The organism is Lacinutrix sp. MEBiC02595 (genome assembly GCF_053601555.1).
In genome coordinates this window covers 115,343-173,013 of the sequence record NZ_JBSHNU010000217.1, presented here as the reverse complement: position 1 = coordinate 173,013, position 57,671 = coordinate 115,343, and the positions used below count along the sequence as shown (strand labels likewise).

Genomic DNA, 57,671 nt, shown 5'->3' with positions numbered 1-57,671 from the left:
AACTGCTTTACCATTTTGCATTTTTGCATTCGTATTATATAAGCACTATTTCATATTTACAAGAAGCACGACCTCTATTATTGTTTTATTTGGAAGCCTAACGCTATTCCTATTTGCTATTAAAAATATAATAGTAACGGGTAATTTAATGTTCCCTTTACAAGGAATAGAAAGTTTAAAAACGTCTTGGAGTTTACCAGAAAGTGTAGAAACCTATTTTGTGAATTACACCAAACCTTATGCCTATCATTTAACTGCGGAAGCTTTTGAAAAGGCATCATACTTTACAAAACTAAAAAGCTGGTTACTAGCTCCTAGTTTGCATGGTGTTTTTAATAAATTAATGATACTACTTTTGGCTGTGATTCCATTTATTATAGCGAAATCAAAAGAGCGAAAAGCGTATTATATTATTTATAGTGTTGCAGTAATCACGATGGTTTTTCTAATACTAACTTCGCCACAATATCGCTTCTTCTTTCCGTTTATATTGTGTTTTAGTTTACTCATAGTTTCCCATGTCTTGATGGCTAAAAAAAGCATTCAAGTCGTTATCGTTATGTCTGTGGTACTTGCAGCTATACCATTGCTTTTTAAGATAAATAATGAGCAAATTAGCAATAATAAACAGCTTGCCGTTTCTAGTACTTTTTCTTCGGAATACCTTATAACACCATATAAAAATTCTAAATATTCAGAAGAATATAAAAGCATACAATTAGAAAACATAAGCATCAATACACCCTCAAATATGGACTTCTTTTGGGGAACAGGAGATATTCCGTTGCCTGCTTTAAACCAAGAACAATTAGATTTTTTTAAAACGTACTTTAAAGTGATTCCGCAGCAGCGTAGTGAAAATTTAAAGGATGGTTTTTATTCTAAGGAATTGGAATAAAAATTTATTCGCATTTATTACGCAACCAAATCAGAATATCTGCATCTATTAAAAAAACTACCATGATTAAGAAAACCATTCAATCTTTTGCCTTTTTTGCCCTTTTGCAAGTTCTTATTTTTTCCTGTTGTACAGAAGATTATAACCTGTATTATGAGTCTCTATATTTTACTGCAGAAGATGCAGTAGATGGCGATACAACCACAGTAACATCAGAAGATTTAATATTGAATTTTGAGACTTTGTTTGACTATGTAGTTGCTTCCAATTTTAAAGAATTAAAAAAGTTTTCGAATACAGCTTATGCAACTAGTTGTGATGAAAACTATACTTTAAAAGAGCATGTTTCTGAAATTATAATTACCGCAAACCAGGATATTTTGGGTATTGTTGCAGGAAATTCATTAAACAACAAACTCTCTTATAAAAATCCAGAAACGCTAGAAAATGAACCTATAGAAAATGTTATTACTATTTTAAATGACGGAAACGGATATAATTATAACAGAAAAGATTTTGTTTTAAACGAAGCTATAGCAGAAGGTACAACACTTGCATTTACTATTAAAATTACCATGGAAGAAAATGGAAGAATGCTAGAAGCATCAACCGAAACTATTACAATAGAATAAGTATCTTCGCTTGGTGAAAAAACTAAACCAAAAAGAGCTCAAAGAATTCTTAGATGCCAAAGTCGTAGAATACAATAATGTGAAGTTTATTGATAGTGATCCTATTCAAATCCCGCATGAATTTTTTAAAAAAGAAGATATCGAAATTGCTGGTTTTTTAACAGCTACTATTGCTTGGGGAAATAGAAAAAGCATCAATAAAAATGCAAAACGAATGATGCAAATGCTAGATCATACTCCTCATGATTTTATAGTGAATCATCAAGAAAGCGATTTAGAAAAACTAGAACCTTTTGTACATAGAACTTTTAATGGCTTAGACTTTATAACCTTTGTTAAAGCTTTGCAGCATATCTACAAAACGCATAACGGTTTAGAAGCTGTATTTGCTAATCATTTAGAAAACGGTTCGTTACAGAAGGCTATTCATCACTTTAAACAAACTTTTTTTGAAATAGAACATTTACAAAGAACACAAAAGCATGTTAGCGATCCACTTAAAGGTTCTGCTGCAAAGCGTATAAACATGTTTTTACGTTGGATGGTTAGAAACGATAATGCTGGAGTAGATTTTGGTGTTTGGCAAAGCATCTCTCCTAGCCTTTTATCTTGTCCGCTAGATGTACACTCTGGAAATGTTGCAAGAAAACTTGGGATACTTAATCGCAAACAAAATGATGCAAAAGCTTTATTAGAACTAGATACTGCTTTACGTAAATTAGATCCTAAAGATCCTGTAAAATATGATTTCGCTTTATTTGGACTTGGTGTTTTTGAAGGCTTTTAAATTACTTTCTATTTCTTTTAAACTTTTTGTATAAAACAACGTTTAACTTGTCTTGGCTTTCATATACTTTTCCGCTAAAACCGATACATTCCCCTTCTTTTAAATAGAATTTATCTTCATTTTTTAGTCTATAACCTCCATTTGGATACATCATAGTTCCGTTGTTCAACTTTATAATTTTCTCTAGCAAAACGATTTCTCCATTCTCATGTTTAAAAACTTTTCCGTTTACGGAAACACAAAAATTAGCATCTACAATTTCCTTTTTATCTTGAGAAAAAAGACTTCCGGTAGTAAAAAGCATCAGGATGAATAACAAAAAAATATTTTTCATAATATTAGAAAATGGATTAATAGCCTTATAAATATAGTATTTTTTCTATTCAACCTAAACATTTACTTAATGTATTCTTAAAAAAAAGGATTACAATTATAGAACTTAAAAAAAATAAGATACTTTTACTTATTAGGTTTAAATAATTCATAAAACTCCCTGTTAAACCAATTATTAAATGATAGAGCCCAAATTACCTGATAATGAAATTGAACGCCTTAAATGCGTTAAAGAATCTGGATTACTAGATACTTTACCAGAAAGCGATTTCGATAATATTACAGAGCTTGTAGCTGCAATATGTAATGTACCTATTTCTTTAATTACGTTATTAGATGCGGATAGAAATTTTTTAAAATCACATCATGGTATAAATATATCAGAATCCCCGAGGTCCATTTCTTTTTGCGGACATGCTATTTTACAAGAAGAAGATATTTTTATAGTTGAAGACTCTAGAAAAGACAAACGTTTTCAGGGTAACCCACTAATAGAAGGCTTTAAAGCCATTTTTTATGCTGGAGTACCTTTACGAAATCCAGAAGGTTTGGCTTTAGGTACTTTGTGTGTTTATGATCATGAACCAAGAAAATTAACTAAAGCCCAAATGGCAGCATTAGTTTCTTTAGGAAAACAAGTCATGCGTTTATTTGAATTACGAAAAAAGAACGACCAATTACAAAGTCTGCAAGAGGAACTTAATAATAGAAATAACCATTTAAAAAGTTTTGCAAGTCATGTTTCACACGATTTAAAATCACCATTAGCAAATATTAGTTCTTTAACCGAATTATTAAAAGAAGAAAACATAAATACACTATCTAAAGATTCTAAACAATACATTGATTACATTGAAGAATCTGCGGAAACATTAAGAGATTATATTGATGGTATTTTAATGCACTATAAAGCAGATGACCTTGTAAATAAGGAGTTTGAAGATGTTTCAATACCTAAGCTATTTGAAAAGATAAAATCTATTCTAATGCTTAAAGATACTAATTTCAAATACACAAAAGAAGGTTTTATACAGAATCAAAATGTAGCAGCAATCACGCAAATACTTCTTAATTTGGTGGATAATGCCTTTAAATATAATAACAAACCGGAACCTTTAATTTCGTTACATTTTTCTAGTACAGAAAGCGAATATATTTTTAGCGTTACCGATAATGGAAACGGTATTGAAGCAGAAAAACAGAAAGATATCTTTAACCTTTTTAGTACTGCAGAAACCACAGATATACGAGGAAAAAAGGGAACAGGAATTGGTTTATACACAGTAAAAACGCTTGTAGAAAAACTTGGAGGATCTATTCAACTAGAATCTAAGCCCGAAAAAGGAAGTACATTCACTTTTTCCATTGCAAAATAAAAAAACGCCAGATACAATTTGTATCTGGCGTTTTTAGTTATTCTTAATCTCTATATAAAGAGATTTATTTCTTTACAAAAAGATTTATTATCCTTTTAACCAAGCCTTACGTAAATTATTTTGTGCTTCTGTAGCATCCGCTTTTGGTTGTAACTTTTCACCAGAAGTATAAGATTGTGTAAGTGTAGTTTTAATAATCACTTCTTCTCCATTTCTATCTAAAACAACGTTTATTTCTTTACCTGGTTGCCATGCATACATACCTCCAATAATTTGTTGTGCAGAAGCCATAGTTAATGCTACGCCATCCACAGATTTCAAAACGTCACCAGCTTTTACACCATTATCATTCCAGAAGCTATTATTTGCAACTGCAGGAGAAAACGCAATAGTTTGCGTTTCTCTGTTTGGAGCAAAAATAAATTCGCCATCATTTTGAATGTAGTTTGTTTTTACTTTACTTTCTTCAAATGCTAATCCTACTTTGGCAAAAAACGCATTGTAGTCAATTGGTGTTGTACCTTCCACATGTGTCGTTAAAAATGCACCTACAGATGGATATGTCATTGCTGTAATTTCTTCAATAATAGTATCATCATTAAAAGGTTTGTTTTTTCCGTATTTAGCAGAAAGTTCTTTCATTAAAGAAAGCATACTTCTGTTTCCGTTACTTTCTTCACGCATTAAGATATCTATACACATACCAATTAAAGCACCTTTCATGTACACATTGTAATATTGTGGCGCATATGGCTCGTCTAATACGTTTTCACTCATTTTAGTAAAACTCATCGTATCGTTCATGTTAGCAGCAGTTTTAATTTTGCTTAACATAGTAGTATAAAATTCGTCTTCTGTCATTAAACCTTCATATACTTGAAAGTGTTGTGCAAAATATTCTGTTACACCTTCATACATCCATAAATGTTTAGAGAATGTTGGTTGGTCATAATCAAAATAATGTACATCATCACTATGTACACTTAAAGGGGTTACAATATGAAAAAACTCATGTGCTACAACGTCTGTCATACTTTTAGCTAAACCTTCAGCAGGAGAACTTTCTGGCATTACTACCATTGTAGATGTATGATGCTCTAAAGCTCCAAATCCTTTAGGTGAATCTTCTTTACCTTCACTTAAATACAAGAAAATATCATAACGAGGTGTTGCATTCACATCTCCTAAATATGCTTTTTGCGCTTGCATCATGTTAAACATTGTTTCTTTAAGCGAAGCCGCTGTGTGCACTTTGTTTGGAGAATATACACTTAATACTACTTTTATATCACCTACTTGAAATTCTTCAACATCTAGATCCCCATAAAACATTGGATTATCTGTAATATCAAAATAACGTGGTGCAAAATAGCTCGTAGTCGAAGTACTACCATCTTTACTTGTTGCTGTTCCTACTTCTTGAATTGCAGAAGAACGTTTAAAAGTTGCTGGTGCAGTTACATCTAATTTATATTGTGCGTTTTTTAACGAGTCAAAATAACCAACAAAACCATGTAAATTTAATACGTAGTTTGTAGATTCAATATTCGTTCCTGCTGGTGAAAAAGGATTTTCTCCTCCAATTCCTCCAGAGCTTTCTGTATCAAAAGTATCATTAACATAATATGTAATCTTGTCTAGGTTTGTTGCATTTGCAATGGTCCAAGAATTATCATCTAATTTAGTAGTCGCTATTTCATTCCCTTTGTAATCAAAAGCTTTAAAGTCGTCTACATACTTTCCAAAATCACTAACAGAATACGTACCTTGAACTACTCTAGGCAATCTATACGTTACCGTTTCTACAGTAAAACGTCCTGGATTAATAGTTACTGGAACTTTGTCATTAACAACTTTAGTTAAATCTAAAGCAGTTTCAATTGCTGTACTTGTTGCTAAATCATTGGATCCCGTTTTAGTAGAAGTTCCACAAGCGACTAACAATGTGCTTAAGCCAATAACGGCTAATACTTTTTTCATAAATTAATAGTTTAATATTCCCTCTTTTAGGAGAAATTGGTTTGAGTTTGCTTAATTGACGCTCAAAAATACAATGTGTTACAATTTAATTCCTTAACTTTTTGTTAAAATAAGAGAAGTTACAAGTCCTTGAAGTGCCTAAAGTATTTAAAGTTAAACCTAATATAAAAAATAGTACCTTCAAAACATTTCAAACTCTAGGTGCTAATAACTATAAATACTTCTAACTTAAAACCTATATTAGCTAGATGCAAAATCCTCTCATTAGTATTATCACTCCTTTTAAAAATACCGAAGTTTTTTTATCCGATTGCATCGATTCTATACTCCAACAAAGCTATACCAATTGGGAATTACTTATTGTAGATGATAGTTCTTCGGATGCGAGCTATAAACTGGTAGAAACCTATGCTAAATTAGATGCTAGAATAAAACTTTTTAAAAATAATGGCGAAGGCATTATAGACGCACTACAACTTGCTTTTAAAAATAGTAAAGGAACCTATATTACTAGAATGGATAGTGATGATATTATGCATGAAGACAAATTGCAAATTATGATACATAGTTTACTTGAAAGCGGAAAACAACACGTTGCCGTCGGATTGGTAAAGTATTTTAGTGACGAAGGCATTAGCAATGGTTATGCACGATATGAAACCTGGCTGAATGACCTAACTATAAAAGGAAGTAATTATTCTGAAATCTATAAAGAATGCGTAATTCCTTCTCCTTGTTGGATGTTACATCGAGAAGATTTTATTACAGCGGATGCTTTTAATCCGAGTCGTTACCCTGAAGATTATGATTTAACATTCCGGTTTTACAAACATAATTTCAAATGTATTCCATGTAATCAAGTACTGCATCAATGGCGAGATTATAGCACCAGAACTTCTAGAACACACGAGCATTATGCACAAAATTATTTTCTAGATATCAAATTGCATTACTTTTTAGAATTGGATTATGATACTAAAAGACCAATCACTATTTGGGGAGCAGGAACCAAAGGAAAAAATATTGCCAAAGCTTTAATTGAAAAGGAAATTCCTTTTTATTGGATTTGCGATAACCAGAAGAAAATTGGCAAACATATTTACAATCAAGAATTGCATAATTTTGAATACTTAAAACAAATTGAAAATCCGCAATGTATCGTTACCGTTGCTAATCACGAAGCACAGAAAGAAATAACAGCCTATTTTAATACGCATGAAATGAAACCTATGATCGATTATTTTTTCTTTTGTTAACTTTTAGCTGAAACAAATAATCTGTCATGAATCCACTAATATTTTTTTTATAACATTTTACAATAAATTCGCAAAAAAACATTCGTGTATTCGTCACGAAAAAAACTTTTAAATTCACAATCATTTTTTATCTTTGACCAATCTAAAATAATATGCAGTTTAAACACCCAGAAATTCTTTACGCATTATTTGCACTGCTTATTCCTATTATTGTCCATTTATTTCAGCTTCGTAAGTTTCAAATTGAAAAGTTTACCAACGTTGCTTTTTTAAAGAAAGTAAATCTACAAACGCGTAAAAGTGCGATTCTAAAAAAATGGCTAACCTTATTAACCAGGCTACTTCTACTAGCAGCAGCAATTATTGCTTTTGCACAACCTTATACTTCTAAAACTAATAGTTTAACTACTAAAGCAGAAACGGTTATTTATTTAGACAATAGTTTTAGCTTACAAGCAAAAGGCGCACAAGGAGAATTACTTAAAAGAGCAATTCAAGATGTACTTACAGAAGTTCCAGAAGACGAAAGTATATCGATTATCACCAATAATCAAACCTTTAAAAACACGACTATAAAGGCTATTAAAAATGATTTATTACAATTGGATTATGCTCCAAATCAATTAAATTATGATGCTGTACTTTTAAAAAGTAAAACGTTATTCAGTAAAGAAAACAGCATTAAGAACTTGGTTTTTATATCTGATTTTCAAGAAAAGGAAAACCGTTTCAACCCAAAAACAGACTCTTTAATTAAAGTGCATGCTGTAGCTTTAAAACCAGTAAATACGAATAATATTTCTGTAGATAGTGTCTACATTTCAAAAACTACTGCAACGAATATAGATATTAGTGTGCGATTAAAAAACACAGGAATTGCTCTAGATAACATTCCCATTTCTTTATTAAACAATGGAAAACTCATTGCAAAAACAGCCGTTGCTATACAAGGAGAAGCTACTGCAAATTTTACGATTCCTGCAAATGAAAGTATTCTTGGCGAAATCACGATAGAAGACACACAGCTTCAATTTGATAATAGCTTATTTTTTAATATCAATAAAGCTGCAAAAATTAATGTACTAAGTATTGATAATGCGAACGATTCGTATTTAAAACGAATTTTTACAGAAAGCGAATTCAACTATACCAGCACCAAAGAGAATCAATTGAATTATAGTGTTTTTGAAAAACAAAACCTTATTATTCTAAACGAATTAAAAGAGATACCAAATGCACTTTCTACTGCACTTGCAGCTTTTACAGATACTGGAGGATTTCTAATTGTTATTCCTAATGAAGAGAGCACGCTTTCCTCCTACAATAATTTATTATTGCAATCTGGATTAGCTTTTAACGCTAAAAATACTTCCGAAAAAAAGATAACAACGATTAATTATTCGCATCCTTTATACACGAATGTTTTTGATAAACGTGTGGCTAATTTTCAGTATCCGAAAGTAAATAGCTATTATACGTTTCAAACAGAAAATGCTTCCAAAGTATTACAATTTGAAGATGCTAAATCCTTTCTAGCAAATAACAAAAATGTATTTGTATTTGCTTCCGCTTTAAACAGTAAAAACTCCAATTTTAAAAATTCGCCTTTAATTGTACCTACCTTTTATAATATTGCGAAACGTAGTTTACAGATTCCTAAATTATATTACACTATTGGAAAACAAAATAACTATGATGTTACTGTAAAGCTGCAGCAAGATGATATTCTTTCGTTATCTAAGTCGGAAATAAATATGATTCCGCAGCAGCAATATTTTAATAATAAGGTTTCTATAACTACGAACGAAACACCAAACGAAGCTGGAATTTATTCCATAAAAAACAAAACGGAAAGTATAGAAAACGTAAGCTATAACTTAGATAGAACCGAAAGCAATTTGGTTTATCAAGATATTAGCAACCTAGAAAATATAACTACAAGTGCTTCGATAACGCAATTATTTAATACTTTAAAAAGTGACTCCAAAATTAACGAGCTATGGAAATGGTTTGTTATTTTTGCATTGGTATTTTTGGTTATTGAAATGCTACTCTTAAAATATTTGAAATGAACGTACTCCTAAAATCTGCTACAATTATAGACTCTAAAAGCGAGTTTCATAATACGGTTCAAGATATTTTAATAGAAAAAGGTGTGATTAGCAAAATTGCTAAAGACATTAAAAATACTGCCAATTATAAAGAAATACATCTAGAAAATTTACACATATCCCAAGGATGGTTTGATAGTAGTGTTTGTTTTGGTGAACCAGGATTTGAAGACAGAGAAACTATAAACAACGGTTTACAAACTGCTGCGCTTTCTGGATTTACAACGGTTGCCATGAATGCGAACACAGAACCTATTTTAGATTCTAGTTCAGACATTGCATTTGTAATTAGCAAAGCACAACATCATGCGGTAAAATTATTACCCATTGGTGCTTTAACTAAAGACAGTAAAGGAGATCATCTTGCAGAAATGTTTGATATGAAAAATACTGGCGCCTGCGCTTTTCAAGATTATAAAAAGCCCATTGCAAATGCCAATATGCTAAAAATCGCCTTACAATATGCTAGTAATTTTGATGCTTTGGTGTACTCCTATCCAGAAGATAAATCTATTAGCAGAAATGGTGTTGTAAACGAAAATATTACAAGTACGACTTTAGGTTTAAAAGGAAATCCGAATCTTGCCGAAGCCTTGCAAGTAGCTCGTGATTTGTTTTTATTGGAATATACGGACGGAAAATTACATATTCCTACTATTTCTACTACAGAAGCGGTAGACCTTATTCGAGAAGCGAAAAAGAAAAAATTAGACGTCAGCTGTAGCGTTGCAATTCACAATCTATTTTTTACAGACGAAGTTTTAACCGATTTTGACACCAATTATAAAGTACAACCACCTTTACGAATTCAAAAAGATGTAGACGCTTTAATGGAAGGCGTAAAAGATGGTACTATCGATTTGGTTACCAGTGATCATAATCCGTTAAACATTGAACTTAAAAATATTGAGTTCGATTATGCTGACTACGGAACTATTGGTTTAGAAAGCGCTTTTGGTGCATTAAACACATTATTCTCTGTAAAGAAAACGGTAAGTATTTTAACGAAAGGAAAAGAACGATTCGGACAAGAAAGCACAACAATTTCCGAAGGAAATAAAATAAACGCAAGTTTGTTTAATCCGAATGGTAAATTTACTTTCGAAAAATCGAACATACTTTCAAAATCTAAAAACAGCATATTTTTAAATACGCCCTTAAAAGGAAGTGTTTATGGTATTATTGCAAATAATAAAATGATTCTTAAATAATGACAGAACAAACCATTGAAGAAGGTAAAAAATTAGCAATTGTAGCGTATATAACCATATTTGGTCCTATAATAGCTTACTTTTTAAACAATGATAAGAAAAACGATTTCTCTTCCTTTCATATTAGACAAGGACTAGGTTTATGGATTATGTTTTTATTGCTAGGAAGAGTCATTAATTCTTTTGATAGCTGGCCAATCACCTCTAGTTTTTGGGTGTTTTTTGCTGTATTATTTATTTATGGCATATCTTCTGCTATTTCTGGTAAAATGCAACAAGTGCCATTAGTTGGTGGCTTCTTTCAAAAATTATTCGCAAATATTGGTAAACCTGATTCTAATTAATAATGACTACACAAAACCTTTCCCTTCATCATATCATTCGTGAATCTTCTTTAAAAGAAAACGCGCCTTTACTTATTCTACTTCATGGTTATGGAAGTGACGAAAATGACTTGTTTTCTTTTGCTGCCGAATTACCAGAAGAGTTATTTATAATTTCTGTAAGAGCTCCACAAGCCATGCAACCTTATGGAAACGCTTGGTATACCATCAATTTTGATGCTACAGGTGCTAAATGGAGTGATGACGAAGAAGCAAAACAATCGAGAGATCTTATTGCAAAATTTATAGATGAAGCAATTGCTAACTATCCTGTAAATAAAGATAATGTATCGCTTTTAGGATTTAGTCAAGGAACTATTTTAAGTTATGGTGTAGCGTTAACCTATCCAGAAAAAGTGAAAAACATCATCGCTTTAAGTGGTTATATAAATCCTGCAATTTTACCAGAAGATGTAGAAACTAAAGACTATTCTGGTCTTAACTTCTATTGTTCTCATGGTAGTGCAGATCAAGTTATTCCTGTAGATTGGGCGAGAAAAGCTCCAGTCTTTTTAAAATCTTTAAACATCAAACATGAATACAGTGAATTTCCTGTTGGTCATGGTGTTGCTCCTCAAAATTTCTATGCTTTAAAAGAATGGTTAGCGGATAAAATATAAATACCAATAATCTGATTAATAAATATAAAAAAAGACCACTAAAATTAGTGGTCTTTTTTTATATAAACATTTTTTTAATTAGTAGGATACAACAAAGAATCTACTACCTCAAAAGTAAGTTTACCATTTTCACCAATAGTATATTTTAAAAATAATTCACCCCAATATTCGCCATCATTAAAGTTACAAATTAACCATTTGTGGTTTAGTACGCGAATGGCATTAATAATCATTTTTCCACCCGAAGACATTGCGGCGTAAGGCACTAAAGGATTATCTCCTTCTTTTAAATTTAACTCATAAAGCGATTCTTCAATAAGTGCAATTAATTGATCACTTTCATAACCACGTTTTTCAATGTAATTTAAAGCTTCATCCGAATATCCCAAACTAAATTCTGCGTATTGAAAAGCTTTGTCTCCCAAAACAGTAACAGAATCTTTATACTTTTCAATTTTATTTACATAGCCTTCTAGTTGCACTTTATCTGCTTCAAATACTTTTTTAGAATTCACATATTGAAACACCACAAGTAATGCTGCAAAAATAAACAAGTACATAAAAATTTTACTCTTCATAATAGTAATTAGTTATAGGTTAAGGGTTAATCCATCGTAAGCCAGGAAAACGTTTTCAGGAAGTTTTTGTTGTACTTCATCATGAAAACCTAGCCAATGGCTTATATGCGTTAAATAGGCTTTTTTAGGTTTTACTTTTTCAATAAATGCAAGTGCTTCTTCTAAATTAAAATGCGAAATATGTTCTTTTTCACGTAATGCATTAACGACCAAGACATCTAAACCTTTAAGCTTTTCAACCTCTTCGTCTGCAACGGTTTTCATATCTGTTAAATATGCGAAATCTTCAAATCGGAATCCAAAAACTTGCAAATTATGATGCATGCCATTAATTGGAATTACCTTTAAATCGCTTATAAAAAAAGAAGTATTCGTAATTTCATTTTCTATTACACTTGGTGCTCCAGGATATTTATTTTCGGTTTCAAAAATATAATCAAATCGTTTACGAAGGGATTTAATCACTCTTTCATGTGCATAAATAGGTATATCGCCTTGCTTAAAAAAGAAAGGACGAATATCATCTAATCCTGCAGTATGATCTGCATGTTCGTGCGTAAATAAAATAGCATCTAATGTAGTCGCATTTTGATTTAGCATTTGCGCTCTAAAATCTGGCCCGCAATCCACAACATAAACGTTATCATTATGCGTTATCATTACAGAAACGCGCAATCTTTTATCTTTCGCGTTATCGCTTAAACAAACGGGATGTGTGCTTCCAATAACTGGAATACCTTGCGAAGTTCCTGTGCCAAGAAAAGTTACTTTCAATTATCTATAGATTTTAAAACAAAAATAAGTTTATTTTTTTGTTTGGTACACTAATTTAATATCTTTGTTATGCCCTTTATACGTTCAATGTATAAATGGTAATCTAAAAGCATGTAAACCAAATTTAAAATGGAAATAACCATTAAAGGTGATAAACAATTTGATGAAATCCCTTCGTTAAAAACAAAAGCACTTCGAATAAACCTAAATGAAAACATTTATGGAACTTTTGCCGAAATTGGCGCCGGACAAGAAACGGTACGTCAGTTTTTTAGAGCTGGAGGAGCTTCTGGAACCATTGCAAAAGCAATGTCTGCTTATGACAAAGCCTTTAGTGATGCCATTTATGGTATTGAAGAAGATAAACGTTATGTAACAGAGGCACGTTTACGTAAGATGCTAAATCATGAAGTTAGATTAATGGAAGAGCGATTAACTCGTGACGACCATCCTAATAAATTATTTTTCTCGTACGCAAATACCGTAGCAACTATCGATTTTGCTAAAAAATTCAAAGGTCATGGCTGGGTAGGTATTAAGTACCAAATAGATCCAGATCAAGATTATAACGAGATTATACTACATGTTCGTTTTAAAGAAAATGATGCTAGATTACAGCAAGAAACTTTAGGTATTTTAGGAACAAACCTTATTTATGGTGCTTTCTATAAATATAATGAACCTAAAAAATTATTAAAATATTTATACGATCACTTAGATAAAGACCAGTTAGAAATTGATACTATTAATTTCTCCGGACCTGCTTTTGAAGATGTAGATAATAGATTAATGAGTTTACAACTGGTTAAAAATGGCATGACAGATGCGGTCATGTTTGCTCCAGATGGCAACAATGTTTTACCAGCAAGAGTACTTTATAAAAAGAATATTTTAGCACTTCGTGGTAGTTTTAGACCGGTTACTAAGGTAAATATGGATATGTTCCATAAGTCTTATGACATGTTTATTAAAGAAAATAAAGTAGACGAAGAGAAAACACAAGTAGTGTTTGAAATTACTTTATCTAATCTACGTGCAGAAGGAGAAATTGACGAGCAAGACTTTATGGATAGAGCAAAATTACTTTGTTCGCTTGGTCAAACCGTTCTAATCTCAAACTTTCAAGAGTATTATAAACTAGTGGAATACTTCTCACAATACTCGAAAGCTAGAATGGGACTTGCAATGGGTGTGAATAATCTAGTCGATATTTTTGACGAAAAATATTATCGCCATTTAAGTGGAGGAATTTTAGAAGCGTTTGGTAAATTATTCTTTAAAGATTTACGTGTGTACTTATATCCTATGGAAAATGGAGATGGTACCTTAACTACTAGTGAAGATTTAAAAGTGCATCCTAGAATGAAAGAATTGTATAAATTCTTTAAATACAACGGAAAAGTTGTAGATATAGCAGATTATGACCCTAAAATACTTTCTGTATTTTCTCGTACGGTTTTAAAAATGATATCTAACGGAGAATCTGGTTGGGAAAGCATGCTTCCTGAAGGTGTATCTAAAATTATAAAACAAAAAAGTTTATTTAGTTGTGAAACGGAAGAACTTTATAGTGAAGATCAATAAACTACAGTTTAAATAAAAATTAAAAAGCGACCATTACTATAATGGTCGTTTTTTTTTATTCTAAAATCTGCGCTGCGTGATCCTTTGTCTTTACTTTATCAATCACACGAGCTACTACTCCATTTTCATCTACTAGAAACGTTTTTCTATGAATGCCATCATAGGTTTTTCCCATAAATTTCTTTTCTCCCCAAACACCAAAGGCATTAATTACCACTTTATCTTCATCTGCCAATAAAGGAAAAGGAAATTCATATTTATTTTTAAAATTGGTTTGTCTTTTTTCAGAATCGGCACTTACACCAAGCAATTCATACCCTTGATTTTGCAATACTTTGTAGTTATCACGCAAGTTACAAGCTTCTGTTGTGCAACCTGGCGTACTCGCTTTTGGGTAAAAGAAAACAATAAGTTTTTTCCCTTTATAATCACTTAAGGATACAGATTCACCATCTTGATTGTTAACTGTAAAATTTGGAACGGTATCTCCTACTTGTAATGTCGTCATAATTGTTATTTTTGCTATCAAAGATACAATAATGACGAAACAAGAAAAAGTAGATTTTGTTATAACAACGTTAAATGCACTTTATCCGGAAATACCAATTCCGCTAGATCATAAAGATCCGTATACTTTATTAGTTGCCGTTTTACTATCTGCGCAATGTACAGATGTACGCGTTAATAAAATCACGCCATTGTTATTTGCAGAAGCAGACAATCCTTATGATATGGTAAAATTATCTGTGGAAGAGATTAAAGAAATCATTAGACCTTGTGGTTTGTCACCAATGAAAAGCAAAGGTATTTATGGTTTATCTAAAATGTTAATTGAAAAACACAACGGAATAGTACCTCAAAGCTATGAAGCTTTAGAGGCATTTCCAGCGGTTGGACACAAAACAGCAAGTGTAGTAATGAGTCAAGCCTTTGGAGTTCCTGCTTTTCCTGTAGATACTCATATTCACAGATTAATGTATCGCTGGAATTTAACCAACGGAAAAAATGTAACCCAAACTGAAAAAGATGCAAAACGTATTTTTCCTGAAGAAATATGGAATGACTTACATTTACAAATTATTTGGTATGGTAGAGAATACTCTCCTGCTAGAGGTTGGGATTTAGAAAAAGATATTATTACTAAAACTATTGGCAGAAGTACGGTTTTAAAAGCATATTACAATTCAAAAAAATAATAAAACGACTAACACCTTATTAATTTGAGAAAAGCAACTTACGTAGATAAAAAAATAGTATCAGAAATATTAGTTTCTGCATTTTCACCATTACAAGAGAACAATTCGATAAATCTAGTAGTAAAACAAGATGAAAAAAGAATAGAACGCATGCATATATTGATGGAGTATCTATTTGAAAGAGCAATTTTATTTGGAGAAGTTTATATTTCTAATAACAATAAAGCATGTTTACTATTAAAATTTCCGCACAAGGAAAAGGTAACCTATAAAACCATAGCTTTAGATATTAAATTAGCCTTTAAGTGCATTGGTATTGCACATGTTTACGGCGTTTTAAAAAGACAAATAATTGCGAATAAGAACTATCCGAAAGAAAACCATATTAGACCTATGATTATGGGTGTTAGAGACGAATATAAAGAAAACGGAACTGCCGCTCGATTAATGATAGAAGTAAAAAATAAATATATAAATACAGAATTACCAGTAATAATTGATGCTGCATCTTTAAAGAATGTAAAAATGTATCAAAAATTCGGATTTAAAGTCATTAAAAAAGAAGAATCCCTAGGGTTTTCCATGTACTTTTTAAGACTCAATTAATTCCTTTAAAATCATTTAATGGTATAAAAAAAGTCCGGATAACTACATCCGGACTTTTTTTATTTAGTTAAGAAGTGTTTCAAACTTCATATTATTAAATTGTAATACACGTAATGCTTTAGAATAACTAAGAAGAAAATCTACTGTTTCTTTCTTAGGGTTCAAGTTTAATTGTTCCTTTTCAGGATGCTTAGAGTAAAGTTTTGCCATTTAAAATGTGTTTGTTATTCCCTAAAAACGTAACAAACTTTATATTATTGTTAATTTGTCAAAATAATATTATGCTTATCAATAATTTTTCGCATATTAATTAAAGCATAACGCATTCTCCCCAAAGCGGTATTTATGCTTACACCCGTTTTTTCAGAAATTTCTTTAAAACTCATATCATTATACATACGCATTACCAAAACCTCTTTTTGATCTTCTGGAAGCTCATTCATAACGCGTCTAACATCATGTTCTACTTGTTCCTTAATTAGTGTTTTTTCAGCATCTAAAGCGCTATCACTAAGTACAGAAAAAATACTAAACTCACCAGTATTACTAAATTTAGGCATTCTATTACTTTTTCTAAAATGATCAATAACTAAGTTGTGCGATATACGCATAACCCAAGGTAAAAACTTACCTTCTTCGTTATAAGAACCTTTTTTTAATGTTCGTATTACCTTAATAAAAGTATCTTGAAAAATGTCTTCCGCAATATCTTTATCATATACCTTAGAGTATATAAAACTGTAAATTCGCTGTTTGTGTCTAGTAATTAAAATTCCTAGTGCGCCTTCATCTCCTTTAATGTAGTTACTAACAAGAGTAGCGTCGGTTATAAGTTCTTTTTGCATAATGATTACTTTTTCGCATAGAAGGAAGCCTTCTAATACTTGGGGTTAAAATTTAAAAAGTAATGTTATGCTATAAGCTAGTATTTTGTTATATATGTTAGTATGAGTCAAATATAACAAGAATCATTCCTAAAAAACAAAAAATAAATACTTTTTTTAACATTTTATTACACAATAATCTATTTTTTAAGCTGAACTAGTTGTAGTATCTTTGCAGAATTATTCTTTTAAAAGCTTATGAACACTAATATTTCGGAAGTAAATCCTAAAAAAAACATCATTATAAAAGGTGCAAAATTGCATAACCTTAAAAATATAGATGTCGTAATACCAAGAAACAAATTAGTAGTAATTACCGGTTTATCTGGTTCTGGAAAATCTAGTTTAGCCTTTGATACCTTATATGCAGAAGGACAAAGACGATATGTAGAAAGCTTATCTAGTTATGCAAGACAGTTTTTAGGAAGATTAAATAAACCCAAAGTAGATTACATTAAAGGGATTGCTCCAGCAATTGCTATCGAGCAAAAAGTAAATTCTACAAATCCGCGTTCTACCGTTGGTACGAGTACAGAAATTTACGATTACCTAAAGCTTTTATTTGCTAGAATAGGAAAAACATACTCTCCTAAATCCGGCAGAGAAGTAAAAAAAGATACCGTTGCAGATGTCATTAAATATGTAAGATCTTTTGCGGAAGGAGAAAAACTATTGCTCCTCGCTCCTATTCATTTAGAAGAAGGAAGAGAATTACAAGACAAACTGAAAGTTCTAAATCAGCAAGGATATGCTCGAATTAAAGTTAAAGAGGATATAATTCGCTTAGACGAAACCCAGGATATTAAAGCGAATGTAAAAGATATCTTTTTGGTGGTAGATCGAATTATCACAAAAGATGATGAAGATTTTTATAACCGACTAGCAGATGCAACTCAAACTGCTTTTTTTGAAGGAAAAGGAGAATGTTACATAGAAACTTTAAGCGATAATAAACAACAGCACTTTAGTAATAAATTTGAATTAGACGGCATTTTGTTTTTAGAACCAAATGTGCATTTATTCAGTTTTAATAACCCGTATGGAGCTTGCCCTAAATGTGAAGGTTATGGTGATGTTATTGGAATAGATGACGATTTAGTAATTCCTAATACGGCACTTTCGGTGTATGAGAATGCTATTTTTCCTTGGCGAGGAGAAAGCATGAGTTGGTATAAAGATCAATTGGTGAATAATTCGCATCATTATAATTTTCCTATTCATAAACCTTATTTTGAGTTAAGCGCAGAACAAAAGCAATTAATTTGGACGGGGAACCAATATTTTGAAGGTCTAAATAATTTCTTTGCCGAATTAGAAAGCAAAGCATACAAAATACAAAACCGAGTAATGTTATCGCGTTACCGAGGAAAAACAAAATGTAAAGTTTGTAATGGGAAACGTTTACGTGTCGAAGCTAATTATATTAAAATTGGTGGAGCAACGATTACCGATTTGGTAGAAATGCCATTAAATAAATTGGCTATTTTCTTTCAACAATTAGAGTTAAATGATAATGATATTACCATTGCAAAACGACTTTTAAAAGAAATAAACAACCGACTTTCCTTTTTATCTAACGTAGGTTTAGACTATTTAACTTTAAACCGAAAATCAAATTCCCTTTCTGGAGGAGAAAGTCAGCGAATAAACCTTGCGACCTCTTTAGGTAGTAGCTTGGTAGGTTCTATGTATATATTAGATGAACCAAGTATTGGTCTGCACCCTAAAGATACAGAACGTTTGATTGTTGTTCTAAAAGCACTTCGTGATTTAGGAAATACAGTAATTGTGGTAGAGCATGATGAAGACATCATGAAAGAAGCAGACGAAATTATTGATATTGGTCCAGAAGCTGGAACTTTAGGTGGTCACGTTGTTGCAACCGGAACTTTTAAAGACATTTTAGCTTCTAATTCACTAACTGCCCAATATTTAAATGAAACGCTAAAAATTGAAGTTCCTAAAAAACGAAGAACCTCAAAATATGCTGTAGAAGTTGTTGGAGCGAGAGAAAATAATCTTAAAAATATACATGTTACTTTTCCTTTAGGAATGTTAACCGTGGTTACTGGAGTTTCCGGAAGTGGAAAAAGTACACTTGTCAAGAAAATTTTGTTTCCTGCTATACAAAAACACTTAACTGGTTTTGGGGATAAACCCGGACAGTTTACCGAGTTAAGAGGAAACTACTCCAATGTAAAACACATTGAGTTTATAGACCAGAATCCAATTGGTCGTTCTTCACGTTCTAATCCTGTGACCTATGTAAAAGCTTATGATGATATTCGTGCTTTGTATGCAAGTCAGAAATTAAGTAAGATTCGTAATTATGCAGCCAAACATTTTAGTTTTAATGTCGATGGAGGACGATGTGAAACCTGTAAAGGAGAAGGTCAAGTAACTATTGAAATGCAGTTTATGGCAGACGTACATTTAGAATGCGAAACCTGTAAAGGAAAGCGTTTTAAAAAGGAAGTCTTAGAAGTAACCTTTGCGAACAAAAACATAGACGATATTTTAAATCTTACTATTGATGATGCAATTGCTTTTTTTGCAGCACATGAACAAACTAAGATTCAAGGAAAACTACAACCTTTACAAGACGTAGGTTTAGGGTATGTTACTTTAGGACAAAGCTCTTCTACCCTTTCTGGTGGAGAAGCACAACGTATTAAGCTTGCAACCTTTTTAGGAAAAGGTTCCAGACAAGAAAAAGCGCTCTTTATTTTTGATGAACCAACCACAGGATTACACTTTCATGATATACAAAAGCTTTTAAAATCCTTTTATGCTTTAATTGAAAAAGGACATTCTATTATTGTAGTAGAACACAATATAGAACTGATTAAATGTGCAGATCATATTATAGATTTAGGTCCCGAAGGTGGAGAAACTGGTGGAAAACTAGTAGCTGCAGGAACACCTGAAGAAATTGTAAAAGTCAAAGCTTCCATTACTGGAAAATATTTAAAGGACAAACTATAATATAATTGTGATTGCCAGGAACTTTTCAAGAAGTGATAATTTTAGGGTTATAAAAGAGAAGTTTCCTTCTCTCACTTTTTGTTATTCCTTTGTACTATAAAATCTAATACAACAAAATGGCAAACACAAGTACAATACTTCCTGCAATGGACACCACTGGAAAAAACAGCAAGGTGACTAAACTTGTTTTCAAATAACTTTTAAACCATCCTTGTTTGTAAAAGCGTTTTATAGCTACAAAAAGATAAATAAAAGTAGAGAATACAATCAGCCAATCTATCCAATTTGGAATTTCTACAATATAATTAACTCCTACAATCAGACTAAAAACAGTAAACAAGAAAGCAAAATAATAAAAACTGAATACCAAATGGTGTGAATAACGTCCGCTCTTTCTGAAAAACAGTTTCAGTAGTAAAGCGAAAATTGGTAAAATAAAGAACATTGCAATAGACATAGTATCAAAAAAAGATTGAAATATACCACCAGCTTTTCGTTGTTTATAAAACTTTAATCCTTGCGAAAGAAGGCGTTGTGAGAACCTTCCGCTAGCACCTTCTACTCCCATCTCCTTATAAATTACTTTATTAGGAGCATCTACTGCTATTAAAGAATCTAACTTTTTGGTAAAATCAAAAGAAAAATCTACAGCCCTAAAACCTTCACTCGAAATAATAGAATCTATTTGCTTCTCTGAAAAACCAGTGTATATCTTATTCGCTTCTAAAACTTCTCTAACTTCTATTCTATCTATAGAGTCTTGCTTTATCCTATTGGTTAGTTTTACTCCATTAATAGAATCTGTTACTCGATTTCCTGTATTGGTGTTTATTACTTCATTTCCTTTAAATACCTTTCCTATTTGGGAATCAAGTTGATTAGACCAATTGTCAATTCGAAAAGAATTCAAAAAGAAAAAAACGATAGCCACAAACAAATACATTTGTGCTGGATGTAAATACAATAAACGTTTGCCTTCAATAAATTTCTCCGCTAAATAACCTGGTTTAAATAGTAGCGGAAAAAAGCTTTTGAAAAAACGAGCATCAAAAGAAAAATAGTTACTTATCGTATTGTAAAATAAAACACCAAGAGTTAATTCGTCTTTATCCTTTTGTCCGCAATGTGGACAAAATTCATAAGCTTCATCAAAAGGTTTTTCGCAATTCTTACAATCTTTTAACTGTACAGACATGGTATTTGGTTGGTTTGCATAAAAATAGAAAAAAGAAAGGACAAAAATATCACACTTAAAATACTGACTAACATGTGATTACATTTTTGGCATGACAATTGAAACTTACAAAACAAATAGCGTACGCCGAAAAGCTAAATGAGTAGGCATAATCTAATACCTAAATACTATGAAAAAATTAGTACTATTATTTACAGGAATGTTAATCACATTAACAACTGTAACAGCAGCAGAAAAAAATACTGCAACACAAAAACAAGGTGAAGATTTAAATATTTCACGCTACAGTTTTGCACAACCAATTCAATTTGTAGAACGTGGCGTGGAGTTCCTAATTTTTCCTGACGGAAGTTTTGATTTTAATACCAATCTAGACTATTCACAAGGTGACAATTATTACAGAACAACAAATACACGTGTGAACACAAATACTAGAACTAGCACTAGAACAAGATCTGTCAATACTACTTTTGGAGCTCCAGGAACTAGAGTAACCTATGCAACATCAAATATACCAAGAGGAGGCGTTATTATAACACATGATAGAGATGGAAAAGTGAGAAGAATTGGAAATGTATTTGTTAACTATAACAGAGAAGGACAAGTAAAACGCTTGGGCTCTGTGTACATTAATTATAACAGATATGGCATGTTAGATCAAGTTGGTGGTTTATATATTAGATATGATAGAAGCGGAAACGTAATAGCAATAAATGGGCATGTAAACTATAGCAACCAAGGTTGTGGTGTTTGTGGAATGCACTCATGTTCTATTCATCATTTTGATAGCCATAATGATTGGGATAATGATCACAACAATTATAACAACGATGATTTTTACTACTACAAAAAAGAGGGTAAAACCGTTAAGCAGAAAAAACTTAAAAAATTAAAAAAAGCAAAGCGTTAGAAATAACCTTTATAAAATAATAACGAAAACCTCACGAGACAGTCTCCCAAAGCGACTTCGTGAGGTTTTTATGTTTCCTATAACTATCAACACTTGTTAATAATTAATTCCTTCCATAAAGATATTTCATTTTTACAAGAATAGAATATCATTTACATTTGAAAGTAATCCAAAACTCTTAACCACAAATGCGTATCGAATACGATATTAAACTCGGTTTTAAAGATGTAATGATAAGACCAAAACGTTCTACTTTAAAGAGCAGGTCACAAGTATCTTTACAACAAGAATTTAAATTTTTAAATAGTAAAATCACATGGAAAGGCATTCCAATTATGGCTGCCAACATGGACACCGTTGGCACCTTTGAAATGGCTTTAGCATTAAGCGAAAAAGGACTATTTACAGCAATACATAAGCACTACTCTATTGCCGAATGGGAAAATTTTTCTAAGAATTCTCCGGAAGGTATTGAAAATTATATTGCAATTAGTACGGGAACAGGACAAAAGGATGCCGAAAAGCTCGCTTCTATTTTTAAAGTGAATCCGAATTATAAATTTATTTGTATTGATGTTGCTAATGGTTACTCAGAACATTTTGTAGATTTTGTAAAAAGAACAAGAACTCAATATCCTAACAAAGTAATAATTGCAGGAAATGTAGTTACTGGTGAAATGGTTGAAGAATTATTACTCTCTGGAGCGGACATTATAAAAGTAGGTATTGGTCCGGGAAGCGTTTGTACCACACGTGTAAAAACAGGTGTTGGCTATCCGCAACTATCTGCAATTATTGAATGTGCAGATGCAGCGCATGGTTTAGGAGGCCATATTATTAGTGATGGTGGTTGCACAACTCCAGGAGATATAGCAAAAGCTTTTGGTGCTGGTGCAGATTTTGTAATGCTGGGCGGTATGCTTGCTGGTCATGAAGAATCTGGAGGCGAAAGCATAACTGAAAACGGAAAACAATACAAGCAATTTTATGGTATGAGTTCTAATACTGCTATGGAAAAACATGTTGGTGGTGTTGCAGAATATAGAGCTAGCGAAGGTAAAACCGTTAAAGTCTTATTTAAAGGAAAAGTAGAAAACACTTTACTAGATATTCTTGGTGGTTTACGAAGTACTTGCACTTATGTTGGTGCATCTCGTTTAAAAGAACTTACCAAAAGAACTACTTTTATTCGTGTTGCCGAGCAAGAGAATCAAGTTTATACTAAAGAATAAACAGGGACACCAAAATAAATAAACGTACCTTTGCAACTTATAAAAAAATGGCATATATAATTTGTCATTTAACAATTACTATATGTCATTTAAATCTTTAGGCTTATCAGAAGCCTTATTGAAAGCAATCCAGAAAAAAGGATATACTACTCCAAGTCCAATTCAACAAAAAGCAATTCCTCCAATTTTATTAGGAGCAGATGTTTTAGCTTCGGCACAAACAGGAACAGGAAAAACTGCAGGTTTCACCTTGCCTTTATTACATTTACTTTCCGAAAATCCGAAAGAAAAATATAGACCAATACGTGCTTTAATATTAACGCCAACACGTGAATTAGCTGCACAAGTGTATGCTAACGTTAAAGAATATAGTGAGTTTTTAGACATCCGAAGCGCTGTTATTTTTGGTGGAGTAAACCAAAAACCACAAGCTGCAACCATACGTCAAGGTGTTGATGTTTTAGTCGCAACTCCAGGTCGTTTATTAGATTTAGAAAACCAAGGCTTACTATCTTTAAAACGTGTTGAAATATTTGTTTTAGATGAAGCAGATAGAATGCTAGACATGGGATTTTTAAGAGATATCGAGCGTGTAATGAAGTTAATGCCAGCTAAAAGACAGAATTTAATGTTTTCAGCTACGTTTTCTAAAGACATTAAAAAACTTGCTAATGGTATTCTAAAAGACCCTATTCAAGTAGAAGCTACTCCAGAAAACACAACAGTGGATGCTATTAACCAAAAGGTATATCGTGTAGCAAAAGCTAAAAAAACAGCTTTACTTTTAAAGCTTATTATTGATGGACAATGGAATCAAGTTTTAGTTTTTACACGAACAAAACATGGTGCCAATAATTTGACTAAGAAATTAGTAGGAGCAAATATTCCTGCAGCTGCCATTCATGGAAATAAAAGTCAAGGAGCTAGAACCAAAGCATTAGCGGGTTTTAAAAACGGAAAAGTAAATGTACTAGTAGCTACAGATATTGCTGCAAGAGGATTAGATATTCCGTTACTTCCGCATGTTGTAAATTTTGAGTTACCAAATATATCCGAAGATTACGTGCATAGAATTGGTAGAACTGGTCGTGCTGGAGCTAAAGGAGAAGCATTATCTTTAGTATGTACGGAAGAACTTGGTTATTTAAGAGATATTCAAAAATTAGTTGGAATGAAAATTCCTTCGGAAACATTAGAAGGTTTTGAACCAGATCCGAATGAACCAACAGAACCAGCAAAACAAGGTCAAGGGAGAGGAAGAAACTCTGGAGGAGGAAATTCTAATTCTAGAGGAAAAGGAAAAGCTTCTTCTAACAAAGCAACGAATAACTCGAATAGAAATAAAAGTGGAAATTCTAGACGTACCAGAAATTCATAAAAATGACAGAAGCTTTAAGAGATAAAATAATTAAAGTCTGTACTTTAAAAATTCAGCAAAAAGGCGAAAATGTAGGTTTATCATTTTACGCCTTTTTCGCGAACAAAAATGAAAATCCTGAATTACTAATGGAAGCTGCCACTTGGTGGATTATGACACAAAAGTTAGACCATTTTGAAAAAGCGGTTAAGATTAAGGCTTTAGTCGAATAGTTACTTATTGTTACGTCAAACACGCAAAACAAAGAAATATGAATAAAACAAGAATTATAGGATTAGTACTATTAGTTATCGGAATTATTATTCAGTTCACTTTAGAAAATGATGCTACTGATTTTGTTTCTGGCGTTTTAATTGGTATCGGAATTGGATTAGTAATTACGGGAAAAGTTAGCAAACCAGCCTTATAACAGAATTCATTATGAATACACAACCTAACAACCCTTTACATGGTGTCAAACTAGAGCAAATTATAAACGAATTGGTTGCTCATTATGGTTGGGAATATTTAGGCTATACCATAAAAATTAGATGTTTTACAGAGGATCCTTCTGTAAAATCTAGTTTAAAGTTTTTAAGACGTACGCCTTGGGCTAGAACCAAAGTGGAGAATTTGTATTTAAAAATGCTTTCTAAAAAGCGTAATTAATAGTACATAACAAACACCGCATTCTTCTATTTCATTTAAAAAACAAACTAAAAGTAGCGCAGGTATCACAAAGTTAGTACCCGCTCCTCTCTTTAGCTAAAGAGAGGTGGATTTTCTTTAGAAAATCCGGAGAGTTTGACCTAAAATGCGAAGCTATTTTATAAATAACAATTATTTATCTGCGTCCGCAAACACATCATTTTTTGCCAATCGCAATTTCTTAACTTCCATCTTTTTAAGCATCCATTCCGGATAGTTAGAAGCATCTTCCGCTTCAAAAATTCGAAGTTCTTGTGTAGTATCTTCTTGTAATAAATCGTCTTGTTGGCAACCCAAAATAGTCGCTGCTGTTTGCACACCTGAATAACCTGCTCCAGTTACTCCATGTGCTGCAATAGATGCACCACACATGTATAAATTTTCTATTTCACTTTTTGGTTTATAAGAGAAAGGCCCAATATGTCGTAGGCTTTTTTCTGTTCCGTAAACACTTCCTTCGGTAGAATTAATATAATACTCATTGGTCATTGGTGTTCCCAAATCTTGGTGTACAATTTTTGGAGTAATACCAGGAAGCACTTTTTCTAAAGTGACTAAAAACTTCTGAATAATTTGTTCTTTAAATGCTACGTATTCTGAGGAGCGTTCTACATCTTCATTTTTAAATGCTTCAAAAGCATCATAATGAATATAGGTTATAGCTTCAATAGTGTGGTAACGTCCATCAAAACTGATAGGATCTTTTAAGGAAGTACAGCTTATAAACATTCCTGAAAACTCTTCGCCATCCAGAATGTTTTTTTTCTGCATATCTGCATAAGAATCATCCATATTCTGGTTTGGTATTCTCCAAATATTTCCAGAATCTAAACCTGCTTTTTTTACATCCATATCTACGGTTAAAAACAGCATTAATGAAGTACAAGAATACGTCGTCTTATTTAATTTCTTTAAAAGTTTAGTACTTAAATGTTCTTTACCAATAAGATTAAGGTAAGTGATTCCTGGATCGGCATTTGATATCACGCGATCTGCATATATCTTTTCTCCGGAAGCTAATTCGACACCAACCGCTTTTTTGTTTTTTTCACCTTCTTCTAACAAAATACGTTTTACCGAAGTGCTTGTTTGAATTTTTCCATCAAAGGACTTTATTTTATTGGTCATTGCTTTTACTAAAGCGCCACCTCCACCCATTGGGTAAAATCCGCCCTCAGCATAATGACACATAATGGCTGCATGCATGATAAAGCTAGCTTTTCCTGGAGGTAATCCGTGGTTACCAAACTGAATGTTTAAAATATTTTGTAGTAGCGGATCTTTCACATGCCAATTAATGACACGTTTTAGTGTAAATGGAGAATATTTCCCCATGTGTTTGGTACGGAAAGGAATGGTTAACTGTTGCCATAAACCTTTTACTTTTGGAATTAGCTGTAGTTGTCTACCTACATTACGAATCAACTTTAAGTACTTGATGATTCCTTTTTTTTCGTGTGGAAAACGGGCAATTAGATCTTGCTCAAATTCTTCCCAATTTGCATTATAGTTGAAGCGTTCTTCGCCAATCCAACAATGATCAAATCCTTTCGGATTCATTCTATAAAAACCGATATCGTTTGCAATACCTAAACCGGAATATAATTGATTGGAGGATTCTCCCGGACTCATTAAACCTACATAGTGGACACCTGGCGTAAATCTGTAGCCATTTAAGTAGAAACTGTGACACCAACCACCAGGAACATCGTGTTGCTCTAGGACTAAAACTTTTTGTCCTGCACGTGCTAAACAAATAGCAGATGTTAAGCCTCCAACTCCGGAGCCTATAATAATAGTATCGTAATTATTTTTATTTACTTTTTCTGAGGAAGAATCATTTTTCATGCGTTACAAGATAATTCTAATTTTTGAAAATTCTTATAACATAATTCCTTTTATTAATAATTCTGCAGTAGCAGGATTTGTAGCTAAGGGAACGTCATGTACATCACATAAACGCATTAACATAAGTACGTCTGGTTCATGTGGATGTTTTTCTAAAGGATCTCTAAAAAACAAAACCATATCACATTTACCTTCTGCAACTCTAGCAGCAATTTGTGCATCTCCACCAAGAGGACCTGAAAGTAATCTAGTAACTTCAAAACCAGCTTTTTTTACTTTTTTCCCAGTAGTACCTGTAGAAATTAAAGAAATTTGTTTTTGAAGTAAGACAGATTTATGTTCGTTTAGAAACTGAACCATTTCTGCTTTTTTTCCATCATGAGCTATAATAGCAATCTCCATTAATTTATATGATTTACATGATATTTAAGTAAACCTTCAATGGGTCTTCTTTCAAAATTACCAACCGTAAAACCTAATTCTTTTGCAACTTCTTTTATTTCATCTTGAGAAAAATAAGCAATAGAACCTGCAAAATGCACGGGAACCTTTGGTAATACCTCTTTAAACTGAAATATCATATTTTTAGCAAATACGCGAATTCCTGATTTAATTAAGTCTGTAATATATTTAGACTCTTTATTTAAAAACATAAACTCTGCAAAAGCTGCCAAATATGCATTTGGATTTGGTTGCTTATACAGATTGTATTTTATGTAATCGGATTCCACATTATATTTACCTGCAAAAGCCACTCTTAAATCTTCTGGCATGTGACCAAAATAATAATCGCGAATTAACTGTTTGCCATAATAGTTTCCAGAAGCATCATCCATAAGCGTATAGCCTAAAGAATTTACACGTTGGTGTAATTTGTCCCCATCAAAATAACTACAATTAGAACCGGTTCCTAAAATACAAACAACAGCAGCTTCGTCTTTACTATTTAAAGTTGCTCTTACTGCAGCCATAGTATCTTCTTGCACTTCTACCGTTGCTTTTTTGAAAATAGATTCTAGAACACCTTTTAAAAGCATTTTTGGTTTTTCTGTACCACAACCTGCTCCATAAAAGAAAATATGTGTTACATCTTTCTTGTGTTGCATAAGAATGTCGTTACTCTTTATGGTTTTCTTTAGTTTTTTTTCGGTAAGAATTGCTGGGTTTAAGCCCTTCGTTCTTACTTTTTCAAAACATTGGTTTCCTTTTTCGTCTACTGCAATCCAATCGCATTTTGTAGAACCACTATCCACTATTAATATCATAAGCTAAAAGTAAAAAAAAAGCTGTTCATAATCTATGAACAGCTTTTTATTTTTTGAATTAAAGTGAATTAACGTGTAATGCTAAGTCTACTAATTTGTTAGAATATCCAAATTCATTATCATACCATGAAATTAATTTGAAGAAGCCTGGGTTTAATTCGATAGAAGCTTCCGAATCAAAAATACTAGTTCTGTCATCACTTACAAAATCTTGAGAAACTACCATTTCATCCGTATATCCTAAAACACCTTTCATTTCTCCTTCCGAAGCTTTTTTCATAGCTGCTTTAATTTCTGCTAAAGAAGTATTCTTTTTTGTTTTCACTGTTAAATCTACAACAGATACATCTACCGTTGGTACTCTAAAAGCCATTCCTGTGATTTTTCCGTCTAATTCTGGAATTACTTTCCCTACTGCTTTTGCTGCTCCTGTAGAAGTTGGTATAATATTGTTCATTGCAGAACGACCTAATCTATAGTTTTTTCTAGATGGTGCATCTACAGTAAATTGTGTAGAAGTAGCTGCATGAATAGTTGTCATTAAAGCTTCTTCAATACCAAAGTTATCTTCCATTACTTTTGCAATTGGTGCTAAACAGTTAGTAGTACAAGATGCGTTAGATACAATTTTATCTGAAGCTGTTACATCTTTATGATTTACTCCCATTACAAACATTGGAGCATCTTTACTTGGTGCAGAAATAACTACTTTTTTAGCTCCTGCTTGAATATGGTAATCTGCTGTTTCTAAAGTGGTAAAAATACCTGTACATTCCGCAACTACATCTACTCCTGCAGCATCCCATTTTAAATTTTTAGGATCTCTTTCTGCTGTAATACGAATTGTTTTTCCGTCTACAACAAGGTTTCCGTCTTTTACTTCAATAGTACCATCAAATTTACCGTGTACAGAATCATATTCTAATAAGTATGCTAAATGATCTACGTCTAGCAAATCGTTTATTGCTACTACTTCTACATTTTCTCTTTTAACAGTTGCACGAAAAACGATTCTTCCTATTCTTCCAAATCCGTTAATTCCTAATTTTAATGTTGACATAATTTATTTAATGGTATTATGTGGTCTTTTAGTAGACACACGTTTAATTGATATTTAATTTTATACTGACATGATATCTGATACTCTCAGGAGTTCCATGTTAATTTTTGATTTTCCTTTTACTGCTTGGTCAAATGGCGTTAAATCTATAACATCATTTTGAAGGCCAACCATGTAATTACTTTCACCTTCTAGTAAGCTTTCTACTGCTTTCACTCCCATTCTACTTGCTAAAACGCGATCAAAGCAAGAAGGTGCTCCACCACGTTGCATATGTCCTAAAACAGAAACGCGAACTTCATATTCAGTCATGTTTTCTTCGACGTAGTCTTTCAGTTCGAAAACACTTTTCCCTATTTTATCGCCTTCGGCAACCACCACAATACTGGAAGATTTTCCAGATGCTTTACTTCGTCTTAAAGATTCTAGAAGTCTATCTAAACCTAAGTCTTCTTCCGGAATTAAAATTTCTTCCGCTCCAGCGCCAATACCTACATTTAAGGCAATATGCCCAACATCACGCCCCATTACTTCTACAAAGAATAAGCGGTTGTGTGAACTTGCTGTATCCCTAATTTTATCGATTACTTCTACTACCGTATTTAATGCAGTATCGTATCCTAAAGTATGTGTGGTACCAAAAATATCATTATCGATAGTTCCTGGAATACCCATTACTGGGAAATTAAATTCTTGGTTAAAGATCATTGCTCCCGTAAAACTACCATCTCCACCAATGACAACAAAAGCATCAATACCAGCTTTTACTAATTGCTCGTGTGCTTTTGCTCTTCCTTCTTTAGTTCTAAATTCTTTAGATCGTGCAGATTTTAAAATAGTTCCTCCTTTATTAATAATGCCTTTTACACTACGTGCATTCATATCAATAAAATCGCCTTCAATCATACCTTCATATCCTCTATAAATACCGAAGCATTCTATATTATGATAAGCACATGCTCTTACTACAGACCGTATTGCAGCATTCATTCCTGGAGAATCTCCTCCAGAGGTCATAACACCAATTCTTTTTATGGTTTTTGCCATTATTTTTCATCTATTATTTAGTAAAGCTAATAAAGAAATTTAACAAAAAAGGAAGCTTTCGTGATAATTTAACACAATGTTGAAACTATAACGTTTTAGTTGATAAATTAAATGTGAAGTATTTTGTTTTTAGAAGTAAAATCTAATAAAAAAGTTAATTTAGGGAGTCTTTTTTCTTTTTGAAACCAACATAATTTGGTAAAGCATTTGCTTCTTTTTGTTTGGCCTCTTCTTCCTCTTTTTCTTCGTTTATTTTCTTCTTTCCTTTAAAGATAATTTGAAGAAGTTCGGAGAAAGTATCAAAATCTACATTATACGCAATACCAAGTCCTTGTGTGTATCCAATTTCTTCACCAAAGTTTCTAATACTATTTTCTCTATTAAAAACGTTCGCCGTAAATGTGCCTTCTTCATTTAGAAGAAAATCTATTTGCACATCTCCAGCCACTGCTGTTTGGCTAATACCACCAATTGGTACACCAACTTTACCGTTTATACGAATACGGTCGCTAATATTGGTTTGAAGGGTTACTCCTAGCCTATCATCCGATTGATAATCTGGTGTGTTTTCACCAAGTTCTACATTTAAACCGACTTGCAGTTTATTATCTCCATCAGAAAGTAAACCATTTATAATACCGTTAATTCGTTCTTCAATGGTTCCATTTACATTAAGTTCGCTTAAACTACTAGAGAAGGATCCTGTTGCTAACAAATAAATAGCTTGATTACTTCTATCATCTTTAGATTCTAATCTATAGTCTAACTCCGATTTTACTGTAGAACTTAAATTAGGAAACTCGAAATTATAGTCTGGTTCGGGTTTTTCTAGTTCGCCCGTTAATGCTATTTTTAAAATAACAGGAATACGTCTGTTTATTGGGGAATCTAATAAAGGAGATGGATTTGCTTGTGTTTTATAAATAGCTTCTATATCGATTCTTGCTTTTAGTGGCGATCCATCCCAGGCAAGTGTACCACCAGGAACTACGGTAAAATCTTTCTGAATAATTCCGCCATATCGAAATTTATAGGTTCCGTCGAATACAGAAAAATCCCCATACATATTAAATTTACCATTGGTATTAATTTCTACTAGCAAACCACCTTCACCACGACCTCTAATGGTACTTCCACTTTCTTTGTCCATTACAATTTCAATTTCTGCATCTTGCGTTACATCTAAATCGAAATCTAATTCCAATCCTGAAATATCATCGGTTGTAATATCTTTCCCTTCTAATTTCGCTTGTTTTTCTTCCGGGGAAAGGAAATGTATATAGGAGTTATCTCCAAAGGATTCATTATCTGTTAACGGAATTACAAAGACAGTTCCTTTTTTGGTTGCTCCAATTACGTTTATTCTTAATTGGTTTGCTGGACCAGAAATATTTGCAGTGCCACCAATAAATCCTGTTCCGTAATATAATCGGTCTTCATCTTCTGTAGTATTTAAAACCAGCAGCCTGTCTGTTTCCAAATTTAAATTCATACTCCAATCTCCAAAGTTTACATGACTTAATCTTCCGTCTAAAACCGCTTTTGTATTATAAACGGTATCTGTTATATCTATATTATTAAATCTAAAGGTCTGGTTATTTAAAGTGACCGAAGATTTATCGGCAAAACTATAATCTACATTTAATTCAGGAATCCCTAAACCTCCTTTATCTAAAGCTAATTGACCATCTATACTTGGTTTGGTTAAGTCTCCAGACACTTGTACTCTTCCTGTTGCTAAACCTCTAACATCTCTTAAAACTTCCTCTAGAAAAGGGTTTAATGGTTGTAAATTAAATTGATTAAAAATTAATGCTACATCTATATTGGAGGATCCTGAGGATACATCTATATCACCCATAGCGCTAAAAGATTTTTTTACATCGTCTTTAATGCTTGCATTTATAGTGTAATTGGTTAGCGACTGGTTTCCTTTTATATTGGCATCAAAAGAGCCTAAAATTAAATCGTTTACTTCTAAATCATCAATAGTTATAGTAGATTCCGGTAGGTAGTTTCCATTTTTTTGTACTAAATCTAGCTTACCATTTACTAATCCTTTTAAACTTAAATCATTAATATCTGGCGTTATTTTGTCTAAAAATACATTCTTAAAATTCAGTTTTAAATCTTTATTATTTTGGCCATTTATTATTCCGGAAAGTCGAATTTCTTCGTCATTATGGTTCAGCACAAATTGATCGAGCTGGAAGTTTTCAAAATTAGGATCAAAAGTTACTTTATTGAAATTATCTCTATTTTCATTAATGTACCATTTGTTTCCTTTAAAAGTTACATCCGATTTTTTAAAACCTACGATAGATTGATTTGCTTCGTTTTTAGTATGATAGAAACTTAGGTCGTATAAATCGTTATTTGTTTTTCCTCCTTTAAATTCGGAACGCATAAAAAGCGTATCATTAATAGTTACATTAATGAGGTTAAACTTTGAAATATTATATATATCTGTATGCAAACTATCTACTTCTACATAGGTATTAAATAACGGATTTTTATTATCTACTTGCAGTTCAATAGCATTTGCAAAGTAATCCAGCCATTCTATTTTAGGCGATTTAAAAGTAAGTTTAAATTCTTTTTCGTCGCTTTCTACTCTTCCTTTTACAAAGGTATTTTTACCGAGTTTTAATTCTGGCAAGAAAACCTCTATAATCTTATTATAAATCTTAAAGTTAAAGTCTATGTATTGATTTGTAGAAACCTCGTAAGGACTATATTTAGTATACAAACTACCAATAGCATTAATAAAGAGTTCGTCTATATCATCTACAAGAAAGACGCCACTCATTTGTCCTTCAATAATATCGGGAGAGTTTACATTTATATATCTCACCGTATCTTGAAAGGAAGATTCTACAGAAAAATCATCAAAGAAATACTCATCGTTTTCATTTTGATAATAGGTTTTATTAAATTGTATACTTCCAACGGCATTGTCTAAGGTTGTACCTTCCATTTTCATATCTACAATTCCCTTAAACACCGACATACTGTCTTTTTTAATAAAGTTTAGCGCTTTAAGATTTGCATAATCGACATTGGCTACAAAATCAAACTTGTTAATTTCTTGCGAAAAATCGGCTAAACCATTAAATTTAAGCTTTAAGTTTTTGTCTTGTGAATCTACTTTACCATTAAATACCTTATCTTTTAAATTACCAGAAATAAGAATGTTTTGATATATGTATTCGTTATAATTTATAGAATAAATATCTCCTTCTACTTGTGTATTTAGGTTTTCTTTTGTGAAACCTTTTCCATCTACATCTAAATTTAAGGAAGCTTTTTTTAAGTTAGGATCATTCAAAAAAGCACCAATATCAAAATCATCGAAAATAATGTTTCCCTTATAGGTAGCATTATCGATGTCATTTATTTTTTTCATTTCTAAATTAGAAACCAAATAACCTAAATCGGTATCTATTTTAAGATCTGCTTTTATTGTAGACGTTGTAATATAGGTTGTCCCTTTAATATTAAAATTTCCTAGTTTATCAAAAACCGAAGGAATAGCTTCACCAAGCACATTTGGTAATAATGCTTTTAAGGACTTATAATTAGAAGAAAGGTTTTCAAATTTTCCGTCCATAGAAAAATTATCATCTGCAGCATTAAATAAATTTTTAAAATTTATATCACCATAAATTTTTGTTCTGGAATTTGTAGTTAGATTTAAATTATCAACATTCAAATCATTTAATGTTCCAGAAATTTTCGCATTAAAATCTGCTCGTTGACCAATACCAAATTCATTATAAAACGCGTTTAATTCATCTAAAGCTACACTAGCCTTTGTAAAATTAGCATCTACATTTACTTTGTTGGTAAAGTCAGAAAAATCTTCTCTTTTATACGAAAACTTCAAATCCCCTTGTAAAGAAGAGTTTGTTGTTTTCAGTTTTAAATTAGCAAGCGTGATATCTTCCAGCGTATATGTAAAATCTGAAGAGAGGTTTTTCATCACTAAACCACGACTATCCTTAAATACAAGTGTATTTATTCTAGTACTTACATTTGGTCCATTAATTAAAAAATTAGTAGCATTAATATCAATGGCACTAAATTCTAAAATTTTTGGGGTTTCTTTATTTTCATCAATAAGCCGAAACGTACCGTCATAAATAGAAATATCACTAGAAGACATTAAAAAGGTATTTTCCTTTTTTCTTGGATTATCTTCATCAAAACGGGCAACAAAAACATCAAGGTTTGTGTTTTCTTCCCCTTTATAGGTTTTAATATTAAAAATCAAACCTTCTAAATCTATATCTCCAAAAGCAAGTTTACTATTGATAAGATTATTAAAATTTAAAATAGAAGTATTCAATTCTACGGCGCTAATAAGTGTATCTTTTTTATAATCTCGTATCAGAATTTCTTTAAGTTCCACATCCCCATTAAATTGGAGACCTACTCTATTAATGTTAATATTTGTGCCGTATTCCGTATTTAACCAATTGGTAGCAATTTTACCAAGTCTAGTTTGCACTGCAGGAATAGAAAGTACCAACACCAATATGATGAAAAGCAGTAGCAAGACTGCTACAATTTTGGATGCTATTTTTAAAAATTTTTTGATACGTTTTAAAGTTATAACTTTGAAGTCAAAATTAACAATTATTGTGCCTAATATTTACTAATGTCTACACAAAATATTTACATACTTGCAATTGAGTCCTCTTGCGATGATACAGCAGCTTCTATCTTGCTAAACGGCAAGGTTTTAAGTAATATTGTTGCAAGTCAGAAAATACACGAAGAATATGGTGGTGTAGTTCCTGAATTAGCTTCTAGAGCGCACCAACAAAATATTGTTCCTGTTGTGCATCAAGCCATTGAAAAAGCTGGAATAAAAAAAGAAATGCTTCATGCTATTGCATTTACAAGAGGTCCCGGACTAATGGGTTCGTTACTTGTTGGTACTTCTTTTGCCAAATCATTAGCTTTCGGATTAGATATTCCGTTAATAGAAGTGAACCATATGCAAGCGCATATTTTAGCCCATTTTATTGACGAAGCAGGATTTAGTAAACCTCCTTTTCCGTTTTTGGGGATGACTATTTCTGGCGGACATACACAAATTGTAAAGGTTTCCAATTACTTTGAAATGGAAGTTATTGGAGAAACTATAGATGATGCTGTTGGTGAAGCTTTCGATAAAAGCGGAAAAATTCTAGGTCTTGGCTATCCTGCAGGACCAGAAATGGACAGACGCGCTAAATTAGGAAACCCTAAAGCTTTTCCATTTACAAAGCCTAAAGTAGCAGGCTTAAACTTTAGCTTTTCTGGATTAAAAACTGCAATTCTTTACTTTATACAGAAACAAGTAAAAATAAATCCTAATTTTATTGAAGAGAACTTAAATGATATTTGTGCTTCTATTCAATACACTATTATAGGAATTTTAATAGATAAATTAAAGCTTGCGACCAAAGAAACTGGCATTAATCATATTGCTATTGGTGGAGGTGTTTCTGCTAATACAGGAATACGAGAAGCGTTGAAAAATGGCGAGCAAAAATTTGGATGGACTACCTATGTTCCTAAATTTGAATTCACCACAGATAATGCCGCAATGATTGGTATTGTTGGGTATTTAAAATATTTGGAAAGTGATTTTTCCGCTCAAGATGTTACTGCTTCTTCCCGATTGAAGATATAATACAAAAGACAATCTATGGCTTTTAATGAGCAATTAGCAAACAGAATTAGAGAACAACTTCGTTATTATTCGGAAGTATTTACAGAAAAGAAAATGTTTGGCGGAGTTTCCTTTTTATATGAAGGAAAAATGACTATTGGTGTTATGAAAGAGGATTTGATGGTTCGAATTATTTCCGATAAAATAGAAATGGAATTAGCGAAAGACTTTGTAAGACCAATGGATTTTACCAAAAAACCAATAAAAGAATTTATTTATGTCTCTATAGAAGGTATTAAAACGGAAACACAACTCTTGCAGTACATCGAATTAGGATTAGAACACGCAAAGAGCAAATTATAATGTGTATTTAGGTACGATGTTGAAATTTCTGTTAATAACCTTATAAAAAACCCTTCATATAATCTATAAATTTTGTTTTTTTGCTAGATAAGCTTAAATCCCCATATACAAATGAATAAATTAGTACTAGTCGCATTATTATTTTCCATTACTATTTCTGCTCAAGATGCACAAGTCAAAGATTTTGACTCTATTGTAAACATCGAAGAAGCAAAAGAATACCTTAAAGAAAACAAATCTAAAAAGAATAAAATCGTTACGTTTAATGAAGCTAAGCACCAAACAGGATTAGCTTTAGAACTTTATAAAAGCGGAAGAGCTATTGTAAAAAATGACACAGAAAAAACAAAATATAAAGTCATAGAAAAAGTGACAACCACTAATTATAGAGTGAGTTATATTTTCTTTGATGGTTTAAAAATGACAATTTCACAAATTAATGCTACAAGAGACAAAATACTTAAAAAATATAAAGAAGGAACACCTTTTAGCCAATTAGCGAAGCAGTATTCTATGGATGATAATGCAAATCATGGAGGAGATTTAGGCTGGTTTGCAGAAGGAGTGACACATCCAACTTTTGAAGCTGAAATTGCGGATAGTATTTATAAAATCGGAGATGTTTTCACAATCGATATTGTACAAAATCAATGGTATTATGTGGTTTTAAAAACCTTTGACCCCAAAGAAATTCAAGAAGTAAAAGTCTTAAAAATTGTAGAACCTTTAAAATAAGTACGACTACCTGCTATTGGTCGTTTTTTTTTACACTACATTTTGAGTTATAGATTTTTTATACTGTTTGTCTAATATTTTTCTTAGCTCACAAAATATTTAATAAATTGGTTATACTATTAATGCTATAATATCAAACTAATTATGAAAAAAATCTATTTAATTTTATCCGTAGCTTTTGTAAGCGTTCTATCTATGAGTAGTTCTACTGAAAACCAAGCACTAAATGAAAAAGTAACTATTTGTCATATTCCTCCTGGGAATCCTTCAAATATTCACGATATAACAGTTAGTGTAAATGCACTTCGTGCGCATCTTGCACATGGCGACTTAATTGGTGGTTGTGCAAACTAATTTCTAAAAACAAAAAAAGAGCTTTAAAATTAAGGCTCTTTTTTTTTGCATATGGTTACAAGTTTTTATCTTCGCTATATGCAATTATTCTATAATCCAGACATCACAGAAAACACCACAGAATTCTCTTTTAATAAAGAGGAAAGTAAGCATATTGTAAAAGTGCTTCGTAAATCGGTAGACCAAACCCTTCAAATTACGAACGGAAAAGGCTGGCTGTTTACGGCACAAATTACCATTGCAGATATTAAAAATTGTGTTGTACGTATTATGGATAAAAAATTACAAGCTAAAAAAAACTATAACCTTCACCTTGCTGTTGCTCCAACAAAAATGAATGATCGTTATGAGTGGTTTTTAGAAAAAGCAACCGAAATTGGCATAGATAGCATCACTCCTATTATTTGCGATCATAGCGAACGTAAAATTATTAAGCCAGAACGTTTTGAAAAAATAATACAATCGGCCACCAAGCAATCGCTTAGTTGTTACGTACCAAAATTAAATCCTGCAATAGGGTTTAAAGACTTTATAAAACAAGACTTTTCGGGTGATTTATTTATTGCACATTGTGAAGAAACAGATAGAAAATCGCTTAAAAATGAACTAAACCCCAAACAAGATATTACCATTCTAATTGGTCCGGAAGGTGATTTTTCTGTTAAAGAAATAGAAATTGCAATACAGCATAAATTTATTCCTGTAACTTTGGGAGAAACCAGATTACGTACAGAAACGGCTGCAATTGTTGCATGTCATTCTGTAGCTTTTGTAAATGAAGCTTAATAATTATTTTTATGAAATTACTTTTCTCTTTTCTCTTTTCGCTCTTTACTTTTGCTTCTTTTTCGCAAGAAGTAGCTATTCTAAAATATAAAGGTGGTGGCGATTGGTATAGTAATCCTACAGCATTACCAAACCTAATAGTATTCTGCAATAATAATATTGGAACAAAAATTACTGCAAAACCAGAAACCGTTGAAACCGGAAGTACCGATATTTTTCAGTTTCCGTTTTTACATATGACAGGTCATGGAAATGTTTTTTTTAGCGAAGCCGAAGCCGAAAACCTAAAGAACTACTTAACTTCTGGAGGTTTTTTACATATAGATGATAATTATGGTATGCAACCCTACCTTGTTAAAGAATTAAAAAAAATATTTCCAAATCAGGAATTGGTAGAACTTCCGGCAAACCATGAAATATTTAATATTGCTTATAAATTCCCAAAAGGATTACCAAAAATTCATGAGCATGAAGGTAAAAGACCGCAAGCTTTTGGTTTATTTCATGAAAACAGATTAGTACTATTATTTACGTATGAAAGCGATTTAGGCGATGGCTGGGAAGATCCTGCGGTACATAACGATCCTGCAGATGTGAGAGAAAAAGCACTGCAAATGGGAGCGAATATTATAAAGTATGCTTTTAGTAATTAATATACAACACGTAACATATCCAAATCGAGTTTGAAACTGTAAGTTATTATAAGTAAAGTAGTCTACCTTATGTATAGATTTTATTGAATATTACTTAAATGAAAGCCTCCAAATTAATACTACCTATAATTGTAATATCTCAGTTTTGCTGTACTTCTCTTTGGTTTGCAGGAAATAGCATCATTACCGATTTGGTATTAAATTTCAATCTAAAAGCAAATGCTTTAGGCCACTTAACTTCTGCCGTCCAATTTGGTTTTATTATTGGCACACTTATTTTCGCTATTTTAACTATTGCAGATCGGTTTTCACCATCTAAAGTGTTTTTTGTAAGTGCCGTACTGGGTTCTCTTTTTAACTTAGGAGTAATCTATTCAGCTAACAATTTAGCCAGTTTATTGATCCTTCGTTTTTGTACTGGTTTTTTTCTTGCAGGAATCTATCCTGTAGGAATGAAAATCGCTGCAGATTACTATCAAAAAGGACTTGGAAAATCTCTTGGTTTTTTAGTTGGCGCATTAGTTTTAGGAACTGCTTTTCCGCATTTATTAAAAGAAATAACGCATTCTTTTCCATGGAGATATGTAATACTTGCAACTTCATCCCTTGCGTTATTAGGTGGCTTATTAATGCTGTTTTTGGTTCCTAGCGGACCTTACCGAAAGGCTAGTCAGAAAACAGATTTATCCGTATTTTTAGGTGTATTTAAAAATAAGGAATTCCGCTTTGTTGCCTTCGGTTATTTTGGACACATGTGGGAATTATATGCATTTTGGACATTTGTACCAATCTTATTAAAAAAGTATAGTGAAGCGCATCCTCAAGTACTATTCAACATTCCTATCTTATCTTTTGTAATCATAGGAATAGGTGGTTTTGCTTGTGTACTTGCTGGTTATATTGCACAAGTTAAAGGAACCAAAAAAACTGCTTTTATAGCACTACTTCTATCTTGTATATGCTGTTTAATTTCACCATTACTATTTACTAGTGCTTTTGAATATGTATTTATTGGATTTCTAATTTTTTGGGGAATGGTCGTCATTGCAGACTCTCCGCTTCTATCCACCCTAATAGCACAAAATGCAGCACCAGAAATTAAAGGGACTGCACTTACTATTGTGAATTGTATTGGGTTTGCAATAACGATAGTCAGTATTCAGATTCTTTCTAGAATGCTAGAAATAACGGACTCTAATAACATATTTACTATTTTGGCAATAGGACCTATTTTTGGTTTGATTATGTTGCAGAAGAAAAAGACCTTTAAATTATAATATATTCGCGTAAATTATATTTCATACCAAACAAATGCAACTAACACACTACAACACCAACTTTACCAAACGTACGTTCCCAATAATCATTATTTGTGAAAACGTAACCAATGCACCCAATATTGGAAGCCTGTTTAGAACAGCAGATGCTTTTGGAATCGAAAAAATGGTGTTTTGTGGGGAACAGATTCCGTTAGGAAGAAAAATGACAAAAACGTCTCGTGCTACTGAAAAAGTAGTAAATTATGAAGTGCAAGAAAATGCTTCCGAAGTAGTTACCCAGTACAAAAAAAAAGGGTATCATATTGTAGCATTAGAAATAACTAGCGAAAGCACATCCATACATTCCTCCACTTTTCCTAAAGAAAAACCTATTGCACTTATTATTGGAGACGAAAATTTTGGCGTTTCACAAGACATTTTAAAACAGTGTGATGCCATAATTCATATTGATATGTTTGGGCAAAATAGTAGCATGAATGTAGTACAAGCAACGACTATAGCTTTATACGAAATGACAAAACAACTATCCTACGAAAGCAGAAATCTCTAAAATAGTGGGTGAAGCGCGTTACGCTTTACAATTCTCTTTTTTTGACAGCAATTTTACAAGTCGAAAAATCTTTAGATTTTTAAAAAATTCGTTTAGTTCGTAAAATCGTGTCTTGAAATTTTTACTATATAATTAATAAAACAATAATGAGATTCTTGTCTTGACAGGAATTATTTATATTTACAGTATGACATCAAACCAAATATCTAATGGTATTTTAAAAGCACTAGGAATTATTATAGGTATTCTTTTAATCCTATTTTTTCTATTTAAAATACAATCTGTAATTGTTTATATCGCAATTGCTGCAGTAATTTCATTAATTGGAAGACCTATTATTTTATTTTTAAGAAGAAGACTTAAGTTTAAAAATACGCTTGCAGTAATTGTAACCATGTTTGTTTTACTTGGATTACTCTTCGGATTGGTACGTTTATTTATTCCTTTAATTGTAGAACAAGGACATAATTTAGCACTTTTAGATATTGATCAATTACAAGGTAATATAGAAGATTTATATGGTGAAGCAATTGCTTATTTTCAAATAAATAATATAGATGTAGAGCAATCTATAAAAAGTTCTAACCTACTATCTAAGATCGATTATTCATTAATTCCGAATTTTCTAAACTCTTTAATTAGTGGATTAGGAAGTTTTAGTATAGGTTTATTTTCAGTTTTATTTATCTCTTTTTTCTTTTTAAAAGACAGCAAACTCTTTGAAAATGGGATTCTAACTTTTATTCCATCTGGCAACGAATCGCGTTGGGCAAGCTCCACGGTCAAAATTAAAGACTTACTATCTAGGTACTTTATTGGTTTAATCTTTCAGATACTAATTCTCTTTATTATTTACACTATTGGTTTAATGATTATTGGTGTAGAAAATGCGATTGTCATTGCTTTTATGTGTGCCCTATTAAACTTAATACCTTATGTTGGGCCGCTAATTGGTGCATTTTTAATGCTAACATTAACGATGACAAGTAGTCTTGGCGAAAGTTTTAGAGATGTCGTTTTACCAAAAACATTTTGGGTATTTATTGTATTTGCCATTGGTCAGCTAGTTGATAATTTTATTAGTCAGCCCGTAATATTTTCTAAAAGTGTAAAATCGCATCCACTAGAAATATTTTTGGTAATACTTATTGCTGGAATCTTATTTGGTATTGTTGGTCTTATTGTTGCTGTTCCGGCCTACACAGCGATTAAAGTAATTTTAAAAGAGTTTTTATCTGAAAATAAGATTGTAAAAAAACTTACTAAAAATTTATAATTGTTTTGAACGAAAACCTATTACAGACAGAAATTCAAGAATTTATAAATAACAATTTAGATGCCAATATAGCTTCCTTATTGTTAAAAGGAATCGATTTTTCGTTCGTGGAAACTAAAGAAGTTATAGAACAATTAGAAGCGAAAAAACGTTGTAAAACGAAGCTTTCTACTTGGTTCTCTACGGAAAACATATACTATCCTAACAAATTAAATATCGAGCAAACTTCTTCGGAAACTACAGCAAAACATAAAACTAGTCTTTTAAAAGGAAATACCATTATAGATCTTACTGGCGGTTTTGGCGTAGACTGTTACTATTTTTCTAAAAATTTCAATCATGTTATACATTGTGAAATTAACGAGCAACTTTCACAAATAGTTACCCATAACTACAAACAGCTAGAAGTAAAAAACATACAAACTATTGCGCAAGATGGTTTAACCTATTTAATAAAACAGGAAACTGCTTTAGATTGGATTTATATCGACCCTTCTAGAAGACATGACAGCAAAGGCAAGGTTTTCTTTTTAAAAGATTGTTTACCAAACGTGCCAGAACATTTAGACATCCTATTTAACAAAGCGAATAACGTTTTAATTAAGACTTCACCGCTATTGGATATTACCATTGGCTTAAACGAATTAAAGTACGTGAATACCATTCATATCGTTGCAGTTAATAATGAAGTAAAAGAATTACTTTGGGTTTTAGAAAAAAACTATACAGCCACTATAACTATAGAAACTTGTAATATTAAAAAAGATACAATAGAAACTTTTAACTTTCCGCTAGCAGAAGAAACTTCTACAATTAGCCAATATAGTTTGCCATTAGCATATTTATACGAACCTAATGCAGCAATTATGAAATCTGGTGCATTTCATACAATTTCTAGTAAACTAGACGTTTTTAAACTGCAGCAACATTCGCATTTATATACAAAAGATACTTTAATAAATTTCCCTGGAAGAGTTTTTAAAATTGAAAAAGTAATCCCTTATAATAAAAAGGGTTTAAAAAAGGAAGGGTTTGTTAAGGCTAATATTGCTACACGTAACTTTCCGGAAAGTGTAGAACAAATCCGAAAAAAGCATAAAATTAAAGATGGCGGAGATGTATATCTCTTTTTTACAACCGATTTAGAAAATAACAAAATAGTTATACAAACAAAAAAGGTTGCATAAATATGCAACCTTTTTTAATATATATAATACGTAAAACTATTCTCCCATTGCTTTAATTAAAGCAGCAGACATACGTTTGTACGTTCCGTTAACCAATCTTTCTCTAATCGCTTCAAAAGCATCTAGTGTTTCTGTAACATCTTGTAAGGTATGTGTTGCAGTAGGAATCATACGTAATAAAATTAATCCTTTTGGTATTACTGGATACACAACAATAGAACAAAATATTCCGTAATTTTCTCTTAAATCTCTAACAAGCGCCATTGCTTCTGGAATACTTCCATTTAAATAAACAGGAGTTACACAACTTTGTGTAGTACCAATATCGAAACCACGTTCTTTTAATCCAGATTGTAAGGCATTAACAATTTTCCAAAGGTTTTGCTTCAATTCTGGCATGGTACGCAACATGTCTAAACGTTTTAAAGCACCTACAACTAATTGCATTTGTAACGATTTAGCAAACATTTGAGAACGTAAATTATATTTTAAATAATCTATTATCTCTTTATCTGCAGCAATAAATGCTCCAGTACTTGCCATAGATTTTGCGAAAGTTGCAAAATACACATCGATATCATCTTGTACTCCTTGTTCTTCACCTGCTCCAGCTCCTGTTTTACCAAGGGTACCAAAACCATGTGCATCATCTACGAACAAACGGAAGTTATATTTTTCTTTTAAAGCTACAATTTCTTTTAATCGACCTTGTTCCCCACGCATTCCGAAAACACCTTCCGAAATAACAAGAATTCCACCACCTGTATGTTCTGCCATTTTAGTGGCTCTTTCTAGGTTTTTTTCTAAACTTACTACATCATTATGTTTGTAAGTAAAACGTTTTCCCATGTGTAAACGTACACCATCTATAATACAAGCATGTGCATCTACATCATAAACAATAATATCATCTTTAGAAACTAAAGCGTCAATGGTAGAAACCATTCCTTGGTAACCAAAGTTAAGTAAGTATGCTGCTTCTTTATTTACAAATGTTGCAAGTTCATTTTGTAATTGTTCGTGTAATTCTGTGTGACCAGACATCATACGTGCTCCCATTGGATACGCCGAACCATAGTCTGCTGCTGCTTGCGCATCTACTTTACGAACTTCTGGGTGATTTGCTAAACCTAGATAATCATTTATACTCCAAGTAATAACATCTTTGCCTTGGAATTTCATTCGGTTAGAAATTACGCCTTCCAATTTTGGAAAAACAAAATAACCTTCTGCTTGTGCTGCCCATTTCCCTAACGGACCTTTATCCTTGTAAATTTTTTCAAATAAATCTTTCATCTGCTATCAATCTTAGTTTAGTGCTACAAAACTAAATATTTCTGTGCACTAAACACAATATTTTTATATTCTATTATTAACAACAAAAAGATAGAAGGCATCTTTAAGGAAACTTTCTATCTTTAATTATGTTATGTTTTATTATTTTATATACTGAATACTTTCTGCTGCTTCTTTGTTTTTGCTATCGAAAAAGCCTTGATCTGTCATCCATTTATCGCTATAAATCTTACTCATATAACGAGAACCATGATCTGGAAACAAGACTACCACTTTAGAATTTTTATCAAATTCTCCAGCTTCCTCTAATTGTTTTACCGCTTGCATTGCTGCTCCAGAAGTATAACCTACAAATAAACCTTCGGTTTTTGCTATTTCTCTTGCGGTATGTGCACTTTCTTCATCTGTAACTTTTACAAAAGAATCAATGACATCAAAATCTGTAGCCGTAGGAATTAAATTTTTTCCTAATCCTTCTATTCGGTATGGATAAATTTCTTTTTCATCAAACTCTCTAGTCTCATGATATTTCTTAATTACAGAACCAAAAGCATCTACTCCTATTATTTTAATATTAGGGTTTTGTTCTTTTAAGTATTTTGCAGTACCCGAAATTGTTCCTCCAGTTCCGCTACAAGCTACTAAATGCGTTATTTCTCCTGCTGTTTGTTCCCAAATTTCTGGACCAGTAGAATTATAATGTGCATCTATATTTAACTGATTAAAATATTGGTTGATATATACAGAACCTTTTGTTTCTTCGTGTAAACGCTTTGCAACTTCATAGTACGATCTAGGATCGTCTGCACTTACATGTGCTGGGCAAACATATACCTTTGCTCCCATGGTTTTAAGCATATCAATCTTATCTGGTGAAGATTTTGAGCTAACCGCTAAAATACAATCGTATCCTTTAATAATACTAACCATAGCAATACTAAATCCTGTATTACCAGAAGTAGTTTCTATAATAGTATCTCCAGGTTTTAGAATACCCTGCCTTTCCGCTTGTTCTATAATATATAATGCAACTCTGTCTTTTGATGAGTGTCCTGGGTTAAAAGCTTCTACTTTAGCGTAAAATTCACCTTTAAAAGGAGCTGTAATAGTATTTAGTTTAATTAATGGTGTATTACCTACTAAATCTAAAACGTTATCAAATACTTGATTTTTTTGTGCCATAAATACGTTTTAATTTGCTACAAGAAGTAACATAAACTGGGCAAAAATACGTAAAAATTTTTATTATTCATTAATTCCTTCTAAATCTAATAAAAATGCGTATTCCAAAGCGACTTCTTTTAGGCTTTCAAACCTTCCTGAAGCGCCACCATGACCAGATTCCATGTCTGTATGCAGTAACAGTTTATTATTATCTGTTTTTAATTCTCTAAGCTTTGCAACCCACTTTGCAGGCTCCCAATATTGTACTTGAGAGTCATGCAAACCTGTTGTAATTAACATATTTGGATACTCTTGTACTTTTATATTATCGTAAGGTGAATAGGAAAGCATGTAATGATAATAATCTTTATCGTTAGGATTTCCCCATTCATCATATTCTCCTGTGGTTAACGGAATAGTATCATCTAGCATCGTGGTTACTACATCTACAAAAGGAACTGCCGCTAAAATACCATTATATAACTCCGGATTTAAATTCGCAATCACGCCCATTAGTAAACCACCTGCAGATCCGCCATTTGCGTATAAATGTTTATTTGAAGTGTATTTTTCTTCAATTAAAAACTTAGAACAGTCAATAAAATCATGAAAAGTATTTTTCTTTTGTTTTAATTTTCCGTTTTCGTACCAATCTCTTCCTAAATACTCTCCTCCTCGAATATGTGCTATTGCGAAAATAAAGCCTCTATCTAATAAACTTAATCTAATGGTTGAAAAATAAGGATCAATAGTAGCTCCATAAGAACCATAGGCATATTGTAATAAAGGATTTGTTCCATCTAATTTCAATCCCTTTTTATATACTAAAGAAATCGGAATTTTAACGCCATCTCGCGCGGTTGCCCAAATACGTTTAGAAGTGTAATTGTCTTTATTATAAGTATCCCCTAAAACTTCTTGTTCTTTTAATACTTCTTTCGTTTTTGTTTTAAAATTATAATCTATTACAGAGCTTGGAGTGGTAAGTGCATTATAACTATATCGTAAAACATCACTATCGAAGTCTGGATTATTACCAGTGTTTGCAGTATAGGTTTCATTATCAAATGGTAAATAATAATCTTCTTTACCATTCCAACTTATAATTCGAATCTTATTTAAGCCGTTTTCTCTTTCACTTACCACTAAATAGTCTTTAAAAATCTCGATATCTTCTAATAAAACATCTTTTCTATGTGGTAAAACATCTTGCCAATACTCTTTTTCTGTTTGGTTTTCGTTTGTCTTTTGAAGCTTAAAGTTGATCGCTTTATCTTTATTTGAAATAATGAAAAAACTGTCTTTATAGTGCGCTATGGCATAATCTAGTTCTCTTTCTCTTTTTTGAAAAACTCTAAATGTACCATCCGGATTATCTGCATTTAAAATTTGATATTCGGAAGTTAAAGTACTAGAAGAACCTATAACTAAGTATTTTTTAGATTTTGTTTTATATACAAAAGTGTTGAAGGTTTCGTCTGTTTCATGAAACACTTCTGTATCTTCTTCCACCTTTGTATGTAGCTTATGTTTATAAACCATAGAAGAACGTAACGTAACTTCATCTTTTCTTGTGTAAAACAACGTTAAATTATCATTGGCCCAAGTAATTCCTCCGGTGGTATTTATTATTTCTTCGGAATAAATTTCGCCAGTAATTAAATTTTTAATTTTGATATTATACTGTCTTCTACTCACTGTATCGGTTGAAAAAGCAGCCATTGTATTATCTGGACTAATAGAAATACCACCTAATTTAAAGTAGTTAAAATCTTTCGCCATTACATTACAGTCAAACAATAACTCTTCTGGTGCTTCTAATGTTTCCTTTTTACGCGTATAAATAGGATAATCTTTACCTTTTTCGAATTTAGTAATATACCAATACCCATGTAGTTTATATGGCACAGAAGTATCATCCTCTTTAATTCTAGCTTTCATCTCTTTAAAAAGGTCTGCTTGAAAAGGTTCTGTATGTGCTAAAACTTCTTTAGTATGTTTATTTTCAGCATTTAAATAGTCTATAACTTCCTGGTCTTCTTTATTTTTAAGCCAAAAATAATTATCTATTCGTTCGTGTTTATGCGCTACAAGTTTTTCTTGAATTTGCTTCGCTTTTGGAGGATTATGTGCTTTTTTCAAATGAAATAATTAATTCTAAAATTATATTCTTCAAAAATAGAAAAATTAAATAGTTTTGTATGAAATTATAAATTATAAAATTATGTTTGGAGACCTTGCAGGTATGATGGGTAAACTTAAAGAAACTCAAAAAAAAGTAGAAGAAACTAAAAAACGTTTAGATACTGTTTTAGTGGATGAACAAAGTAATGACGCTAAACTGAAGGTAACTTTAACTGCCAATAGAGTTATTAAGTCTATAACTATAGACGATGCGTTATTAGAAGACAAAGAAGAATTAGAAGATTATTTAATTCTTACCTTAAATAAAGCTATAGAACGAGCTACGCAAGTAAATGACGCGGAATTAGCTGCTGTAGCAAAAGATGGTATGCCAAACATTCCTGGAATGGATATGTTTAAATAACGAAAGTTTAAAGCAAAAAAAAAAGGAAGCTAATTAGCTTCCTTTTTTTATATCGATAGTAATAAATACTAATGATTATTGTTGACTAAGTACTCTAAATTGAGTTCTTCTGTTAGATAAGTGCTCTCTTTCTGTACAAGAAACACCATCTGCACATCTGTTTACTAATCTAGTTTCACCATATCCATTAGATACAATTCTTGAAGAATTGATTCCTTTAGAGATTAAGTAGTTCGTTACCGCTTGTGCTCTTCTTTCAGATAAAGATCTGTTAGATGCAGCAGAACCTCTAGAATCTGTGTGAGAAGCAATTTCTACAGAAACACCACCAGCAATAGCAGGTAATAATTTTGCATCAATTTCTCTTTTAGCAGATTCTGTTAAAGTAGCAGAACCTAAGTTCCAGTTTATGTTAAGGTCATTGTACTCTAATAAAGTACATTCTACTTCTTTCCAAGTCGTTAAACCACCTTTTGTTTGTAAAACTTCTTTAGATACTGTTTTAGTAATAGCAGGAACAGTACTTTCCACTATTTTAGAATCTTCAGATAAAACTGTTTTCTTTAAAGTTGCAGTTTGTTGAGGAATAGCAATAGCTCTTGTAGTTGGAGGCGTTACCATTACCGTACGCTTCATCGTTTTAGTTACCGCAGGAATAGAAACAACTTTTGTAGTCTCCGGAATAATAACAGTTCTAGTTACCGTTTTAGTTTCTTGAGGAATCTCAATTACTCTAGTTGTAGGAGGTGTTACCATTACAACTCTTTTCATTGTTTTTGTTTGTTGAGGAATTTCAATAACTCTTGTTGTTGGAGGTGTTACCATTACTGTTTTCTTAACACTTGTAGTTACAGCAGGAATATCAATTACTCTAGTACTAGCTGGTTTAACAACAGTTTTAACTGTATACGTAGCCATACCACAATCATCGTTTGATGAAGATGTATCACAATCTGGAGTTCTTACAAAAGAAGCATCTGCAGATAATTCAGTAGTGTTTACTGTAATATTTTGAGCAGGAACTGCTTTATAACACCAATATCTACAATCATTAGGATCAGCAGATTGACATTCGGCAGCAGGAGTATCACTCATTTGCCATTTAGCAGTAGCTGGTTTCGTTTCAATAACTTGGTAGTTAGAAGAGAAACTTGCTGGAACAACTCTTAAAGAAGTACCATATTCTCTTTTTTTGTATGTTCTAGTTTCTGTTCCGTATTCTGCAGGAATAACCTCTAAACGTTGACCAGCTTCGCTAGTTACAACGGTAAAGCTTTGGTTTTCGTAAACCGCAGGAACAACTTCTAAACGTTGGCTAGCTGGTTGTGTTACTACAGTGAAGTTTTGCGTTTCGTAAACAGCAGCTACAAGCTCTAAACGTTGCGAAGCTTCTTTAGTTACCACTGTTTCTGTTTGCGTTTCTGTTCTAGAAGCAATTTTCTCTAAACGTTGTGCTGCTTCTTGTACAGTTACTTCAAAAGTTTGTGTTTCATATACCGCAGGAACAACTTCTAAACGTTGGCTTGCATTAGCAACTACTACGTCTTCAGTAACCGTAGTATACGTTGAAGGTACTGTGCTTAACTTTTTGTACGCTGGAGACACTTGAATAGTTACATCTTGATTTACCCAAACGTCTGGAGTTACACATCGAACGTAACATTTTCCTGGCTCAGGATTAGTTGGTAAATCTTGTGCAACTGCAGAAATGCAAACGACAAAAGATAAGATTGTTAGTAAGGCTTTTTTCATTTTTAAGTAATTTAATGGTTAAATATTAATATAGTTCTAATTTTCAGATACTTTGAGAGAAGTAACAACTCTAATTTCGAACAAAATTAAAACTTATCAAACTTTTAATCCATTAAACATTAAGAACTCTTTAACATTTCGACAAAATACATTTTTACTCGACGAAACACGTAAGAATTTTTTAAGTGACTGATTCTTAGACGAAAAAAATCAAAAATCGCTTAGCAAGTCTAAAACATAGGTGTGCATCTTATTGGTATAATCTAAATGTGTAACTAATCGAAGCTTATTTTCACCCATTCCTACAAGTTTTACTCCTTTACTTTCCAGTTGAGAAATAAAAGTATCGGAATTAACATCTTCTTGTAGTTCGAAGATTACAATATTAGTTTCTACAGGCTCCACTTTATTAACAAAAGTGGCCTTGTTTAAAACGTCCGCTAACTCTTTTGCTTTATTATGGTCTTCTTCTAACCTTTCTACATGATGATCTAAGGCATATATTCCTGCAGCAGCTAAATAACCAACTTGTCGCATTCCTCCCCCAAAAATCTTTCGTATTCGCATTGCTCCTTGCATGACGTCTTCGTCTCCTACTAATACAGAACCAATAGGACAGCCCAATCCTTTACTTAAGCATACCGAAATAGTATCGAATACTTTTCCGTATTGCTCTGTAGTTTCCTTTTTAGCCACCAAAGCATTCCAAAGACGTGCACCATCTAGATGAAAGCCTAAGCTATGGTCATCACAAACTTTTCTAATTTTTTGTAACTCATTAAAATCCCAACAAGCTCCTCCTCCTTTATTGGTTGTATTTTCTATTTCTACTAAACGTGTTAATGCACTATGATAAAATTCGGGAGGGTTTATACTATCTATTACCTCTTGTGCTGTAAACATACCTCGATGGCCATCTATTAATTTACAAGAAACACCACTATTAAAACTGGCTCCGCCTCCTTCATAATTATATATATGCGCGTACTTATCACAAATTACTTGTTCTCCAGGATTTGTATGTAACTTAATAGCTGTTTGATTTGCCATAGTTCCTGTCGGAAAAAATAATGCTTTTGGTTTACCAAACATTTCTGCTATACGCTCTTCTAACGCGTTAACGGTTGGATCTTCTTTATAAACATCATCACCAACAGATGCTTTCATCATTGCATTTAGCATTTCTTTTGTTGGTTTGGTTACGGTATCACTTCTTAAATCTATTATCATTTGGTCTAATTTTATAACTACTGTAAAATTAAATCAAAATATATTTTTACACACAGTATTAAAGTATATTTTTGTTAAAAATATACTTCCTATGATTACTACAGATCAAATTAAAGATCTTAATACACGTCTTAGTATGCTAAGGCAATATCTTTGACTTAGATGCTAAGTTAATTGAAATACAAAACGAAGAAGAACAAACTTTTGATCCTAATTTCTGGAATGACTCTAAAGCTGCAGAAGTGATTATGAAATCACTTCGAGAGAAAAAGAAATGGGTTACGGATTATAATACGGGTAAAACACTAGTAGAAGATTTAGAAGTCATCTATGAATTTTTCAAAGAGGACGAAGCAACTTTGCAAGATGTAGAAACTCGTTTTATAAAAGCAACCACTGCTATTGAAGATTTAGAATTCAAGAATATGCTTTCTGAAGAAGGCGATAGTTTAAGTGCTGTTTTACAAATTACTGCTGGAGCTGGCGGAACAGAAAGTTGCGATTGGGCAAGTATGCTTATGCGTATGTATTTAATGTATGCCGAAAAAAGTGGTTTTAAAGTAAAAGAACTTAATTACCAAGAAGGTGATGTAACTGGAATAAAAACCGTTACTATAGAAATTGAAGGTGATTTTGCTTTTGGCTGGCTTAAAGGCGAAAATGGCGTACACCGATTAGTACGTATTTCTCCTTTTGATAGCAATGCCAAACGACATACTAGCTTTGCTTCTGTTTACGTGTATCCTTTAGTAGATGATACTATCGAAATTGAAATTAATCCTGCAGATATAGAAATTGTTACGGCCCGATCTAGTGGTGCTGGAGGTCAAAATGTAAATAAAGTAGAAACGAAAGTGCAACTAACGCATAAACCTACTGGAATTCAAATTTCTTGTTCTGAAACGCGTTCACAACACGATAATAGAAATCGTGCCATGCAAATGCTAAAATCACAATTATATGAAATTGAATTACAAAAGCAATTAGCACAACGTGAAGATATAGAAGCCGGAAAAATGAAAATTGAATGGGGAAGCCAAATACGTAATTATGTCATGCATCCTTATAAATTAGTAAAAGATGTTCGTTCTGGTCACGAAACTGGTAATGTAGACGCGGTCATGGATGGGGATATTGGTAGCTTTTTAAAAGCATATCTCATGATGATGGGGCAACAAACTACCGAAACAAATAATTTATAACTTAAAGCGCTATATGATAACTATATACCACAATAATAGATGCAGTAAGTCTCGATCTGGACTAGAAATATTAAAGAATTCTGGTAAAGAATATAAAATAATTAATTACCTTGAAAATATTCCGAATACCGCTGACTTAACCAGAATAATTAACTTACTTAAAATCAACCCTCTAGATTTAGTAAGGAAAAATGAAGCTATTTGGAAAGAAAATTACAAAGGCAAAATATTAACAAATGCCGAAGTAATAGATGCCATGACTAAATACCCAAAACTAATAGAAAGACCTATTGTTATAAAAGGAAATAAAGCAGTCATTGGTCGTCCACCAGAATTAATCCTAGACCTAATAACATAACATGTAATAATAGCCCTAAAGCAGACCCAAATTACCTACCTACATTATGATTTTGATTTACCATAACCCAGAATCAATAGACTCTATGGAGTGCCTCAATATTTTAAAAAAAATAAAACAAAGACACAAAGTAATTAGACATATTGATAACCCTCTAACAGAAAGAAAATTAAAAAGAATAATTAAGCTTCTAAACATTAAAGCGATTCAGTTAATTAGAACAGAATCTACCATTTGGAAAGATCATTATCAAGAATTAGTTTCTAATCCTGATGATTTTGACGATATCGAATACATAAAAATGATGACAGAATTTCCTAGTCTCATTAAAATACCTATTGTTATTAATGGAGATAAAGCTGCAATTTGCCAGCCTCCAGAAAAAATATTAGGTATACTAGCTAGCTAATCTAAAAAGCTTCAAAATTGAAATATTTTGAAGCTTTTTTAGTTAAAGACATTCTGTTTTTAGTAAATAATGAAAAAGAATACGGTTTTAGAAAATGAGAATGCTTTTTTTCTATTCCATCCTATAACTATTCGGGAGGAAAACATTAAAAACCAATCTAAAACGCTATCGCAAAAGTTAAAGTTAGTTCTTTAACATACTTTTAACCAAAACACTTTAAACCAAACTATATTTTTGCGGTCTTAAGCAAAAAACTAATCATGACTAAACAATTATTCGCATTCATTTGCATTTTATTTTTTACTTTAAATTCCTTTGCTCAAAAGGAAGTAAGAATTACTGGAAGTATTCTAGAACGAGAAACACTTCAACCTTTAGAATATGCCACTGTTGCTTTCTTTAGTAAAAAAGAAAACAGAATGGTTACTGGAGGGATTACAGACCAAAAAGGAAACTTTAGCATCCCTGTTACTGCTGGACTTTATGATGTTTCTGTCGAATTTATTGGTTTTGGGACAAAGACAATTGCGAACCAAGAACTTTTAACAGACACCAATCTAGGTAAAATATTTCTTAGTGAAGATGCAGAATCTTTGGATGTAGTAGAAATCATTGCAGAACGTACGACAGTAGAAATAAAATTAGATAAAAAAATATACAATGTTGGTAAAGATCTTACCGTTCGTGGTGGTACCGTTAGTGATGTACTAGACAACGTACCGTCGGTTGCAGTAGATGTAGAAGGAAATGTATCTTTAAGAGGACAAGAAAATGTACGTATTTTAATTAACGGTAAACCTTCTGGTTTAGTTGGCTTAAACTCTACAGAAGCATTACGTCAATTACCAGCTGAATCTATTGAGAAAGTGGAAGTTATTACTTCTCCTTCCGCAAGATATGACTCAGAAGGTACTGCCGGAATTATAAATATTATCTTAAGAAGAAGCAAATTACAAGGTTTAAATGGAGCTATAACAACAAATGCTGGTTATAACCCTTCCGCAGGAATATCTGGAAACATAAATTACAGAACAGGAAATGTAAATATCTTTAATACCACTGCCTACAATTACAGAGAATCACCAGGAAATTCTTTTACAAATACTACGTACAAAGATTCAGGAAATAGTATTAACGAATCTAAAGATTATGATCGTATTAGAAAAGGCTTTAATACCAACTTAGGTCTAGAATGGTATATTACAGATTCTGCTTCATTAACAACTTCTATTTTTTATAGCGATAACAATAATGAAAGTAACACAACAAATAGCTTACTTCAATATGATATCAATAATGCGCTAACTAGTTCAAGCACTCGTTTTGACCCAGAATTAGAAGATGATAAAACCATTCAATACGCTGCAAATTTCACAAAAAACTTTAAAACTAGCGGACACAAGCTTACTTTCGATTTTCAATACGAAGACAGTACAGAAGATGAAAACTCCCTAGTAGAAGTAAACGATATCTTGACCGAAAAAGTAGGAACTCTTGAAGATCAACAACGTATTTTATTACAAGGAGATTACGTATTGCCTATTGGCGAAAAAGCACAATTTGAATTAGGTTATCGCGGTAACTTCAACAATCTATCTACAGATTATGAGGTAGCACTTTTAGACGATACCAATGCTTTCTATGTCGATAACAATCTCTCTAATATATTAAACTATAGAGAATATATTAATGCTGTGTACACCCAATATGGTAGCAAACATGGTAAATTCTCTTATTTATTAGGCTTACGTTTAGAAAATACTAGAATTACTATAGACCAACCAACTAGTGGCGATTTTAGTAAAAAAGATTATACAGGATTATTTCCAACAGTAAATTTAAATTATGAGTTATCGGATGCAGAAAGTGTAACCCTTGGTTATAGCAGACGTTTACGCAGACCACGTTCTTATTTTATCAATCCGTTTCCTTCACGTTCTAGTGTATCTAGTGTTTTTCAAGGAAATCCCGATTTAGATCCTAGTTACTCTGGTACTTTTGATCTTGGTTATTTAAACCGTTTTGGAAAAGTTACACTGAACACATCTGCTTATTATCAACATGCAACAGACGTTTTTAACTTTGTAAGTTTTGATACCGGAGAAACGGTAGATGTAGATGGCGAAGATGTATCTGTAATACAACGTACTCCTATTAATTTAGCAAGCGAAGATAGATATGGTTTTGAGTTTACACTTATGTACAGACTATCTCGTAAATTTAATACCAGTGCAAACTTTAACGTTTATAAATCTAAAACCGAAGGTGTAGACCCTAATGGAGCAGATCTAGGTAACGAAAACACAAGTTGGTATGCAAGATTAAATACTAAATATACCTTACCTGCAGATATAGAATGGCAAACGAGTATGAATTATCGCGGACCAAGCGAAGATGCGCAAAACAAACGTGATGGTGTTTTTTCAACCAATATAGCTTTTAGTAAAGACTTGTTTAAAGACAAAGCATCCATCGCTTTTAATGTTAGCGATTTATTTAACTCTAGAAAACGTACTATGGAAACAAACACAGATACTTTTTTTAGTACTAGTGAATTTCAATGGAGAGAACGTAGCTTTAATTTATCTTTTACCTACAGATTTAACCAACAAAAGAAACGGGATAGAGGTTCTAGAGGAAATGGTGGAGATGAAGAATTTGAAGGATAAAATATAATACCTGTAGAAATTGCAAGTCATAAAGCAATCTCATAAATTAAAAAACAGCTCCTACCCTTTTAAAAGGTAGGAGCTGTTTTCTTTTTTGGAAAAATGATAAGCTTATAAATTTTAAAATTAGACCAAACAAAAAAAGGGGAAACACATTGTGTTTCCCCTTTTTAATATATTAATTTAAAACTTATGCGTTACGCGCAGCTTTTTTCTCGTCTCTTTTTTCTTTTAAAAACTCCATTAAAGAACCACCAATCCAGTAAGGTATAATAAAAGTCATTAAAAATATCATTAACCAGAAACCTATAGTTAAAATGGTTAAGAATGCTAAAAAGCCTAAATATTGGTCAAATTCAAACATAATTTTTTTGGTATCTTATTTGTTAATATTGCAAATATAAAACAAAGTGTTTTTTTATGCAATATAAAATGTAGAATTATTAACAGAATTATTAATACTAATGTTTTTGCTAAAAAGATAGCATCTTGTCCATTCCTATTCCCGAAATTAATTATTTAAAAAAAAACAATCTCATTCCTTCTAATCATTTCGATAACAACTAAAATCCCTTTAACAAAAGAAGCAGGAAGAATTGGAGTTGCAAGTATGAATATAAAGAACTATTCCAATATCTAGAATTTAGAAACTACCACTTCTCATTTAATTCACAATGAAAATATTCTTTTACTAGAAACTAGAAAAAAAACAGCATGGTATTATAAAATTTCAAGTTTTAGCGAATGGCTTCCTTAAGTTTAATTCGGATTAAATATTTTCAATATACTATATCTATACTGGTAAAAATTCGCGCTGCCGTAGTAACTTTAAACGATAAAACCCCAGAAGGTCTGGGGTTTTATCATAGAATTTAGTTGCTAATAATGCATTAAAAGAATCCCATAGGTTTCTTGTCGTAAGAGATTAACATGTTTTTTACAACACGGTAATGATCTAAAGCCATTTTATGGTTTTCACGACCAAATCCTGATTCTTTAACACCACCAAAAGGTGCGTGAGCAGGATATGTATGGTATTGGTTTACCCAAACTCTACCCGCTTGAATAGCACGTGGAACTTGAAATAATTCGTGCGCATCACGAGACCAAACACCTGCACCTAAACCATAAGGAGTATCGTTTGCGATTGCGATTGCTTCTTCAGTAGAACGGAATGTTGTTAATGCTACAACAGGTCCAAAAATTTCTTCTTGAAAAATACGCATTTTGTTATTTCCTTTTAAAACGGTTGGCTGAATGTAATATCCTTCAGAAAGTTCCCCTTCATAGTTACCAGCATCTCCTCCAGCTACCACTTCTGCACCTTCTTCTTTTCCTATTTTAATATAGTCAAGAATTTTGTCGTATTGCGGTTTAGAAA

At 32.0% G+C, this 57,671-nt stretch carries 55 protein-coding genes (2 of these 55 running past the window's edge); 34 read left to right on the top strand and 21 right to left on the bottom strand.

Translation table 11 applies throughout. The annotated features are described in order from the left end of the window. The 3 genes from ACVCZW_RS08505 to ACVCZW_RS08495 form a co-directional block, all read left to right on the top strand. Window positions 1–898 carry the 3' portion of an LIC_10190 family membrane protein gene (locus tag ACVCZW_RS08505; RefSeq protein ID WP_452232152.1) on the top strand. It extends 800 nt beyond the left edge of the window, so only the last 898 of its 1,698 coding nucleotides appear in the window; its start codon lies off the left edge, out of view; the stop codon is at window positions 896–898. Window positions 899–960: 62 nt separating this feature from the next. Further along, window positions 961–1,530, top strand: coding sequence for a hypothetical protein (locus ACVCZW_RS08500; RefSeq protein ID WP_452232151.1), 570 nt, complete (start codon window positions 961–963; stop codon window positions 1,528–1,530). Window positions 1,531–1,543: 13 nt separating this feature from the next. Further along, the gene (locus ACVCZW_RS08495) at window positions 1,544–2,317 is read left to right on the top strand and encodes a TIGR02757 family protein (protein WP_452230294.1); all 774 of its coding nucleotides are present in this window, start codon (window positions 1,544–1,546) and stop codon (window positions 2,315–2,317) included. A gap of 1 nt (window position 2,318) precedes the next feature. Here ACVCZW_RS08495 and ACVCZW_RS08490 read toward each other — a convergent pair whose 3' ends face one another. Continuing rightward, window positions 2,319–2,651, bottom strand: a complete 333-nt coding sequence (locus ACVCZW_RS08490; protein WP_452230295.1) for a DUF6799 domain-containing protein — start codon at window positions 2,649–2,651, stop codon at window positions 2,319–2,321. Between the two features lie 178 nt (window positions 2,652–2,829). Between ACVCZW_RS08490 and ACVCZW_RS08485 the strand changes: the two genes are divergently transcribed. Further along, window positions 2,830–4,026, top strand: coding sequence for a sensor histidine kinase (locus ACVCZW_RS08485; RefSeq protein ID WP_452232150.1), 1,197 nt, complete (start codon window positions 2,830–2,832; stop codon window positions 4,024–4,026). Window positions 4,027–4,113: 87 nt separating this feature from the next. Here ACVCZW_RS08485 and ACVCZW_RS08480 read toward each other — a convergent pair whose 3' ends face one another. Beyond that, window positions 4,114–6,006 (bottom strand): M61 family metallopeptidase, encoded by a 1,893-nt coding sequence (locus tag ACVCZW_RS08480; protein ID WP_452230297.1) that lies wholly within the window; start codon window positions 6,004–6,006, stop codon window positions 4,114–4,116. Between the two features lie 248 nt (window positions 6,007–6,254). Here ACVCZW_RS08480 and ACVCZW_RS08475 point away from each other — a divergent pair, with 248 nt between their 5' ends. The 5 genes from ACVCZW_RS08475 (at window position 6,255) to ACVCZW_RS08455 (ending at window position 11,587) form a co-directional block, all read left to right on the top strand. Then, the gene (locus ACVCZW_RS08475) at window positions 6,255–7,262 is read left to right on the top strand and encodes a glycosyltransferase family 2 protein (protein WP_452230298.1); all 1,008 of its coding nucleotides are present in this window, start codon (window positions 6,255–6,257) and stop codon (window positions 7,260–7,262) included. Between the two features lie 152 nt (window positions 7,263–7,414). Continuing rightward, entirely contained in the window at window positions 7,415–9,334 is a 1,920-nt protein-coding gene (locus ACVCZW_RS08470) for a BatA domain-containing protein (protein WP_452232149.1), read from the top strand. Beyond that, window positions 9,331–10,584 carry a dihydroorotase gene (locus ACVCZW_RS08465; RefSeq protein ID WP_452232148.1) on the top strand — a complete coding sequence of 418 codons (1,254 nt, stop codon included), beginning with the start codon at window positions 9,331–9,333 and terminating at the stop codon, window positions 10,582–10,584. Before ACVCZW_RS08470 ends, ACVCZW_RS08465 begins: the two co-directional genes overlap by 4 nt. After that, window positions 10,584–10,928, top strand: coding sequence for a hypothetical protein (locus tag ACVCZW_RS08460; RefSeq protein ID WP_452232147.1), 345 nt, complete (start codon window positions 10,584–10,586; stop codon window positions 10,926–10,928). The genes ACVCZW_RS08465 and ACVCZW_RS08460 overlap by 1 nt, the downstream gene beginning before the upstream one ends. Window positions 10,929–10,930: 2 nt before the next feature. Continuing rightward, window positions 10,931–11,587 carry an alpha/beta hydrolase gene (locus ACVCZW_RS08455; protein ID WP_452232146.1) on the top strand — a complete coding sequence of 219 codons (657 nt, stop codon included), beginning with the start codon at window positions 10,931–10,933 and terminating at the stop codon, window positions 11,585–11,587. Between the two features lie 74 nt (window positions 11,588–11,661). Here ACVCZW_RS08455 and ACVCZW_RS08450 read toward each other — a convergent pair whose 3' ends face one another. Together ACVCZW_RS08450 and ACVCZW_RS08445 are read right to left on the bottom strand one after the other, a co-directional pair. Continuing rightward, window positions 11,662–12,165: a hydrolase gene (locus ACVCZW_RS08450; protein ID WP_452231182.1), complete on the bottom strand. Its 504-nt coding sequence runs from the start codon at window positions 12,163–12,165 to the stop codon at window positions 11,662–11,664. A gap of 12 nt (window positions 12,166–12,177) precedes the next feature. Then, window positions 12,178–12,939: an MBL fold metallo-hydrolase gene (locus tag ACVCZW_RS08445; RefSeq protein WP_452231183.1), complete on the bottom strand. Its 762-nt coding sequence runs from the start codon at window positions 12,937–12,939 to the stop codon at window positions 12,178–12,180. 129 nt (window positions 12,940–13,068) lie between these two features. Here ACVCZW_RS08445 and ACVCZW_RS08440 point away from each other — a divergent pair, with 129 nt between their 5' ends. Beyond that, window positions 13,069–14,523 carry a TonB-dependent receptor gene (locus tag ACVCZW_RS08440; protein WP_452231184.1) on the top strand — a complete coding sequence of 485 codons (1,455 nt, stop codon included), beginning with the start codon at window positions 13,069–13,071 and terminating at the stop codon, window positions 14,521–14,523. A gap of 55 nt (window positions 14,524–14,578) precedes the next feature. Here ACVCZW_RS08440 and bcp read toward each other — a convergent pair whose 3' ends face one another. After that, a complete protein-coding gene (gene bcp, locus ACVCZW_RS08435) occupies window positions 14,579–15,031 on the bottom strand; it encodes a thioredoxin-dependent thiol peroxidase (protein WP_452231185.1) in 453 nt (150 codons plus the stop codon). 31 nt (window positions 15,032–15,062) lie between these two features. Here bcp and ACVCZW_RS08430 point away from each other — a divergent pair, with 31 nt between their 5' ends. Next, window positions 15,063–15,719: an endonuclease III domain-containing protein gene (locus ACVCZW_RS08430; RefSeq protein ID WP_452231186.1), complete on the top strand. Its 657-nt coding sequence runs from the start codon at window positions 15,063–15,065 to the stop codon at window positions 15,717–15,719. A gap of 24 nt (window positions 15,720–15,743) precedes the next feature. Further along, entirely contained in the window at window positions 15,744–16,325 is a 582-nt protein-coding gene (locus ACVCZW_RS08425) for a GNAT family N-acetyltransferase (RefSeq protein WP_452231187.1), read from the top strand. Window positions 16,326–16,388: 63 nt separating this feature from the next. On the opposite strand, the gene ACVCZW_RS08420 is transcribed toward ACVCZW_RS08425, so the two are convergent. Both ACVCZW_RS08420 and ACVCZW_RS08415 read right to left on the bottom strand, forming a co-directional pair. Then, window positions 16,389–16,535 (bottom strand): hypothetical protein, encoded by a 147-nt coding sequence (locus ACVCZW_RS08420; protein ID WP_452231188.1) that lies wholly within the window; start codon window positions 16,533–16,535, stop codon window positions 16,389–16,391. A 50-nt stretch (window positions 16,536–16,585) separates the two neighbouring features. Further along, window positions 16,586–17,170 (bottom strand): RNA polymerase sigma factor, encoded by a 585-nt coding sequence (locus ACVCZW_RS08415; protein ID WP_452231189.1) that lies wholly within the window; start codon window positions 17,168–17,170, stop codon window positions 16,586–16,588. A gap of 237 nt (window positions 17,171–17,407) precedes the next feature. Between ACVCZW_RS08415 and uvrA the strand changes: the two genes are divergently transcribed. After that, window positions 17,408–20,194, top strand: a complete 2,787-nt coding sequence (uvrA, locus tag ACVCZW_RS08410; RefSeq protein WP_452232145.1) for an excinuclease ABC subunit UvrA — start codon at window positions 17,408–17,410, stop codon at window positions 20,192–20,194. A gap of 103 nt (window positions 20,195–20,297) precedes the next feature. Here the strand turns inward: uvrA and ACVCZW_RS08405 are convergent, their stop codons facing one another. Then, the gene (locus ACVCZW_RS08405; RefSeq protein WP_452232144.1) at window positions 20,298–21,389 is read right to left on the bottom strand and encodes a DUF3667 domain-containing protein; all 1,092 of its coding nucleotides are present in this window, start codon (window positions 21,387–21,389) and stop codon (window positions 20,298–20,300) included. Window positions 21,390–21,558: 169 nt separating this feature from the next. Here ACVCZW_RS08405 and ACVCZW_RS08400 point away from each other — a divergent pair, with 169 nt between their 5' ends. The 6 genes from ACVCZW_RS08400 (at window position 21,559) to ACVCZW_RS08375 (ending at window position 25,557) form a co-directional block, all read left to right on the top strand. Further along, complete coding sequence (locus tag ACVCZW_RS08400; RefSeq protein WP_452232143.1) at window positions 21,559–22,299, top strand: hypothetical protein; 741 nt, start codon at window positions 21,559–21,561, stop codon at window positions 22,297–22,299. A 188-nt stretch (window positions 22,300–22,487) separates the two neighbouring features. Then, window positions 22,488–23,531 (top strand): GMP reductase, encoded by a 1,044-nt coding sequence (locus ACVCZW_RS08395; RefSeq protein WP_452231193.1) that lies wholly within the window; start codon window positions 22,488–22,490, stop codon window positions 23,529–23,531. 82 nt (window positions 23,532–23,613) lie between these two features. Then, window positions 23,614–24,909 carry a DEAD/DEAH box helicase gene (locus ACVCZW_RS08390; protein ID WP_452231194.1) on the top strand — a complete coding sequence of 432 codons (1,296 nt, stop codon included), beginning with the start codon at window positions 23,614–23,616 and terminating at the stop codon, window positions 24,907–24,909. 2 nt (window positions 24,910–24,911) lie between these two features. Beyond that, a complete protein-coding gene (locus tag ACVCZW_RS08385; RefSeq protein WP_452231195.1) occupies window positions 24,912–25,121 on the top strand; it encodes a DUF6500 family protein in 210 nt (69 codons plus the stop codon). Between the two features lie 38 nt (window positions 25,122–25,159). Then, the gene (locus ACVCZW_RS08380; RefSeq protein ID WP_452231196.1) at window positions 25,160–25,318 is read left to right on the top strand and encodes a hypothetical protein; all 159 of its coding nucleotides are present in this window, start codon (window positions 25,160–25,162) and stop codon (window positions 25,316–25,318) included. An 11-nt stretch (window positions 25,319–25,329) separates the two neighbouring features. After that, the gene (locus tag ACVCZW_RS08375; protein ID WP_452231197.1) at window positions 25,330–25,557 is read left to right on the top strand and encodes a VF530 family protein; all 228 of its coding nucleotides are present in this window, start codon (window positions 25,330–25,332) and stop codon (window positions 25,555–25,557) included. Window positions 25,558–25,728: 171 nt separating this feature from the next. Here the strand turns inward: ACVCZW_RS08375 and ACVCZW_RS08370 are convergent, their stop codons facing one another. The 6 genes from ACVCZW_RS08370 to ACVCZW_RS08345 form a co-directional block, all read right to left on the bottom strand. Then, window positions 25,729–27,444 (bottom strand): phytoene desaturase family protein, encoded by a 1,716-nt coding sequence (locus ACVCZW_RS08370; protein WP_452232142.1) that lies wholly within the window; start codon window positions 27,442–27,444, stop codon window positions 25,729–25,731. A 33-nt stretch (window positions 27,445–27,477) separates the two neighbouring features. Then, complete coding sequence (locus tag ACVCZW_RS08365; RefSeq protein WP_452231199.1) at window positions 27,478–27,846, bottom strand: methylglyoxal synthase; 369 nt, start codon at window positions 27,844–27,846, stop codon at window positions 27,478–27,480. Continuing rightward, the gene (locus ACVCZW_RS08360; protein WP_452231200.1) at window positions 27,846–28,709 is read right to left on the bottom strand and encodes an N-acetylglucosamine kinase; all 864 of its coding nucleotides are present in this window, start codon (window positions 28,707–28,709) and stop codon (window positions 27,846–27,848) included. The genes ACVCZW_RS08365 and ACVCZW_RS08360 overlap by 1 nt, the downstream gene beginning before the upstream one ends. A 58-nt stretch (window positions 28,710–28,767) precedes the next feature. Beyond that, the gene (gene gap, locus ACVCZW_RS08355; RefSeq protein ID WP_452231201.1) at window positions 28,768–29,769 is read right to left on the bottom strand and encodes a type I glyceraldehyde-3-phosphate dehydrogenase; all 1,002 of its coding nucleotides are present in this window, start codon (window positions 29,767–29,769) and stop codon (window positions 28,768–28,770) included. A gap of 60 nt (window positions 29,770–29,829) precedes the next feature. Then, a complete protein-coding gene (gene pfkA, locus ACVCZW_RS08350) occupies window positions 29,830–30,816 on the bottom strand; it encodes a 6-phosphofructokinase (RefSeq protein WP_452231202.1) in 987 nt (328 codons plus the stop codon). Between the two features lie 154 nt (window positions 30,817–30,970). Beyond that, window positions 30,971–35,374 (bottom strand): translocation/assembly module TamB domain-containing protein, encoded by a 4,404-nt coding sequence (locus ACVCZW_RS08345; RefSeq protein ID WP_452232141.1) that lies wholly within the window; start codon window positions 35,372–35,374, stop codon window positions 30,971–30,973. Window positions 35,375–35,476: 102 nt separating this feature from the next. On the opposite strand from ACVCZW_RS08345, the gene tsaD reads away from it, so the two are divergent. The 10 genes from tsaD (at window position 35,477) to ACVCZW_RS08295 (ending at window position 43,662) form a co-directional block, all read left to right on the top strand. Continuing rightward, window positions 35,477–36,499: a tRNA (adenosine(37)-N6)-threonylcarbamoyltransferase complex transferase subunit TsaD gene (gene tsaD, locus ACVCZW_RS08340; protein ID WP_452231204.1), complete on the top strand. Its 1,023-nt coding sequence runs from the start codon at window positions 35,477–35,479 to the stop codon at window positions 36,497–36,499. A gap of 15 nt (window positions 36,500–36,514) precedes the next feature. Further along, window positions 36,515–36,841, top strand: coding sequence for a TfoX/Sxy family protein (locus tag ACVCZW_RS08335; protein ID WP_452232140.1), 327 nt, complete (start codon window positions 36,515–36,517; stop codon window positions 36,839–36,841). Between the two features lie 111 nt (window positions 36,842–36,952). After that, a complete protein-coding gene (locus ACVCZW_RS08330) occupies window positions 36,953–37,576 on the top strand; it encodes a peptidylprolyl isomerase (RefSeq protein ID WP_452231206.1) in 624 nt (207 codons plus the stop codon). A gap of 144 nt (window positions 37,577–37,720) precedes the next feature. Next, window positions 37,721–37,930 carry a hypothetical protein gene (locus ACVCZW_RS08325; protein WP_452231207.1) on the top strand — a complete coding sequence of 70 codons (210 nt, stop codon included), beginning with the start codon at window positions 37,721–37,723 and terminating at the stop codon, window positions 37,928–37,930. Between the two features lie 78 nt (window positions 37,931–38,008). After that, complete coding sequence (locus ACVCZW_RS08320; RefSeq protein WP_452231208.1) at window positions 38,009–38,716, top strand: 16S rRNA (uracil(1498)-N(3))-methyltransferase; 708 nt, start codon at window positions 38,009–38,011, stop codon at window positions 38,714–38,716. Window positions 38,717–38,727: 11 nt separating this feature from the next. Then, window positions 38,728–39,369: a DUF4159 domain-containing protein gene (locus ACVCZW_RS08315; protein ID WP_452231209.1), complete on the top strand. Its 642-nt coding sequence runs from the start codon at window positions 38,728–38,730 to the stop codon at window positions 39,367–39,369. A 98-nt stretch (window positions 39,370–39,467) separates the two neighbouring features. After that, on the top strand, window positions 39,468–40,646 hold the full coding sequence (locus tag ACVCZW_RS08310; RefSeq protein ID WP_452231210.1) for an MFS transporter: 1,179 nt from the start codon (window positions 39,468–39,470) through the stop codon (window positions 40,644–40,646). 34 nt (window positions 40,647–40,680) lie between these two features. Then, window positions 40,681–41,199: a TrmH family RNA methyltransferase gene (locus ACVCZW_RS08305; RefSeq protein WP_452232139.1), complete on the top strand. Its 519-nt coding sequence runs from the start codon at window positions 40,681–40,683 to the stop codon at window positions 41,197–41,199. A gap of 187 nt (window positions 41,200–41,386) precedes the next feature. Beyond that, window positions 41,387–42,475 (top strand): AI-2E family transporter, encoded by a 1,089-nt coding sequence (locus ACVCZW_RS08300; protein ID WP_452232138.1) that lies wholly within the window; start codon window positions 41,387–41,389, stop codon window positions 42,473–42,475. Window positions 42,476–42,480: 5 nt separating this feature from the next. Beyond that, a complete protein-coding gene (locus tag ACVCZW_RS08295) occupies window positions 42,481–43,662 on the top strand; it encodes a THUMP-like domain-containing protein (RefSeq protein WP_452231213.1) in 1,182 nt (393 codons plus the stop codon). A 36-nt stretch (window positions 43,663–43,698) separates the two neighbouring features. On the opposite strand, the gene ACVCZW_RS08290 is transcribed toward ACVCZW_RS08295, so the two are convergent. The 3 genes from ACVCZW_RS08290 to ACVCZW_RS08280 all read right to left on the bottom strand — a co-directional run bounded on the left by ACVCZW_RS08290 (window position 43,699) and on the right by ACVCZW_RS08280 (window position 48,264). Continuing rightward, on the bottom strand, window positions 43,699–44,958 hold the full coding sequence (locus ACVCZW_RS08290) for an aminotransferase class I/II-fold pyridoxal phosphate-dependent enzyme (protein ID WP_452231214.1): 1,260 nt from the start codon (window positions 44,956–44,958) through the stop codon (window positions 43,699–43,701). Window positions 44,959–45,099: 141 nt separating this feature from the next. Continuing rightward, window positions 45,100–46,140 (bottom strand): PLP-dependent cysteine synthase family protein, encoded by a 1,041-nt coding sequence (locus tag ACVCZW_RS08285; RefSeq protein WP_452231215.1) that lies wholly within the window; start codon window positions 46,138–46,140, stop codon window positions 45,100–45,102. Between the two features lie 63 nt (window positions 46,141–46,203). Further along, window positions 46,204–48,264 carry a S9 family peptidase gene (locus tag ACVCZW_RS08280; protein ID WP_452231216.1) on the bottom strand — a complete coding sequence of 687 codons (2,061 nt, stop codon included), beginning with the start codon at window positions 48,262–48,264 and terminating at the stop codon, window positions 46,204–46,206. A gap of 82 nt (window positions 48,265–48,346) precedes the next feature. Here ACVCZW_RS08280 and ACVCZW_RS08275 point away from each other — a divergent pair, with 82 nt between their 5' ends. After that, a complete protein-coding gene (locus ACVCZW_RS08275; protein WP_452231217.1) occupies window positions 48,347–48,670 on the top strand; it encodes a YbaB/EbfC family nucleoid-associated protein in 324 nt (107 codons plus the stop codon). A gap of 75 nt (window positions 48,671–48,745) precedes the next feature. Here ACVCZW_RS08275 and ACVCZW_RS08270 read toward each other — a convergent pair whose 3' ends face one another. Both ACVCZW_RS08270 and ACVCZW_RS08265 read right to left on the bottom strand, forming a co-directional pair. Beyond that, window positions 48,746–50,422 carry an OmpA family protein gene (locus ACVCZW_RS08270; protein WP_452231218.1) on the bottom strand — a complete coding sequence of 559 codons (1,677 nt, stop codon included), beginning with the start codon at window positions 50,420–50,422 and terminating at the stop codon, window positions 48,746–48,748. Between the two features lie 210 nt (window positions 50,423–50,632). Next, window positions 50,633–51,652: a threonine aldolase family protein gene (locus ACVCZW_RS08265; RefSeq protein WP_452231219.1), complete on the bottom strand. Its 1,020-nt coding sequence runs from the start codon at window positions 51,650–51,652 to the stop codon at window positions 50,633–50,635. Window positions 51,653–51,743: 91 nt separating this feature from the next. Between ACVCZW_RS08265 and prfB the strand changes: the two genes are divergently transcribed. The 4 genes from prfB to ACVCZW_RS08245 all read left to right on the top strand — a co-directional run bounded on the left by prfB (window position 51,744) and on the right by ACVCZW_RS08245 (window position 56,290). Next, window positions 51,744–52,854, top strand: a protein-coding gene (gene prfB / locus ACVCZW_RS08260; protein ID WP_452231220.1) for a peptide chain release factor 2 whose coding sequence is annotated in 2 segments (ribosomal slippage) — window positions 51,744–51,806 and window positions 51,808–52,854 — 1,110 coding nt in all. Because the reading frame shifts where the segments join, the coding sequence is not laid out codon by codon here. Window positions 52,855–52,867: 13 nt separating this feature from the next. Further along, complete coding sequence (arsC, locus tag ACVCZW_RS08255) at window positions 52,868–53,212, top strand: arsenate reductase (glutaredoxin) (protein ID WP_452232137.1); 345 nt, start codon at window positions 52,868–52,870, stop codon at window positions 53,210–53,212. Window positions 53,213–53,297: 85 nt separating this feature from the next. Further along, window positions 53,298–53,621 (top strand): ArsC/Spx/MgsR family protein, encoded by a 324-nt coding sequence (locus ACVCZW_RS08250; protein ID WP_452232136.1) that lies wholly within the window; start codon window positions 53,298–53,300, stop codon window positions 53,619–53,621. A gap of 260 nt (window positions 53,622–53,881) precedes the next feature. Further along, window positions 53,882–56,290 carry a TonB-dependent receptor domain-containing protein gene (locus tag ACVCZW_RS08245; RefSeq protein ID WP_452232135.1) on the top strand — a complete coding sequence of 803 codons (2,409 nt, stop codon included), beginning with the start codon at window positions 53,882–53,884 and terminating at the stop codon, window positions 56,288–56,290. 190 nt (window positions 56,291–56,480) lie between these two features. On the opposite strand, the gene ACVCZW_RS08240 is transcribed toward ACVCZW_RS08245, so the two are convergent. Together ACVCZW_RS08240 and ACVCZW_RS08235 are read right to left on the bottom strand one after the other, a co-directional pair. Continuing rightward, window positions 56,481–56,654, bottom strand: a complete 174-nt coding sequence (locus tag ACVCZW_RS08240) for a hypothetical protein (protein ID WP_162838505.1) — start codon at window positions 56,652–56,654, stop codon at window positions 56,481–56,483. A gap of 526 nt (window positions 56,655–57,180) precedes the next feature. Then, a protein-coding gene (locus ACVCZW_RS08235; protein ID WP_452232134.1) for an aldehyde dehydrogenase family protein crosses the window boundary here: on the bottom strand, window positions 57,181–57,671 show its 3' portion. It continues 1,012 nt past the right edge of the window; only the last 491 of its 1,503 coding nucleotides appear in the window; the start codon falls outside the window, past its right edge; it ends in the stop codon at window positions 57,181–57,183.

Coding starts and splice junctions, on each gene's coding strand:
- ACVCZW_RS08500 (WP_452232151.1), top strand. CDS start 961: ATGATTAAGAAAACCATTCAATCTTTTGCCTTTTTTGCCCTTTTGCAA.
- ACVCZW_RS08490 (WP_452230295.1), bottom strand. CDS start 2,651: ATGAAAAATATTTTTTTGTTATTCATCCTGATGCTTTTTACTACCGGA.
- ACVCZW_RS08485 (WP_452232150.1), top strand. CDS start 2,830: ATGATAGAGCCCAAATTACCTGATAATGAAATTGAACGCCTTAAATGC.
- ACVCZW_RS08480 (WP_452230297.1), bottom strand. CDS start 6,006: ATGAAAAAAGTATTAGCCGTTATTGGCTTAAGCACATTGTTAGTCGCT.
- ACVCZW_RS08475 (WP_452230298.1), top strand. CDS start 6,255: ATGCAAAATCCTCTCATTAGTATTATCACTCCTTTTAAAAATACCGAA.
- ACVCZW_RS08470 (WP_452232149.1), top strand. CDS start 7,415: ATGCAGTTTAAACACCCAGAAATTCTTTACGCATTATTTGCACTGCTT.
- ACVCZW_RS08465 (WP_452232148.1), top strand. CDS start 9,331: ATGAACGTACTCCTAAAATCTGCTACAATTATAGACTCTAAAAGCGAG.
- ACVCZW_RS08460 (WP_452232147.1), top strand. CDS start 10,584: ATGACAGAACAAACCATTGAAGAAGGTAAAAAATTAGCAATTGTAGCG.
- ACVCZW_RS08455 (WP_452232146.1), top strand. CDS start 10,931: ATGACTACACAAAACCTTTCCCTTCATCATATCATTCGTGAATCTTCT.
- ACVCZW_RS08450 (WP_452231182.1), bottom strand. CDS start 12,165: ATGAAGAGTAAAATTTTTATGTACTTGTTTATTTTTGCAGCATTACTT.
- ACVCZW_RS08440 (WP_452231184.1), top strand. CDS start 13,069: ATGGAAATAACCATTAAAGGTGATAAACAATTTGATGAAATCCCTTCG.
- bcp (WP_452231185.1), bottom strand. CDS start 15,031: ATGACGACATTACAAGTAGGAGATACCGTTCCAAATTTTACAGTTAAC.
- ACVCZW_RS08430 (WP_452231186.1), top strand. CDS start 15,063: ATGACGAAACAAGAAAAAGTAGATTTTGTTATAACAACGTTAAATGCA.
- ACVCZW_RS08420 (WP_452231188.1), bottom strand. CDS start 16,535: ATGGCAAAACTTTACTCTAAGCATCCTGAAAAGGAACAATTAAACTTG.
- ACVCZW_RS08415 (WP_452231189.1), bottom strand. CDS start 17,170: ATGCAAAAAGAACTTATAACCGACGCTACTCTTGTTAGTAACTACATT.
- uvrA (WP_452232145.1), top strand. CDS start 17,408: ATGAACACTAATATTTCGGAAGTAAATCCTAAAAAAAACATCATTATA.
- ACVCZW_RS08405 (WP_452232144.1), bottom strand. CDS start 21,389: ATGTCTGTACAGTTAAAAGATTGTAAGAATTGCGAAAAACCTTTTGAT.
- ACVCZW_RS08400 (WP_452232143.1), top strand. CDS start 21,559: ATGAAAAAATTAGTACTATTATTTACAGGAATGTTAATCACATTAACA.
- ACVCZW_RS08395 (WP_452231193.1), top strand. CDS start 22,488: ATGCGTATCGAATACGATATTAAACTCGGTTTTAAAGATGTAATGATA.
- ACVCZW_RS08390 (WP_452231194.1), top strand. CDS start 23,614: ATGTCATTTAAATCTTTAGGCTTATCAGAAGCCTTATTGAAAGCAATC.
- ACVCZW_RS08385 (WP_452231195.1), top strand. CDS start 24,912: ATGACAGAAGCTTTAAGAGATAAAATAATTAAAGTCTGTACTTTAAAA.
- ACVCZW_RS08380 (WP_452231196.1), top strand. CDS start 25,160: ATGAATAAAACAAGAATTATAGGATTAGTACTATTAGTTATCGGAATT.
- ACVCZW_RS08375 (WP_452231197.1), top strand. CDS start 25,330: ATGAATACACAACCTAACAACCCTTTACATGGTGTCAAACTAGAGCAA.
- ACVCZW_RS08370 (WP_452232142.1), bottom strand. CDS start 27,444: ATGAAAAATGATTCTTCCTCAGAAAAAGTAAATAAAAATAATTACGAT.
- ACVCZW_RS08365 (WP_452231199.1), bottom strand. CDS start 27,846: ATGGAGATTGCTATTATAGCTCATGATGGAAAAAAAGCAGAAATGGTT.
- ACVCZW_RS08360 (WP_452231200.1), bottom strand. CDS start 28,709: ATGATATTAATAGTGGATAGTGGTTCTACAAAATGCGATTGGATTGCA.
- gap (WP_452231201.1), bottom strand. CDS start 29,769: ATGTCAACATTAAAATTAGGAATTAACGGATTTGGAAGAATAGGAAGA.
- pfkA (WP_452231202.1), bottom strand. CDS start 30,816: ATGGCAAAAACCATAAAAAGAATTGGTGTTATGACCTCTGGAGGAGAT.
- tsaD (WP_452231204.1), top strand. CDS start 35,477: ATGTCTACACAAAATATTTACATACTTGCAATTGAGTCCTCTTGCGAT.
- ACVCZW_RS08335 (WP_452232140.1), top strand. CDS start 36,515: ATGGCTTTTAATGAGCAATTAGCAAACAGAATTAGAGAACAACTTCGT.
- ACVCZW_RS08330 (WP_452231206.1), top strand. CDS start 36,953: ATGAATAAATTAGTACTAGTCGCATTATTATTTTCCATTACTATTTCT.
- ACVCZW_RS08325 (WP_452231207.1), top strand. CDS start 37,721: ATGAAAAAAATCTATTTAATTTTATCCGTAGCTTTTGTAAGCGTTCTA.
- ACVCZW_RS08320 (WP_452231208.1), top strand. CDS start 38,009: ATGCAATTATTCTATAATCCAGACATCACAGAAAACACCACAGAATTC.
- ACVCZW_RS08315 (WP_452231209.1), top strand. CDS start 38,728: ATGAAATTACTTTTCTCTTTTCTCTTTTCGCTCTTTACTTTTGCTTCT.
- ACVCZW_RS08310 (WP_452231210.1), top strand. CDS start 39,468: ATGAAAGCCTCCAAATTAATACTACCTATAATTGTAATATCTCAGTTT.
- ACVCZW_RS08305 (WP_452232139.1), top strand. CDS start 40,681: ATGCAACTAACACACTACAACACCAACTTTACCAAACGTACGTTCCCA.
- ACVCZW_RS08300 (WP_452232138.1), top strand. CDS start 41,387: ATGACATCAAACCAAATATCTAATGGTATTTTAAAAGCACTAGGAATT.
- ACVCZW_RS08290 (WP_452231214.1), bottom strand. CDS start 44,958: ATGAAAGATTTATTTGAAAAAATTTACAAGGATAAAGGTCCGTTAGGG.
- ACVCZW_RS08285 (WP_452231215.1), bottom strand. CDS start 46,140: ATGGCACAAAAAAATCAAGTATTTGATAACGTTTTAGATTTAGTAGGT.
- ACVCZW_RS08275 (WP_452231217.1), top strand. CDS start 48,347: ATGTTTGGAGACCTTGCAGGTATGATGGGTAAACTTAAAGAAACTCAA.
- ACVCZW_RS08270 (WP_452231218.1), bottom strand. CDS start 50,422: ATGAAAAAAGCCTTACTAACAATCTTATCTTTTGTCGTTTGCATTTCT.
- ACVCZW_RS08265 (WP_452231219.1), bottom strand. CDS start 51,652: ATGATAATAGATTTAAGAAGTGATACCGTAACCAAACCAACAAAAGAA.
- arsC (WP_452232137.1), top strand. CDS start 52,868: ATGATAACTATATACCACAATAATAGATGCAGTAAGTCTCGATCTGGA.
- ACVCZW_RS08250 (WP_452232136.1), top strand. CDS start 53,298: ATGGAGTGCCTCAATATTTTAAAAAAAATAAAACAAAGACACAAAGTA.
- ACVCZW_RS08245 (WP_452232135.1), top strand. CDS start 53,882: ATGACTAAACAATTATTCGCATTCATTTGCATTTTATTTTTTACTTTA.
- ACVCZW_RS08240 (WP_162838505.1), bottom strand. CDS start 56,654: ATGTTTGAATTTGACCAATATTTAGGCTTTTTAGCATTCTTAACCATT.